The following is a 57,671-nucleotide window of genomic DNA, read 5'->3' as shown; positions in this document are numbered from 1 at the left end:
CGATCGAAGACACGACGGCGGACTTAACCTATCTGCAGTTTTATCTTAAAAATTTGGCGCCGCGTTTTAAATCCGATTCGGGAGGTTCTGTCCCACCTCTTTCGTTTTTCAATTTTCTTACACATTCGTCGTGCGGCTTTTTCGAAGCGAAGCGGCGGTTTTCCGATGCGAAAAAATGGGTGCATACGAACCGTGCGCGATTCCACACGGACGCGAAGCATTTGATAGAAGCATGGAGAGAATGATGACGGCGGTAATCGTTCAGTGCAGAATGTCTTCGACACGCTTTCCCGGCAAAGCGCTCAAAGATTTGGGCGGTCGCCCGGTGCTCGCGTGGACGCTTTCCGCGATGAAAAAAGTAAAAGCCGACGCGTATTACGTTGCGACGGATGAAGCGTCGTTTTCCGAACTCGAGCCGGTCGCGCGCTCGTGCGGCTGGGATATTTTTTCAGGACCGCTCGACGATGTCTTAAAGCGTTTTTGCTTATTGATCGAAAAGATCGATGCGGACGTCGTCGTGCGCGCGACCGCCGACAATCCCTTTTTATTTTACGAAGCGGCGGAATCTCTCCTCGACGAATATATGCGCCGCATTGCACTTTCTCCGTGCGATTATATGACGTGGACGGGGCTGCCGCACGGTTCGGGCGTCGAAGTGTTCAGCGGCAAATCGCTCGTCGCGGCCGAAAAATCGACAAGCCTGCCTTACGACCGCGAACACGTGGCTCCTTCTCTCTACAATCACCGAAACCGCTTTTCGGCTGTGATGCAAAAAGCGCCTGCTCGTTTTTATTATCCCGACTGCCGCACGACGATCGACACGCCTTCCGATTATCGAAGAGCGCTTTCGGCCGTTCGCTTTCTTTCCAAGGGAAAAGCGGGAAATGAGCCCTATACGACGGAGCAGATTTTATCGGCCTTTTCCGAACCGAGCGTTACGCATCCCGTGCTCTTTGTGCCGTCGGTAAAAGAAGGGGGCGGGACGGGACATCTGAGGAGGAGTCTTGACGCCGCGATCGAGTCGGGCGCCCTCGTCTATATTCCGAAAGATGCGTCGCTTCGCGAATGCGGCGAACTTACGGAGCAGGCGAAAGGACGGGGGCTTTCGGATTGGCAGATCGTCACGGAATATCCGCTCCCCGGGGAATATTCGCTCATCGTTTCGGATTTTTTTTCGCTCGATAAACATACGGCATCTTCCCTGTGTGCCGCAGCCTCCCTTGCCGCGATCGACGAGGGCTCGGACAATACGTGCTTTTGCGATTATCTCATCGATATCATCCCGTCGAATCTTTCGCGAAAATCGAATATAAGCGAAAGCGCATTTATGACGATGCCCTCCCGCACGCGGAGCGGGGAACGTTGCAAAAAATTTTCCGATATAAAAACCGTTCTCGTGTGTTTCGGAGGCGAAGATCCCGCATCCCTTACCGTTCCCGTATCGATATCGCTTCGGCGCGAAGGTCTTTCCGTGAGCGCAGTCGTCCCCGAAGGCATCGACTCGTCGGAAGCGGAAGAAGCCGGTGTGACGTGTATGCGCCCCGTTCCCGTTTTGCGCGAAATACTTTCATCCTACGATCTCGTCGTAACGCATTACGGGCTTACCGCATACGAAGCCGCCTATGCGGGCTGCGCCGTACTTTTGTTGTCGCCGACAAAGCTGCACGCATCCCTTGCAAAAAAATACGGATTCGTCTGTCTCGAAAAAAAAGATGCTGCGGGAAAAAAACTGCATACGGTTTTAAGCGAAAGCGAAAAACTCTATCCGCATATCGATCCCGTAAATCGGCACGCTTCGCTCGGCGCTTTTATCGCATCCCTTGCAAAGGGTAAGCGTTTCTCTTGTCCCGTCTGCGGACAAAGCGATCCCGAAAAAAACGCCGTCGTCTCGCGTACGCTGCACCGGACATTCAGGAGATGCGCTTCGTGCGCCATGATCTATATGTCGTGGACGGATTCAAACGCCGCACCCGATTACGATAAAACCTATTTTGCCGAAGAGTATAAAGCGCAGTACGGCAAAACCTATCTCGAAGATTTCGATGCGATAAAGGCGCAAGGAGAGCGCCGTATCCGTGAAATTGATTCGCTTGTCAAAAATAAAAAACGCTTTGCATCGAAACTTTCCGTGCTCGACGTCGGCTGTGCCTACGGACCCTTCCTTGCGGCCGCTGCGGAAGACGGATGGCAGGTTTTCGGCGCCGACGTTTCGAAAGACGCAGTATCCTATGTGCAGTCTTCGCTTCTCTTTCCCGCATCCTGCACTTCTTTTCCCGACTTCGATCCTGCGTCGGAATTCGGTGTGCGGCAATTCGATGCGCTTACGATGTGGTACGTCATAGAACACTTTCAAAATCTTGATCGCGTCCTCGAAAGCGCCCTCGCTTTGGTAAAAGACGGCGGCATCTTTGCATTTTCGACACCGTCAGCAGAAGGCGTTTCCGCTCTTATGAATACGGACGATTTTTATGCGCAAAGCCCCGCCGATCACTATACTTTGTGGGAACCGTCCAAAGCGAAACACATACTCAAGCGATTCGGCTTTACGGTTGAAAAGATAATTTCGACGGGACATCATCCCGAGCGTTTTCCGCAAGTGAAAAAACACGGCTGGCAAAAAAATTCGCTTATGTATTCGCTCTACGCTTTCCGAAGCCGCATCTCACGTCTCGGCGATACTTTCGAAGTGTACTGCAGAAAAACGGGCGGTGCGGAAGAGGGAGAAAAATCGCATGAATAAAAACATACTCATACTCGGCGCGGGCTTTTTGCAAAAACCCGCAATCGAAGCGGCAAAAAAAATCGGCTGCCGCGCGGTCGTCGTCGACGCTAACGAAGGCGCCGTCTGCGTCGGACTTAGCGACCGATTCGAACGCATCGATTTAAAAGATAAAGAAGGGATTTACGAATTCGCAAAAAAATTACAAAAGGAAGGAGGGCTTGCGGCAATCTTTACGGCGGGAACCGATTTTTCGGCTTCGGTTTCATACGCGGGTGAAAAGCTCGGACTTGCCTGTCACTCCTATGAAGCTGCCTGCAACGCGAGCGGCAAAGTGCGGATGCGGCAAAAGTTTTCGGAAGCGGGCGTACCCTCTCCGAAATTTTTCGGCATAACGAAAAAAGAGAGCGATCTCGATTTTGTTAAAAAATGTGTGCGGGAACTCGGCTTTCCCTGCGTCGTAAAACCCGTAGACAATATGGGAGGCCGCGGCTGCCGCATGATAAGGAGCGAAGACGAAGCCGAAGGTGCTTTGCAGGCGGCCCTCGCGTCTTCGCGGACTGAAAACGCCATCCTCGAAGAATACATGGACGGTGATGAATATTCGATCGACGCGCTTATCTGTGACGGGACGATGACGATCACGGGCTTTGCCGATCGGCACATATTTTTTCCGCCGTACTTTATCGAAACGGGGCACACGATGCCGACTGCGATATCCGATGCGAAAAAAAACGAACTCATTGCGGTCTTTGCGCTTGCGGCAAAAGCGCTCGGTCTTTCCTGCGGGGCGGCAAAGGCCGACATCAAATATACGGAAAAAGGGCCGATGATAGGCGAAACGGCCGCTCGTCTTTCGGGCGGCTTTATGTCGGGCTGGACATACCCTTACGCGTCGCACTGCAATCTCACCGAACAAGCGCTCCTCATCGCGTGCGGAAAAAAGCCTTCGTTTCTCGAAGCGCATCGGAAACGCGTTCCGTTTACGCCGCCCCCCTCGTGCGGAAACTGTCGCGCGCCCTACGAACTGTACGAACTTCCGTGTGTTGATGCGAGCGCCGAGCGCGCGTGGATTTCAATTCCGGGAATCGTTAAAGAAGTATCGGGCTTGGATGCGGCGCGCTCCGTTCCCTTCGTCAAAGACGTATTTCCGCGAAGCGGTGCGGGAGATGCGGTCGTCTTTCCGCACAACAACGTGCAAAAATGCGGCAATGTGATTTCGTCTTCTCCGTCGCGTAAAGATTCAATCGACGCCGCGGAAAAAGCGGTTTCGAAAATCGTGCTGCGCTTGGAACCCTGCGTCCCCGAAACGGATGCGTTTTTTGCCGATGCGGAAACCGCCGCTTCGGATATGCTGTCCGTACGAAAAGCGGACGCAGGCGGCGAGCGTTTTCCGCCCGATGCATACGAAGCGGCGTATGCGGCGGTTTTGCGGCAAGACAGTGCCGCACGTACCGCAAAGGGAGCGGGAACAAAAGACGAACGCGGCGAAAAACCGTTCTCGAATATGGGCGATACAATCGTTGAAAACACACTTTTAGCCGATACGTCGTCCATAGGAGGCGACATAGCGAAAGGCGTTCGCGTTTCCGATTGCGTGCCGCGGGTTTTACGCAGGCTTTACGAATCGGATGAGCGCGATTGGAATCACCGAACTTTTGCCGAAAGCTGCGCACTTTTCGACGAAGTCTGTCCCGATCATCCCGAGCTCGACGCGAAAAAATTTTGGCGCGCGGGACTGCGTGGGGGGGTGCAGGGAATGCTGTATTTTGCCGATACTATAGATAGGGTAAATACCGGCTTTTGAAGATTATCGGAGAATGAAAAAGGCTATGAACATGCCGAAACGACAGAGGATTATATTCGCTTTTTTTGTTTTGCTTTTTACAGCGGCGGCGCAAAGCTATGCGGCGGAAACAATCGAATTGCTGAAAAAAGCCGAAGCGTCGGGCATTCTCCTGTATTGGGACAGTTTGTCCGAAACCGGCCTTATGGAAAAAAACGGACATCAAATCAGTTTCCGTGCGGGCGACAACGTCGTACTGCTCGACAACCGAAAGCTTTCCGTAACCGATGCACCCCTTGCAAAATCGGGTGCGGTTTTCGTGTCGCAGGCTTTTATCGATACGGCGGAATCGTTTTTTAAAACGGAAAGCGAAGAAGCGCACTATCGCGTCGGCGCGATTTTAATCGATCCGGGACACGGCGGAAAAGATCCGGGGGCGAGCCAAGTGTTCCGGCAAAACGGCAATACGCTCGTCATTCGGGAAAAAGACGTAACGCTTGCCGTCGGAAAAATGCTGTACGCAAAACTCAAAACGGCGTTTCCCGACAAAAAAATCATATTGACGAGGAACAGCGATACTTTTTTGTCGCTCGGACAGCGGACCGATATCGCCAATTCCGTACAGCTGAAAAAAAACGAAGCGGTGCTGTATGTGTCCGTTCACGTAAACGCGTCTCTCGACAAAAAGGCGAGCGGCTACGAAGTGTGGTATTTGTCGCCGGGGTACCGCCGTACCGTTATCGACAAGGCCGCTGCGGGCGAGGATAAAACGCTCTTTCCGATTTTGAATGCGCTGACGGAAGAAGAGTATACGACCGAAAGCGTCCTCATCGCAAAATTTATCATGGACGGTTTGCAGGCACAGATAGGCGACAAGTCGAAAGCGCGGGGTATAAAGGCGGAAGAGTGGTTTGTCGTTCGTAACGCGAACATGCCGAGCGTACTCGTCGAATTGGGGTTTTTAACGAATTATACCGAAGCGCGGAATTTAAGCGATACGCAGTATCTGCAAAAAGCCGCGTTCGGCATATATAACGGCATAAGCGATTTTATCACGCACTTTGAGCGGTCGAGAGGCTTTACATCATCGAAATGATTTTGTACGATGGCGCTATGAAAAGAAAAACAACGGCGTTTATCGCGATCGTGTCGGCTTCTTTCGTTCTGTCTCTTGTGCTGTGGATGAAGGGCTATCCGGGCGTTCGCTACGTATTTATGTTCCAGTCGGCTGCAACCGGCAAAATCTGCATGGAAGCGAGGTATTTACCGAAACATCCCGTGCAGGGGGATGTAAACTGCTACGTAGACGAACTTTTACTCGGGCCTTTGACTGCGGAATACCGCCCGCTTTTTACGCGGGGTACCCGCGCGCAATCGTGTTTTGTGCGCGACGGCGTTCTGTATGTCGATCTTTCGGACGCGCTCGTTTCCGAAGCGGACGGTGCATCCGAAATACGACAAGGGATGGAATTATTCAGGAAAAATATCCTGTATAATTTTAAAAATATTCATACTATCGAAGTGTTTGTCGCCGGCAATCACGCGTACGAAAAAAACGCCGTCGGGGATTTGCGAAAATAAAATCCTTGACAAATGGAGTTTTTTGTACTATCGTGATAGACGGTACAAGGCTACATCGAATAGTATAAGGAGCTTCCAAAATGAAGAAGACTTTTTTAGTGATCGCGGCGGGGATGCTGCTCACCGGAGGCGCGGGGCTTTTTGCTGCGGAATCGATGGTTATCGATTTTACGCAGCTCGATGCGGACATCGTCGCCGACGCAAACGGCAATCCGACGCAGAACAGCCGTACCGTAATGAATTACGCGGCGGCTGCGGGCGCGACATTCACCGCAGAGCAGCGGGATCTCATGAAAACCTCTCTCGCTCTCCCCGAATGGGAAGTCGTGCTGAATTCATCTGCGCAAAACGTGCAGTCGATGGGGGTTTCGACGGTCGTCGCAGCTCCGGTACGCAGCGAAGCCGATGTGCCGTTCGCAGGTTCGAACGTCATGGGTGTCCGCGTCCTTTTCCCGGAATGGAATTCGAACGCAAATGCGCGCATCGAACCGCCGTTCGATATTCCCGCGTTTGAACCGCTTGCGGGAGCGGATGCCGACGGCAACCGTCAGGCACAGACCGATGAAGAAAAAGCGAGCGGCAAAACCCTCTTCGAAGACGGTTTCGGGGTCGTCAGAAATGTCGGTGCGATCAAATCGATCGCCGTTACGACGATGGGTATGAACTATCCCGAAGGTCTGTACGTTTTGCTCAAAGACAACGACGGAATCGAACGCCGCTATTTTATGGGCTATCTCGGATTCGACGGCTGGAAGGAGCTTGTGTGGAATAACCCGCAGTATATCGCCGATATCCGCAACCGCGAAATCCGCGTGTACCCGATCTATCCGCGCGGTATTCCGTACGTAAAATTCACGGGCTTCCAGATTACGCGCGATGCCGCTCACATCGGCGGCGACTATATCGGCTATTTCAAAGACGTTAAGATCATCTACGACAAAGCCGTGTTGACGTCCGAACGCGATATCGCCGACGAAGATGTGTGGGGTATTGTCCGTGCGCGTGAAAAGAAACGCCAGGCCATCGAAATGGAGCGCTTCGGCAACAAACAGGTGAACCGCTATCTCGAACGCGTTAAACAGGCGACGGAAGAAAGCTTTACTTCGAGTCTCAACGAAAATTCTACGTCGAATGCCGCACGTTCGTCGGGCAACGCCGCAAATGCACGATAAGCTGCCGTAAGTTTCTTTTAATAAACGTCCTTTATGCCCGCCCTGTTCGGCGAGACTAAGGGACGTTTTTTTATAATTTGATTTCGAGTTATGGAACACAAGTCTTACGATAATCTGCCGGCAAAAATCCATATTCAAAAAACCTATGAATCGTATGCGCCGTATTTTTGTGCCGTCATGGCAAATATTCAAAAGCGTCTGGAAGACGGCGTTTCGCTCGCTTCTCCTCCGACGTATAAAGCGCGCATCAAATCTTTCGACAGCTATTATAAAAAGATTCTGCGCTTAAAAGTGCAGCCGCCTGCCGACGGCTCTCTCGTTTGTCTTACCGATATGGTCGGCATACGCATCATCTGTGCGTTTCTCGAAGATCTTTCCGAAGTTTCGGCGCAAGTCAAAAATCTTTTCGATGTGCGGGAAATCGAACAAAAAGGTCCGGCCGAAAATTTCAAAGCGTTCGAATACGAATCGATTCACATCCTCGTAAAAATTCCGGATTCGTGTTTTCCGCCGCCGTCCGATTTTCCGTCGCTTCCGCGCTTAGACGATATCGTGTGCGAAATACAGGTTCGAACGATTTTACAGGACGCATGGGCGGAAGTGGAGCACGAGCTTATTTACAAAAGCGAGTTTTCCCCGTTCGATCTGCCGCTTCGAAGGAAACTCGCCTCGATCAACGCGTCGCTCACGCTTGCCGATACGATTTTCCAGGAAATCCGAGATTATCAAAAAAGATTGCAAGGTGAAGTAAACGAGCGGCGAAAATTATTTTATGAAAAAGTCGATGAACTTGATGCGATAAAACGCGGAATAAAAAAGATATCGACCGAACCGGATTTTCCTTCTTCTTTTGCAAAAGGAACGATCGACGATTTGCTTCTCGAAGCGATCCATGCGCACAATACGGGAGATTTGGCGAGGGCGATCAAAATCTATACGCAAATTATCGAATCGAAGCCTGCGCCGGCCGATGTCGTCTTGTCGGTCATTCATAAGCACCGCGGTATGGCGTATTTTACCGACAGCGAATATCAAAAAGCGCTTGAAGATTTTAAATCGAGCTTTGCGTATAATCCGAAAAATTTCCGTGCGCTCTATTACGAGGGGATCGTACACGCCATTCTCGGAGACAACGACGGGGCAATCGGTTGTTTTTCACGATCGCTTTCGATCAACGAATATCAGTCGCATGCGTTTTATCACCGTTCGGAAGCGTATTACGAAAAGGGCGAATACGAAAGCGCGCTTGCAGACATACGGGCTGCCAAAAAGCTCGGCATAAACGACGACGCATGCAATGTGCTGCTCTCAAACATTATGGATAAAATGTAAAGCAATCGCCGAAATCTCCGCCGTTTTACTCATAACGTGTAAATTCGACCTAATAATAATGCGTAATCTTGACAGTTTTTAATTTCGCCTTGTATACTGAATATGTTAGTTTGTTATAAAAACAGGAGGTAATTGAAAAAATGGCAAAAAAAATCGTAATCGTCGGCGGAGTCGCAGGCGGTGCTTCCGTTGCCGCCCGTGCCCGAAGACTCGATGAAAGTGCTGAAGTCGTTATGTTTGAAAAGGGGCCGAACGTTTCGTTTTCGAATTGTTCGCTGCCCTTTTTTTTGAGCCGGATCGTAAAAGAAAGCGGCGACCTCGTGCTTATGTCGCCCGAGCAGTTTAAAAAACAGTATAATATTATCGCGAAAACGTCGCACGAAGTGCTCAAAGTAAACGCCGATAAAAAAACGGTTACCGTAAAGGATTTGACGAGCGGAAAAGAGTTTGGCGAAAGCTACGATACGCTCGTCCTTTCTCCGGGCGCGTCTCCCGTCATGCCGCGTTCTATTCCGGGCATCGATAAAACGCACGTGTTTTCGGTGCGCAACGTCGTCGATATCAAAAAGATCGACGATTACGTTACGGAGCACTCGGTAAGCGATATCGTCGTAGTCGGCGGCGGATTTATCGGTATCGAAGTCGCCGAAAACTTTAAGCTTGCCGGAAAAAACGTCACGCTCGTCGAAAAACTCGACCAAGTGCTCGCGCCGTTCGATTACGATATGGCGCAGATTTTGCACAAAGAGCTGTACGACAAAGGCGTCGCTCTCGTCCTCGGCGACGGCATCAAAGAGATCGGCGAAAAAGACATTACGACCGAAAGCGGCAAAAAGATCGCTGCAGGGGCGGTCATCATGGCGCTCGGCGTACGGCCTGAAACCGAACTTGCAAAGTCGGCAGGCGTCGCGCTCGGCGCGACGGGCGGTATCCTCGTCGATCACAATTACCGCACGAACGTTCCCGACATCTACGCCGTAGGCGATGCGGTCGAAGTGACGCACTTTATCACAAATAAAAAAACGCGCCTCACGCTTGCAGGTCCCGCCCAAAGAGAAGCGAGAGCGGCCGCCGACGATATGTACCGCATTCCGCACCGCAACACCGGCGTCATCGGTTCATCGGTTATCCGCTGTTTCGATTTCAATGCGGCGTGTACCGGCTTAAACGAAAAAGCGTGTAAAGATGCGGGCATCGATTACGATTACGTGTACGTCATCCCCGGCGATAAAGTCGGCCTTATGCCGAATGCGAATCCGCTCTTTTTCAAATTGATTTTCGAAAAACCGTCAGGAGCGATCATCGGTGCGCAGGCGATAGGAAAAGGTGCGGTCGATAAAAGAGTCGACGTCATCGCGGCCTGCATTATGCTGCACGGCACGCTCGAAGATTTGAAAGAGCTCGAACTGTGCTATTCGCCGATGTTCGGCACCGCAAAAGACGTCGTTAATCACGCGGCGCTTGTCGGCCTCAATATATTGAACGGCGTCTTCAAGCAAGTGCCGGTTACGAAAGTGCGCGAGCTTGTCGAGCAAAACGCGTGCATTATCGACGTGCGCGAGCCGAAAGAATATGAAGCGGGGCATATCGTAAACGCCGTCAATATCCCGCTGAGCGCTCTTCGTGAACGCATGAACGAAATACCGAAAGACAAACCCGTGTACTTGCATTGCCGCTCGAGCCAGCGGAGCTATAACGCAATCTGCGCGCTGCAGGGCAGCGGCTGGAAAAACGTGTACAATATCATGGGCTCTTTCCTCGGCGTGAGCGAATACGAATACTTTACCGATAAAGTGCGAAACAGGAAGCCTATCGTTACGGCATATAATTTCAAATAAATATTAATTATTAAGGGAGGCAATATGAAAACGATTGAAAAGATTATCGGAGTCGCGCTGCTTATTCTGTGCATCGCGTTGGGATCCGCTTCATTAAAAACGGATATGGTTTTTTTTCGCTGGGTTATGGGACTTGCTCTCGGTTATGTGCTTTCGCGCTCGTTTTTCGGATTTGCCGGCAGTATCAACCGCGCCTATCGCGCAGGTTCGACGAAACTCATGCGCGCGCTCATGCTCATGTTCGTTCTTTCGGCGGTTCTCACCGCATCGTTTTTGATTTTCGGAGACGCGACAAAGTACGATCTCTGGGTCAACCCGATCAATGCGGGACTTGTCATCGGAGGCATTCTGTTCGGCTTCGGAATGAGCTGTTCATCGTGCTGCGCAACCGGTACGCTTACCGATTTGGTGACCGGCTTTCCGCGCGCCCTCGTCACGCTCCTCTTTTTTTGCATCGGCGTATTTGTCGGGTTTCCCATTCAAGCGAAAGCCGATTGGGTAAAAAAATCCCTCGTTTCGACGGCGACATTCCCGGACGGCGTATTTATTCCCGACTGGTTCGGCGGCAACAAACGCATCGAATACATCGGAGCGGTAGCCGTAACGATGGTCTTCGCCGGCATTGTTATCGCGCTCTCGTATCTCTACGAAAAAAAGCGCAAGCGGTCGAATACGTACACCGGCGTCGACACGGAAACCGTGCAGGATAAACTCTCGAATATCGACAGCTCTCATTACAAAATTTTGAGCGGCGCTACCTACGACCGCCTCTTTGTAAAACCGTGGACGCTCGTCGAGGGCGCGGTGCTTTTATCCGTTTTGTTTACGCTGCTCATGGGCGTTACGAAGGCGGGATGGGGCGCGTCCACTCCCTTCGGCTTTTGGTTCGGAAGACTTCTGAGAGTTTTCGGTGTCTCAACCGATACGATCACATCGTTTGCAAATAAGCCGGCCGGTCCCTTTACGATGCCCTTTGCCGAAAATCCGATGAATATGCAAAATATCGGCATCGTCGTCGGGACTCTTATCTATCTGCTTATGGCGGGTATGTTTACGAAGGCTTTTACGAACGGGCTTAAAATTACGCCTCTCGACGCACTCATCTATGCCGTAGGCGGCTTTGCAATGGGATTCGGCACACGTCTTTCGAACGGCTGCAACGTCGGCGCGCTCTATACGCCGATCGCAAATTTTTCGCTTTCCGGCTGGATCTTTTTTATCGCGCTCGTTGCGGGCGGCATACTCGGAAACGCGATCCTCAAAAACGTGTACCGTGCTTGCGGCAGAAAATAACAGCCGCCTGCCGGCTTTTTAATAAGCTTGGATTTCGAGTTTTCTGAAACTCGAAATCTTCCAACCGTTTCATGTATCAATGAACGGCGAGCTTCGAAAATACATAAAATGATGCGGAGGCGAGGTTCCGGCTGCGTGCCGTTTCGAGCGTTAGGCTTGCGGAAGCCTGTCATAAAAAGCTCGACCGCGGCTAAGCAGACGGGTTCTCGCCGAAAGCACAGCTTTATTTAGAAATACTTTCGAAACTCGCATTCAGGCTAATATTGTCTTTGATAAAGCGCAGCTTCAAATCTTTCAGTTTTTCCGTTATCGACACTTTATAGATGTGAGGATTCAATAAGCGCTTGTACGATTCGTCGAACGTTTCGAGCTGCTCCCGCATCGTCTTCCGGCTTACCGCAAGCTGTTCGCTATCGGGAATGCGAGCCTTCGTACGCTTTCCGCTTTCGACTCGCTTTTTTAAAAGCGGCTCGATGCGGGATGCCGTAAAAGCGAATTGGCGGTAGTCGATCATCGGGTGATAGTAGCGGTATTCTTTTCCTTTTTCGATTTTTTCTCCGTCGAGCGCGAGGATGTCGGCTTTTGCCATACCGCACTCGTCGTAGAGGCGGAATACGTTTTTTATGCCGGGGTTTGTCGTCTTCGCTGGATTGTCCGAAAACTTCATCGCAGGGGCGAGGGTGTCCGTTTTTTTGTCGTGACGGGCGGCAAGCTTATACACGCCGGTAAACGACGATTCTTTTCCGCCGGTTACCATGTGCGTGCCGACGCCCCAGCTGTCGATCGGAACGCGCTCGGCGACAAGCGTCGAAATGATATCTTCGGTGAGTTCGTTCGAAACGGAAATCTTCGCGTTCGGCAAACCCGCCGCATCGAGCTTTTTCCGCACTTCCGTCGAAAGATAGGAGATGTCGCCCGAATCGAGGCGTACGCCGAAATTATATCCTTTTGCGGCGAGTTCTTTGCCCGCGATGATCGCGTTTTTGATCCCCGATTTCAGCGTATCGTAAGTATCGATCAAAAAGACAGAATGCTCGGGATAGATTTTCGCGTACGCACGGAATGCTTCGAGCTCGGACGAAAACGACATGATCCACGAATGCGCCATCGTTCCCATGACGGGGATGCCGTACCGCTTTCCCGCAAGCGTGTTCGACGTTCCCGCAGCTCCGCCGATGAAAGCCGCGCGCGATGCGCTCATCGCTCCGTCGGGACCCTGCGCTCGGCGCAAACCGAATTCCATGAGGCTCCCCTTGTTCGATGCGAGCCATACGCGGGCGGTTTTCGTCGCGATGAGGCTTTGAAAGTTTACGTAATTTAAAATCAATCCTTCGACGATCTGCGCTTCGATGAGATTTGCGTGGATTCGAATGAGCGGTTCCTGCGGAAAAATCACCGATCCTTCGTCCATCATGTAGACATCGCCTCCGAACGAAAAATCCTTTAAATAATCGAGAAAACCTTTATCGAATATCTTTTGTTCGGCGAGGTACGCGATGTCGGCCTCTCCGAATCGAAACGACGTGAGAATGTCGATGAGCGTTTCATTTCCCGCGAGAACGGAAAAACCGCCCGCCCACGGCTGGCGCCTGAAAAACATATCGAAGACGACGGGGCGGTTCATCTTTTCTTTCCAATAGCCCTGCGCCATCGTAAGTTCGTAAAAGTCGGTAAAGAGCGCGCTCGTAATGCCGCAGCTTTCAGACGGGGAAGATTTCGCTTCGGATTCTTTCATACAAATACCTCATTGATAAAAATCGATAATCGCGTATTCGCGATTTTTCAGAGAGGTTTTTTGCGCGCTTTGCCGGCATCCGTCTTACGCTGCATTCCCTGACAAGCCGTATTGTAATTGATTTACCGTATTTAGTCAAAATCAAAATCGAGTGTGTATGTGATGCTGTTTTACAGCGCTTTCGTCATGACGATGCCGGCTGTTTTTACGCCGTCTTCGGCAAAAAAATTTTCGATGCGGCGGAATTCAGAAAACCCGTTTTTTTTGTAGATGTGCAGTGCGCCGCGCCACGCTTCGTTTACGAGGAGAAGCGCGGTTTTTACTTCCGGATTGCCGGATGAAAAGCGTTCGACCGATTGAGAAAAGAGTTTTTTCCCGATGCCGCACCCGCGGTATTCGGGAAGCAATGCGAATGAACTCAAATAGAGCACGCTGCCGGCAGGGCGGTGCGAAGAGACCGGGTCGTGTTCGAGCGAAAACGCTTTATCGCTTTCGGGGATACGTTCCCATTTTTCCGCGCTGAAATAGCCGCAAAGTGCGTGAGAGGACGGATCTTCGAAGACGATAAAACAGTTTTTACAGATTTCGATGCGCGATAAAAACACGGCTTCGCTTTCGCGCGTAGCGGCGTCGAAGGATGCCGCTTCAATATCCATAATAGAGCGGATATCCGACGGACGGGCTGCACGGAAGATCATACGATCATTGTAAGCGATTTTACAGTGCGTGTACAGCCGTGCATACGCTGTATCACGGTTTGCTTCCGCGCGGCTCTGCGCTTTAAAAAAACAAGAGGGAAAGATGTTCGGCAAAACGCCTACTTGCTCTTTCCCGCAATTCCGGATTTGCGGTCCGGCTCCGCATTGTGAATCCCTCTTTCGGCTTTGTTTCGCCGAATTGCCAATGACGCGACTGCCTTTCGGAAAACCTGACAATACGGAGTATACAACAAAAACACACCCCGTACGGGCATCGCGTATCGAAGCAGGAAAAACCCTGCAAGGATTACTGTAAATATACAAACGATGAAGCGAAAAGTCAAGTGGAAAATAAAATAAAACACTTTGACGCTTTTGTCATCAAGAAGAATACTGCTGTCCTCACTGCATACACTGCGGAATGTATACACGGGTAACCCCACTCCGAAGGGATCCTGCGTACAGATAAAGATGACATAGCTTTCTTTCAGTTCGGCATAGCTTTGGCCGCGCAAAAGGTTATCGACATCCATGAGGCTTTGATAAAAGTTCGAATTTCGAGTTTGCTATGCAAGCTCGCCGTGTATGCCGCAGTTTTTTAATCGCGTTCCAATATCGATTTTCCGACTTCGATGTCTTTGATAAAAAAATCGATCTCCGCTCTGACGCGTTTTAAAAACGACAGGTCGAACGATGCTTTAAGGCCGTCGGGAAAGTGGAGATACAGGTATTCGCGCGCGGCGAGCAGCTTTTCGATTTCGACTCTGCGCTCATCTTCGCTCATATTCCGGCCCGACGATAAAATATTTTTTAAGCGCTCGAGCGCGCACTCTTCTTTTTCGTAAAAATTTCGGACGGAGAGCGCTTTTCGTTCCGAGAACGCCGTTCGTTCGGTAAACGTTTTTTCCTCATGTACCGCTTTTTCGTCCGTACCCGTTCGAGCGATGTTGTTCTCCGAATCCTTTTGTCCGACAATCGTCTCCGCTCCGTTCGCGTCTTTTTTTCTTCTGTCCCGTTCCGTTCCGACCGTATTGCCGCTTTCCCGAATCAAATCGTTTACGTCTTTTTGCGGGATTCCCAATTCGATGCCCGTCGTTCCCGCATCGAAGAGATTCGGCGATTCGGAAAAATACGCGCGGAACGTTTGAACGTACGAAAGGAGGGCGGGAGAAGTGAAAAACGGCGAGCCGTCTTTTCCGATAATTTTTTGTATGCTGCAGCCGAATGCCGCTTCGTAATTCGCGGCGGGTGAGATTCGGAAACTCGATGTGAGGCGCGCCGTATGAGGTGCCGATCCTCGCGCGTGCGTCGTACCTGCGCGGTATGAAAAATCGAGCCCCGTAACGAAGACGGGAATGCGGTCTGTTTTCCGAAGCATGAGGGCTATCTTCGTCGCGGTGAGTCCGACCGAACCGAGGGGCGGCATGATGCACGGCAGGATGCGCCGAACGACAAGGGAATCGAAAAAGGCCGTATCGTCGTAGTGCGGCGAAAAATAGCAGATAGTGCCGTCCGACAGATCGAAGAGTTTCGGCCATGACGTAATGCCTGCGAATACGCGAAAGCGCTTTCCGTTTGCGCCTAAAAAAAACGGTGCGATGACCGACTGCGCTTCTTCGCAGACGACGGCGTCCGGTTCGATGCCGAAACGGAAAAGCGGGGCGAGGGCGGCATCGGCTGCGACGATGTAAAACGCGCTTTGCACGCTCCGAATGCTTCGAGCGGTTTTTTCCATGCTTCCGCCCGCACCGAAAACGATAATCGGTTTTTCGACCGACTGCGTAAGGTTTTCGATCGGGCAGGAGCGGGGGAGACGCGCGATGTTTCGAAAAAGATTTCTCGAAAAGCGGCGGCCGAATTTGATGAGCGTGACACGGTTTTTCCAAAATCGCATCACGGCATTTTCCGCCGCTTCCGTAAGCGCCGCGTAGTGCTGCGGAAAAAACTGCGTGCCTGCCGAAAAGTCCGCACGCAAAACACGGCGGAAAGTTCCCGCAGGGGGAAGAAAAGCTCCGCTTTTTGTTTCGGCGCGGCGCTTTGTGAGCATAAACGGGAGCTTCGGCAATTCGTCCGGAGAAAGCATCGCAAAACGAGCGATATCGTGCGGGATGTATTTCAGCGAAAAAGCGTACAGCACCGCGTCGAATTCGCAGCCGAGCACGAAACAATTTTCGGGAAGAGAAGCGCATAATTCTGCAAGGCACAAACACAGAACGGGGGAGCAGGCAAGCACGAGGGTGCCGGGCGCGACGGGTTTCGACAGAACCGTACGCTTGATCGCTTTTTCAGGCGCGTATTTTGAATAGAGGTATCTGCCCTTATACAAAACGGAAATACCCCCTTCCGTTTGCACAGAGCGGGGATTTCCGTTATCGTCGTCAGTTAATATTCCCCGCATTCGCAAAGTAATTAGAGTATACCGTAATGAGATCGTTTTTCAGTTTCGGGCTCGCCATGAGATGCGAAGAAGCCGCCTCTTCGTCGCTGCTTACAATCTGTCTCTCAATCGATGATGTGTTTTCCGACGGCTCGTCTTTTACTTCGTTCGTATACTGCAACACGAGTACGGTTTTGCCGTTGACGACGGGCGATGAGATTTCATTGGACTTTAAAGAAAATGCCGTCTGCAAAAAGTTTTTATTCGTGTTCGCTCCCGACAGCCCTTGTATGCTCGTATCCACGGAATTGGCAAAGGGAACGCTTCCGTAGTTGAGCGGGAAGGGTGCAATAACCGCATTCACCATGTTGAATTTTTTTGCCGTTTTTTCAAAGCCGTTGAGTGCAGCTTCCGCAGCAAAATTCTTAGCGCGAGCCGTATAATAATCTTCGATGCGCCCCGCTTCATTCGAGCGCAGATAGCTCCACACGTCTTTTACGGTCTGTTCGTTTGTAAAATCGGGATCGGAAGCGTTGCCGTCCGCATGAAACACGGAAAAGCCGATATTCGTTTCGATGACGACGCTCGTTTCATCTTTTGCAAGGGAGACGACTTTTTCTGTGTCGTCGGAATTTTTTATGATGCGTTCGATTTCATAGCGATATGAATTTGTCAATTTTCCGTTCGCATCGCTGTAGTTTTTTGAAGAATATTCGTTTACCGCGTCCGTAAACGTGATCTCGTTGTTTTTGAGGCGCTTTGCAACGGTTTCCGCTTTCGATTTTTCGCCGCACGTGATGATCGACATATCGTATTTGATAAATTTTTGCGCATTTGCACGGCCGTACGCTTCCTTTTCGCTGTCCGGATAATCGTCGGTGCTGAAAGACGCCATATCGAATCCCCGTTTTTCGGTGCCGAAATTTTCAAAAAAAGCGATTTCGTTTTCGGACGATTTTAATCCGTACAGCGTCGTGCCTGCAAACTGTTCGGAAGGGCCGAACATGTCGTCGGTGTAGCGGTTCTTCGTAAACTCTTCACGGATTTCCTTTTGCCGCTGTTCGATTTCCGATGCTGGGGTTTCTCTGTATTTTCGCTGCGAGTATTTGCCGTTTTCGAAAAAGTCCGGAAGCATTTCGCGGTTTACGGCGCTTTGCGGTACGACATAGCCGCTCTCTGCTACCGCCTGCGTATACGCCATTTTTTGCACGACTGCGTTGAACGCATAATTGAAAATATAATAATTCGACAGAGGATCGCTTTGCTTTCCCAGTTTTTTAAAAAGGTCCGCGTACTTTGCAACGTATTTTTTGAAATCGGAACCTTCTTCGAATTTTATTTTTTTGCCGTCGTAGGATCCGAACGGCGGAAGCGTGTCACGATTGCCCCGTCCGACCAAGGCGGGAGCGAGGATGAATGCAAAAGCCGATACGGCCAATACGATAATCAAACCGACGGTGTAAAATCCCTTTTTCATGATAAAATCCTTATACTGAATCCGTGTAAATAGAAAATTATATAATTTTATCACGATAAAGACGGTGTGTCAATTTCCGTTTCGAAACGTGTTATGGCAAAGTGATGGACTTCATTTATCGTCTGAACTGTTTTCGCGTACGATAATACGCATTTTTATCTCGGTACAGCATACCGTCGGCTCCGGCGATGAGAGAAGCCGGAGGTGTGTCGGCTGCCGTACACAGCGCATATCCGATACTGAGCGTCAGCGTGTACGGCAGATTGCTCTTTTTCGATTTTTCTGCGAGCGTATTTCTAATCGTCTTTACGAACGAGTCGGGATCTCCTATGTATTGCGCTTCGACGATTATGATAAATTCATCGCCGCCCCATCGGGCGATAAAGCTGTGATACGTACGTCCGATTTCCTGAAATGTTTCGGCAATGATTTTGAGCGCTCTGTCGCCTTCCAAGTGCCCGTACGTATCATTGATGTGTTTAAAGCTGTTTATATCCGCAATAAAAAAATACAGCGGGCGGAGCTCGGAAACCGATGTAAGTTTATTTAAAAGCCTTTCGTCGGCGAGTCGTCTGTTGTTTAATCCGGTGAGCGCATCTCTGTAAATCTGCGATTCCTGAAGATTTGAAAAAACGATAAAAACGGCAAAGAGCATCGCCATTTCCAAAACCGGTAAATCTGGAATTATTTTATCGACAATGCCTGCAGCGAGCGGGCAAAATAAAAAGACGATGAGCGTAAAATATTCTTTTTTCTTCGTTGCAATTTTTGTCCGCCGCCATACGATAAGGGTATGAACGGAGACGAACAGAAGATAGAAAATGTCGAAAACGAGTTGAAGAGAATAAAGCGAACCGTGAACGTATTTGCCGTCTGCGTTATAGTAAAAAAGCCGTCCCGTAAAAGATGACGGAAGGGCAAGGATGATGATGATGCACATCGGTAAGGGTGACAGATAATGGAAATATTTCAATTGCCATAACGGCGACTGTAGTCTCAGTTCGGTATATTGAAACCGAAAAAAAGCGCACACGCCGATCGCGATTATATTCATAATGCTCAGCGCATTGTCCCACGAAGAGGGAAGATAGCCGTGATTGCACCATATCAATACGCCGTTCGTTATTAAAAAAACGGCATAGCCCGAAATGACGCCTCTGAATGCGCGCATTTCCGATTCGCTTCCGACATCGCTTGTAAGTTTCGTTGCGATGACGACCGCTATGGCAAGGCATATTACGACTACACAAAAATATGAAACGACATATGTGAATAACACAAACCCCTCCCTTTCGTGTACTCCATAGAACGGCAAAATTATTTTTTGCGATAAAATTTTTATGATTATACTATAAAAATAAAAAATGTACTATCTTTTTTAAATAATTTTCGCTACAGTATAGTAAAGAAAACGGCAATCGATGCCGTGCGATTTTTTGAGGTCTGTATGAACGATTTTATAAAAACGGCGATGCCGCATATATCGGGATTGCAAAAAGCGGTGATTTTGCTCGGCGAACTTGACCGTGATGCGAGCAGCGCCGTTTTCGCGTGCCTGCATCTTTCCGATTCCGAGCGGAAAATGCTTGTTTCCGCGTTCAAGCGGCTCGGGCAATACAATCCCCGCGACGAGCGGCAGGTTTTGCGTGAAAATGCGGTTTTACAGGAAGCGCTCGACTACGGCGCGGCAAAGGGGATTTTTATCGCACCGCGGAAAGGAGCGGGGAAGACGGGCGCAGTACGAAGTTCCGGCGACATCGCGCATATGGCAAAAACGGATCCCGATGCGGTTGCGAAAATAATAAAAAATTGGCTTGAAACATAATTATGCGCTTCGAATCCGCGGTAAAAGGCCGCAAAATCGGAGCGCACGGTATTTGAGTTCGGTTTGAAAAACGGTTTTAATCGTTTTCCGCCGTCTGCGTTTTAAACCTGCCGACTTCCGTGACGAGGCTGTCGATCGAATCTTTATGTTTTGCCGCGATTTCAAGGGATTCCTGCGTCGCCGAATTGATAAGATCGACTTGCGATTCGATGGAATTCATCGTTTTTACATAAATGTTTATATGGCAAGGAATCAGCAGTCGGGCAAGGCGGATTTGAACCGCCGACCTCTTGGTCCCGAACCAAGCGCGCTACCAACTGCGCTATTGCCCGTTCGTCGGTTTTTCCGGCGTAAAAAAATAGGGCTGTTCAAAAACTGAAGTTTTGAACAGCTTCCTTGTTACGGGAGCGACGGGGCTCGAACCCGTGGTCTCCGGCGTGACAGGCCAGCGCGATAACCAGCTTCGCTACGCCCCCGTGGTTGTACACTATAGCATATTTTTATTTTTTATGTCAAGTATCGCGAAAAAATATTGTAGAAAAAATATATGCCGCGAAAAAGTGCGGACGATTTTTAAAAGCCTTTGTAAACAAAATCGTTGCGGCGTGAGTTTCAAGCGGCCTCCGATAGGGAGCGATCATCAAAAAAATATTTCAAATTATCGTTTTCAGTGCGTTGCAGATTGCTGTTTTTTAGTTGCTAAAACATATTGACAAAAGGCAGCGATGGGTGTATATTTATTTTAGTAGCTAAAATATACTGACGAAAGGTCATAAAAACGGACGGCACGATGAACGACATACAAAGCTTTATGAAGCTTACGGCGAAGATTCAATACCGGATCAATGCCAACGATAAAAAACCGAAGCGCTTCGGCACCGCTCACCTGCTTTATCAGAGTGAAATACATTTTATAGAGGCGATAGGTTTGTCGGACGGATACAGCGCATCGGAGCTTTCGGAAAAACTCGGCATTACAAACGGTGCGGTAACGCAGGTTTCCGATAAATTGCTGAAAAAAAAATTGATAAAAAAATATAAAAAAGAGGGGAATAAAAAAGCCGTCTATATTACATTGACAAAAGAAGGAGTGCGTGCGTATAAAAACCACGAAAAATTTCACGACGGTTTTAATAAAAAAATTACGGCGTATTTAAGTTCGCTTTCGAAAAAAGAATTTTCGGCGATAGTGCGCTTAGCGGAATTGGTAAACGAAACCATACCCGATTTCGATACAACGGAGGATATCGTATGAAAGCCGTCGTAATCGTATTCAGTCCTGCGGGACATACGCTCGCCGCCGCACGGATGATCCGAAAAAGCATCGAAGCGAGGGGAGGTGCGGCCGATATCATCGACCTGACAAAAGACGATACTCTGTTGTTCTCTCCGGCCGGAAACGAAAATCTCGCGGCGAAAGCGGGCGCGTTCGACGCTCTTTTTATCGGCGCTCCGGTATATGCCGGTCATGCGGAACACACGATATTGCGTACGATCGCGATGCTCCCGCCTCCGGACGAAAAGCGGTCGAAAATTGCCGTGCCGTTTATAAGTTACGGAGGAGCGCATTCGTTTGTCGCGTTGGAAGAGATGGGACGCGCATTGAAACGAAAAAACTACGTGCCGGTTTTGGGCATAAAAATCGCTTCGTTTCATACGCTGAGCAGAAGTTTTCGCACAAAAATATTGGAAGACCGGCCGGGCGATGCGGAGCGTTGTGTAATAGACGGCGCCGTAAACAAAGTCGTCGATCTGTGTGCCGACCCGGAATCGATACGGGATAACAGCGCGTCTTTTGCATACACTAAAATGCCCATGCGTTTTATATTGAAAATGCTTTCACAGGAAAAAATTCATGCGAAATTCAAAACCGTGTCGATCGTATACGAAAAGTGCCGCGCATGTAAAAGATGTATAGAGGTGTGCCCCGTTAACAATTTTGTTTTTACGGACGGAATCGTGTCGGTGAAAAATCAAAAAAATTGCATTTTGTGCGGAGAGTGTTTTTACAACTGCGCAAGCGATGCGATCGTTTTCGACTACCGTAAGCTTGCAAAAAAGCGATTGCGTGACGGCGAGGTCGTTTTGGAAAGTCCGCTCTCGGCCGTATATCCTGACGAATACGCGTATATACGGGAGGTTTGAATTATGAATGAAATTGGCATTGTGTACGATTCTCCGCACAAGGGAAATACGGAAAAGCTGCTTTTGAAAATCAAAGAAAAATATGCGGATACGGCTCTTGTTAAAGCGGCAGATTGCACTCCGGAATTTTTTTCCCGCTATGACGTACTGGGATTTGCGTCGGGAATTTATTACGGAAAGTTTTCTCCGTCCGTTTCGGCCGTGCTCGAACAGGCGATTAAAAGCGATGTAAAAAAATTGTTTTTTATCTATACGTCGGGAGCGGGCAGGTCAGGGTATGAAAATGCACTTCGGGCTAAAACGGAGAAAAGCGGCAAAATCTGCTTGGGTATATTTTCCTGCAAAGGTTTCGATACCTACGGTCCTTTTAAGCTTATCGGCGGATTGAATAAGGGCAGGCCGAACGAAGCCGATTTCAGAGATGCGATCGCATTTTTCGAAAACGATATTTTAGCGATGTAAATTATTAAAATATCAAGTGTTTCCGAAATTTATTAAAGCAGGGAAGTCGTTTTTCTGATTTTGAGCGTGCCGCCGATTTTAATTTTCGAATAACTTTTAAATCGGTTACTGATATGATTTATTAACGTTTGCGCAGCAATTTCTCCGATCATTTTACGCTGTACGTGCATCGTTGTCAGCGGAACCGAAGCTATGGAAGATAGATATATGTCATCGAAACCCGCAATTTTTATATCGTCCGGAATTTTATAGCCGGATTCCAGCAACGCTTTCATTGCACCGATCGCAACGATATCGTTATCCGCAAATAAAATACGAGGGATCCGTTTGCCGCTGCGGATTATTTTGAGCATCGATTCATAACTGCCGCTGACGTTTGCGTCTATCAAAAACATTTTGTCGCCGTTAAAATCGAAATTGAATTCTTTTGCATAGGTAAAGACGGCATTTTTTCTTTCTATGAAATTAACCGCTTCAGGCAGGCCGTGCAGATAGCCGAAGTCGGGGTCGTTGCATAGCGCAAGGTGTTTTAATACGGTGTATACCATTTCTTCGTTATTCATAGTGATGGAATTGCATTGGTACACGGGCATTGAATTGTCGATGACGATGTAGGGCAGCGTGAGGATGTCCAAGTACTTGAAATCGTCTCGGTCGAGTTCGGTTCCTATGACGAAAACGCCGTCGTAATTTCCTCCGTTTATTTCCGCAAGCGCCTTTGAAAGATCGTTTCCTGCGACGACGATATTTAAATTGTAGCCGAAATTGCTGCATTCGGTTTGTACGCTGTCCATGATTTTCGAAACGAAACCAGCATTTTGTTCGACAAAATATCCCGATTTGACAACTTTCAAAAAACACAAACTTTTATTCTTTTTTTTTGTCGGGGTATGACGCAGCTTATAGCCGGTTTTTGCTATGAGCTTTTCTATTTCACGCCGTTTTTTATCGCTTACCCCTTCCTTTTCATTCAAGACGAGGGAAATCGTTGCAGTGGAGACGTTTGCCAACTTTGCCAATTCTTTGACGGTCATAAGCGTATTCATTTATTATAATTTAAAATCATTAAGTTGTCAATTATATGTAAACTGCGTGTTAAATTGTGTATACTATGCGATTTATCGTACTCTCCGTATGCAGTAAGCGGATAAATGAGTAAAATACGTTGAAAAACATAAAAAAAATGTTGACAGATGGGAATTCCCGTGTTACAGTTAGTTAATGTTAAGTAAAATATATACAATATTTTTAGTAAAATAAATTGTATATTAAGTGGAAATGCATATGAAGAGATTTTATAAAGAAAGAGTTGCAGTAGCAAACTTTATGAAACGTTTGTACGACCGGCAATTGACGACCGCAAGCGGCGGAAATATAAGCCTGCGTGTCAGCGATGACGAATTTTGCATAACGCCGTCTTCCCTCGATAAAGGCAGTTTGACCGCCGAATCTATCGCGGTTGTAAAATTCGACGGTACGAACCTCTCTCCCGAGTTAAAACTAAGCATTGAAAGCGAAATGCATCGGCAAATTTTACTCAAACGGCCTGATTTACATGCCGTCGTCCATGCGCATCCCGTTTTTGCGAGCGCTTTTGCTACGGCACAGCCGTGCGTACTTGATTCCCGCCTCATTGCGGAAACGTATTTTATTTTAGGTGAAATAGTGAATGTCCCGTATTTTATCATGGGGTCAAAAGAATTGGCGGATGCGGTATCGGAAGCGGTTGTACATAACACTGCCGTCCTTTTGGAAAATCACGGAGCATTATGTGCCGCCAAAGATTTGTTGCACGCGTTTGACGGTATAGACTTGATGGAACGCTTGGCTCAAATGACAATATTGAGGCGTTTTATCGATAACAGTCACATAATGACGGAATCTCAGTGCAAAGAGATAACGGACGTTTTTAAATTACGCTGAAAGGAGTTTCGCATGTTAGTGGGAATAAAACCTTGCATCGGACCGGAGCTGTTGAAGACTTTGGCACAGATGGGGCACGGAGACGAATTGGTTTTGGCGGATGCATACTATCCCGGACATACGATGGGAAAAAGATGTATAAGAGCCGACGGCATAACGATTCCGGAGTTGTTGGAAGGAATATTACCCCTGATCACGCTTGATACTTTTGTAAAAGATTCTGTCGTGATGATGGCCCCTGTCGAAGGAGATACCGCCGATCCTGAAATCGAAAAAAGCTTTATGGCGATAATCAAAAGTCTTCGTGCAGAAGCGCCCGACCTTACCAAAATTTCCCGCGAAGCATTTTACGAACGTTCGAAAAATGCTTACGCGGTGGTCATGTCGAGTTCATGTGTTAAATACGGCTGTATCATACTGAAAAAGGGAGTACCGCTTGCTGCAGAATGAACAACATAAGGAATAAAGGTATTCGATTATTCATCAAGCAAATAGGAGGTTTGTGATGAAAAAGTTTATAACGGTTTGTATGTCGCTTGTTTTGCTCCATGCGATGATTTTTGCCATGGGACAAGGGGAAAATGCTGCTGCAGCCGGGGAAAAAGCATCTCCCGTCGCCGGAAAAAAGGTTGCCTATATTTTGAATCTTGCATCCAGCGATATTTTTCAGCTCTGTGCCAATCAATGTGTCAAAACGGCGAAAGCGCTCGGAATGACCTGCGACGTGTATTTTTCAAACGGCAATGATTCGACATGGCAGGATTATATAAATGTATGCGCTGCAAAGGGTTATGACGGATTGTTCGTATCGCACGGCGGACAAAATTATTCGTATACGTTTTTAACGAAAGTGTTAAAACAGTATCCGAAATTGAAAATCGTAACATTTGACACGCAATTCCGAGATACGAGCGGAAACGTAAAGACGATACCGGGTGTGACGCAGTTTTTCCAAGACGATGCGGGATTTGCGACGGCATTGCTCGATTTTATATGCGATGATCTGTATCCTGACAAGGTCGCAAAAAAAGAACCCATAAAAGTATTAAAAGTCTGGGTCGGCCCCAATTATATAAGTCCCTTTGACAGACGCGAAGTCGGCTATGCCGCATTCGAAAAAACCGGAAAGATTAAAACGGTAGAAACCGTCGGACCGACCGATTTGAACAATGCCGAATCGTCGATGACCAGCGTAACCGCTTCGACGTTGGCAAAATATAAAGCGGGCGATATCGATGCGATTTGGGTAACTTACGATGCATACGGACGGGGCGTATACAAAGCGATCATGGAATCGGGAATGAACATACCGATGGTGTCCGTCGATATTTCCAATACGGATATTCAATATATGCAGGCAAAAAAATCCGTCTGGAAAGCATGCGCGTGTACCGATTTCAAAGCAAACGGAGAACAGGGAATTCGATTGTTGGCGCTTGAAATGAATAACGATTACGACAAAATCGTAGATCCGGTAACGGGAAAGCAAACTGCATGGTGGGAAATGCCCTGTTCCGTTATCAAGCAATCGGATTTGAAGCCGAATACTACGTTGGAAAATCTATATGATGTGGCGCCCAAGTCATACGGTGCCGTCAAAAATCTGTCGACCAGCGATTGGCTCGTAAAAGCCATCGGCTATTGAATCGGTCGTCTGCCGATTTATCGGATAATTGGCAAAAAGAATCGTGCGCTGTCCTTCGGATTCGTAAAACGAAAAGTATAACTCCGGTACAAAGAGCAGCGCCGATCACGGACACGCTAGAGGAATCTCTCATGAACGATACGGTTTTGGAAGCGAAAGATATATCTTTAGTATTTCCCGATGTAACGGCGCTCTCTCACGTGAATTTTTCAATTTTGACGGGAGAAATACACGCGCTCGTCGGCGCAAACGGTGCCGGAAAATCATCGCTTATGAAAGTGCTTGCCGGTGCAAAACCTACGTACACGGGAGATATTTTTCTCAACAATAAAAAAATAGAAATACGTTCTCCCGCCGCCGCTAAAAAATTCGGCATACAGATAGTGTATCAGGAAGTCGATACTGCTTTGATAAATTCTTTATCCGTCGCGGAAAATATCATGTTAAACGACATGATCATGAATATGCATCATAGGCAGTTTATCAATTGGAGTGCGATTAATAAATCCGCGAAAGATATACTGAATCGTTTGAAAATAGATCTCGACGTAAGAAGACAAGTACAAACGCTCAGCTTGGCGCAAAAGCAGATGGTTTTAATAGCGCGCGCAATTCAAAGTTCGTGTAAGTTTTTGCTGCTGGACGAACCTACCGCTCCTTTGAGCACGACGGAAACGGAAGACTTATTTGTGACAGTACGCAATCTTGTCCGGCAGGAAAATATTGCAGTCGTTTTTATCAGTCATAGGATAAACGAAATCCTGCAAATATGCACAAAATACACGGTGATGCGGAACGGCGAAATAGTTGCAGACCGGCCGGTAACGAGTCAAACATCGACAAAGAGCGTTATTGAAGAAATGCTCGGTCGTCCGTTTGAAGAAGAGTATCGTGTACCAAAAAGAAATGTAGGCGATAAAGCTTTTATCGTAAACGACCTTACCGAAAAAGAAAATAAAATCAAAAATGTGTCGTTATATATACGCAAAGGTGAAATTATCGGCATTGCGGGGCTTGTCGGTGCGGGAAAGTCGGAATTGTGCAAAACGATATTCGGCGCGTTGAAAAAGAAATCGGGAACGATTATGTATAACGGCAAGTATTTAAAGATACGCAACCCGTCCGACGCCGTTAAGTACAATATCGCACTTGTACCCGAAGAGCGACGAAAAGAAGGGGTGTTGATAAACGAATCCGTGCATTTCAATTTATCGGCCGCAAATTTGGAAACATTTTGCAGGTTTTCTTTTATACTTAAAAAACTTATAACTCTGAATGCAAAAAAATTTATAGATTTGCTTTCCATAAAAACGTCGTCGGCCTATCAAAAAGTGCTGTTTTTGTCCGGAGGAAATCAGCAAAAAGTCGTCGTGGGTAAATGGCTTTCATCCGACGCCGGCGTCTATATTTTCGATGAACCGACAAAAGGCATAGATGTCGGCGCGAAACAGGAAATCTTCAAACTTATAAATACCATCGCGGAGCAAAACAACTGCGTTATCTATGCGACCTGTGAAAATTCCGAACTTTTGTCGATCACGGACAGAATATACGTTATGTGCGGGGGAGAGATCGCCGCCGAATTAAAAACGGCAGAAACTTCGGATAAGGAAATTATGTATTACGCCGTCGGTTCACAAGATACATACGGACAAAAGTAAAGGGGATATTCTATGAAAAGCGTTACGATCGATAATAAAAAGCTGGTAAATTTTTTATTGGATTGGGCTGCCATAATCGCCTTGTTTTTGTGTGTCATATTGTTTACGGCAAGATTGGGACGGGCTTTTTTTTCTTCTGCAAATCTTATTAACATTTTGCGTTCGATGGCCATTACCACCATCTTTGCCATAGCTGCGACTATGACGATGGCTTGCGACGGGTTCGATATGAGCGCCTGTACTTTAGCGAGCTTCAGCGGTTACATCTTTGTTTCGATGTATCTGTGGTACGGTATTTCCTTAGGTATGTCTGTAATTATCTGCATCCTTTTTACGGCGGTTTTTTATTTGCTTACTATGTTCCTTATTTTAGTTTGCAAAATCCCCGATATGCTCGCTACGTGCGCTTTGATGTTTATCCATCAGGGACTCGGATTGTGGTATACGGGAGGAGGAGCCGTTTCCGCCGGAATGAGCCTTCCTAACGGGAATGCGCCTGTACGAAGAACGCTTTCAGAAGCGTTTATGAACATAGGGCAGGCTCCTTCAATTATTATCATAATGCTTGCTTGCGTGCTCGTCGCATATATATTTTTGAATTACACAAAACACGGGCGTTATCTTTATGCGATGGGAGGAAATAAAACCGCAGCAAAACTGTCCGGCATAGATATCAATAAATACAGATTTATCGCCGGTATGTCGACTGCAGTATTTATCGCGATAGGTGCCATCGTAGTATGTTCCCGCGACTCGGCAGCGCAGATAACGGGCAGCGATAATTATCTCATGCCGTCGCTTGCCGCGGTCTTTGTCGGACGCTCCGTAGGAGGAGCCGAAAAACCCAATGCCATAGGTACCTTGATAGGAGCGGGGCTCGTTTCACTGCTTGAAAACGGGCTTATGATGTGTTCGGTTCCTTATTATTCATTGCCGGCGGTAAAAGGTGCCGTTCTTACCTTGGCTTTGATCGCTGCGTATGCCAATAAAAAAGAAAATTAAATTCGGGAGGTATATATGTCACGCTACGATACGTATTTTTTATTGAAAACAGAGGATGTCGAAGGCTATATCAGAGAAAAAATTCCGGATTATTTTTCCGCCGATGAAAAATTGGAATGCAAGGAAATCGGAGACGGCAATTTGAATTACGTCTTCAGATTGATTAACCCCGTAACCGGAAAGTCCATAATAATTAAACAGGCGGGACTTGAGCTTCGTATTTCAAAAGACATAAAAATATCTACGGACAGAGGACGTATCGAATTCGATATTTTAAAACTGCAGGGAGAAGCCGCACCCGGCATGGTGCCGAAAGTATATCTGTATGACGGGGTTATGTGTGCGTTTGTTATGGAAGATATGATCAATCATACTATGATGCGCACGGCTTTGATGCAGCATACCGTATATCCGAAATTTGCCGATCAGATATCTTCGTTTCTTGTCGATACGCTTTTGTCGTCGACCGATTTGGTTATGAATCATAAGCAAAAAAAGGAGATGGTAAAAAAATTTATCAATCCCGATCTCTGCGAAATCACCGAAGATCTCGTATACAGCGAACCGTATGTGGATTATAATCACAGGAACAATCTTTTTAAACCGAACGAAGCATTTATACAAAAAGAAATCTATAACGATACGGCTTTGCGTCTTGAAGCTGCAAAATTAAAATTTCGATTTATGAACGACGCGCAAGCGTTGATTCACGGCGATCTGCATACCGGATCCATATTTATAAATCAAGAACATTTATTTGTCTTTGATCCCGAATTCGCCTTTTACGGACCGATCGGATACGACGTCGGAAATGTACTGGCGAATATGTTCTTTGCGTGGTGCAACGGAGATGCGACGATCGCCGATAAATCGGAAAAGGACGAATTTTGCGACTGGACGATCGAGAGCATACGAGACATCGTTGATATGTTTACCGCGAAATTCAAAAAAGCCTATGCCGAAAAAGTTACGGATAGTATGGCGAAAACGCCGGGTTTCCTCGACTACTATCTTAATTCGATACTGGAAGATACGGCGGGATGTACGGGGCTTGAATTGATCCGGCGTACCGTCGGGATGGCGAATGTAAAAGATATCACTTCGATTTCAGAAGAAAACAAGCGCGTGCGTGCGGAGAGAATTATTATTGTTTTGGCAAAAGATTGTATAAAAAACAGAATGCAATTCAAGTGCGGTAATGATTATGTAACGGCGATAAAAGCTGCAATCAACAACCCCGACGCAGAGCATCGGGGTATGTTGTTCTCATAAGGTGGTTGCGGTCGGCTTTAATATCCTTTGTTACGACGCAGAGCGTCGGGGTATTAAACCCTCCGCACGAATAAAAAAAGATCGATCGGGAGGTTCAATAAAATGAGTAATATAAAATCGATTATGGATTATGATACGGTTCGTTTCGATGAAGAAAAAAACGAATTGGTTATAATCGATCAGACGAAACTGCCCTGCGAAATCGAAATTCTGCATTTAAAGACAGCGAAGGAAATATGGGATGCGATATACCTGCTGCAAGTTCGCGGCGCCCCTGCTATAGGCGTTGCCGCCGCATACGGACTCTATATTCTTGTGAAAAATATCGGCGCTTCAAACTACGACGATTTTTATAAAGAATTTTCACGAATAAAAGATTATTTGAATTCTTCGCGTCCGACGGCGGTAAATCTTTCGTGGGCTTTAGAGCGCATGAATACGGTTTGTGTCGAGCATAAAAGCGAGCCGATGAAAAACATATTGGAGTCTCTTTTGCAGGAAGCGAAGCGCATTCAAGAAGAAGATATTGCAACCTGCCGTAAGATAGGTGAATATGCGTTAACGCTTGTAAAACCCGGAGACGGTTTGCTGACTCATTGCAACGCGGGTCAGTTGGCGACTTCGAAATTCGGAACCGCTACGGCCCCGATGTATCTCGGTAAAGAAAAAGGATACGACTTCCGCATTTTTGCGGACGAAACGCGGCCTCTCTTGCAGGGTGCCCGTCTTACGGCATTCGAACTGTATTCGTCGGGACTCGATGTAACGCTTATTTGCGATAATATGTCCGCATCGGTGATGAAAAACGGTTGGGTAAACGCCGTCTTTACCGGCTGTGACAGGGTTGCCGCAAACGGAGATGCGGCGAATAAAATCGGAACTTCGGTAGTCGCCATCTGTGCAAATTATTATCACATACCTTTTTATATCTGTGCTCCGACTTCCAGTATCGATATGTCTATAACTGCGGGAAGCGACATTAAGATCGAACAAAGACCGGCGGAAGAAGTGACGGAAATGTGGTACAAAAAAAGAATGGCGCCGGAAGGAATAAAAGTATTTAATCCCGCTTTTGACGTTACCGACAATAAGCTGATAGCGGGGATTATTACCGAATACGGAATTGCACGACCGCCGTATTCGAAATCCTTAAAAGAAATATTTGCTGAAAAAGCACGTAACACAGCTGTACGATAAAAATAACCGAATCCTTATCATTCTGACAAAAACGTAAACGTTTGTGCCGGAGAAGTGGCTTCACTGTGTAAACGGCCGCCCGTTTTTTTATATACAAACGGCCGGCTCCCTGCTATAATCGGCGCTATGAATCGTATCGATGTCGATGACATACAGCAGATCGCCGTCTCCGCGGGAGCGGTCGTGCTTGAAAACGGCGGGGAAACCTACCGCGCGGAAAAGACGGTCGTACATACGGCCGCAGCTCTCGGCGCGATCGAGCCGTCTTCGTTTATAACGACGACGGTCGTCATGGTTTCGTTTTTCGACGAAAATCGGAAGCATTATTCGTATTTCAAACGCATATACAAGCGCGATATCAATCTCAATAAATTGACGATGATCAACAGTCTGTCGCGTTCTCTCGAACGGCACAGACGCGTTCCGGACGCCGCATTCATAGAGCGGCGCATCGCGCATATCGGCGATGCGAAAGACTATTCGGCCGCTTTTATCGTCGCTTCGGCTGCACTCAGCTCTTTTTTCTTTACGCTGCTTTTCGGCGGAACCGTGCTCGACGCTCTTTGTGCTCTCCTTATCGGCGGCATCATCCGTGCTGCGATGCGTCTTCTCGGAAAAGGCGCGGTCAACAATTTTTTCGTCTCATTGTGTGCGGGTTCGGCCGCTTCGATTATGACCGATATACTCGGCCTCACGCCGCTTCCCCTGCATCCGTCCGTCGTCATCATCGGTGTGCTCATGCAAGTCGTTCCCGGCCTCGCCCTCGTCAATTCGATACGCGACAGCATTGCAGGCGATTTTGTCGCAGGGACTTCGCGCCTCGTCGATGCGCTTTTGACGGCGCTCGCGCTTTCCGTCGGCAGTACGGCGGGTTTGTTTGTGATACATGCGGTACAAGGGGGATTGCAATGACGGCGAAGATAGCGCTTGAAAGCGTGTGGGCGTTCGGAGCGGCCGCCTGTTGCGCATTCTACTTCAATGCCGAAAAACGCGACGCGCTCATCGCTTCGCTTCTTGCGGGAATCGGCTGGTTTTTGTTTTGTGTGTGTAAGCTCTACGGCGGACACGAAGCGTTCGGCTGCTTTTGCGCTTCGTGCGCGGTTGCCTCGGGAGCGGAAGTGTTTGCGGTGATCGTAAAGCGGCCTGCGACCGTCTACCTCGTGCCGGGTATCATTCCCCTTGTTCCCGGGGGCGGCGTGTTTTTAATGATGCGGAGTGCGGTGCAGGGGGATTTTTCCGCATCCCTTTCATACGGGTACGGCGCGCTCGGAGAAGCCGTTGCAATCGCGCTCGGTATCGCGATCGCTTCGTCGATTGCGAGAACCGTGAGAGCGGCGATCGCCAAGCGTCACAGAATACATCGATAAACGATTGCGATTGATCGATTTTATTTTCGGAGTTTAAATACTGCCGTCATTCCATAAAATAATTGTAATCCGCGCCGGTATCGCCGGTATCGTTTCCCGTTTGCTTTCCGCTTCCGCCGTCTAAAATGTCGGACGGAATCGCAAGAGGAGACGTGTCGTAGGCATCCTCATAGCCGAATCCGGATTTGTACATTTCCTTTTGCAGCCGGTCGATAAATACGGCGGTTGCGTTTTTATCGGAATGGATCGTACAGAACTCTGTCGGCTCGGTTCCCGAAAGGAACCACTGCGTCGTTATGTGATTTCCGCATTCGGGCGTCGGCAGCAGTCCGCTTTCGGTGCAGACAGTTGCGCGGATAACGCCGGATGCGGGAGCGGCGAAATCTTTTGACGGAAGATCTTTGTGAACCGCGCCCATAAAGTCGCCCATCGCGGGGCCTGCAAGCGATGCGCCGGTCACGCTGAGTCCGAGCGAATTGCCGCGCTTGTCGAAGCCGAACCAAAACGCCGACGTGTAATACGGACTGAATGCGACCGTCCACGCATCCGCCCAGTTTTGCGTCGTTCCCGTTTTGCCTGCAAGCGGGATCGCATACGATTTTCCGCTTTTGGTTTTATAAGAAAGCTTTGCTCCTTGCCCCGCGAGCGTTCCGCTCCTTACGGTATTCGTCAAAAGCTGCGTCATAACGTATGCCGTTTGCGGCGAAATGATCTGCGCAGCGCTGCCCTTTTGTTGCTGCGCCAAAAGGATATCGCGTTCGGGATTAAAGATAACGTTTCCGTTTCTGTCTTCGACCGTGCGGATCGCTATCGGTACGACTTCTTTTCCGCCGTTTGCAAATATGGCAAATGCCCTCGCCATTTCGATCGGCCGCACGTCACAGACGCCGAGTCCGAAGGGGTAAACGGGAACAAAGCTGCGTTCGCGGTATTCGCTTTGCGGGATGCCGAGCAGTTTTGCCGACCGGTCGATTGCGGCATCGAATCCGATGGTATCGAGTATTTTTATCGCCGGTACGTTCAGCGACACGGCAAGCGCGTACCACAGTTGGACATTGCCCCTGTACCTGCCTTTGAAATTCTGCGGAATGTACGGCGTGCCGTCGGACTTATAAAAGACGGTCGGCGTATCGGAGATGATCGTAGCGGGCGTAAATTTTCTCGAATCGATTGCCGCCGAATAATAGAGCGGTTTGAATGTGGAACCCGGCTGAAAGCGCGACTGTACGGCGCGGATAAATTGATTACCTTGTCCGTATTGACTGCCGCCGACGAGAGCCGTGATATAGCCCGTATCGTTTTCAATCGCGATCATCGTTCCTTCGATCGTCGTCCGTTCGCTTTCCGCTTGAGAAATCTTCGTCGCGTTGTTGACGACCTGCATTTTCAAATCTTCAAGGCCGAACATAAGAGAGCAGGCGTCGAGCACGGGATTGATCTGATCGACGAACGCATCGTTTGCCGTTTTTTGTGCGCGCTCGGCCGAAAGCTTTATGCCCGGCAGACCGAAAGTGAGTGCGATGAGTTCGGAAAGCGGAACGTAGGGTCTGAACGTCGTTGTGCCGCGGTTTCCCTGATCCCGTCTCCATATTCGATTCGCCTGCGAAATGTATTTGTCCATGACCGCTTGTGCCGCCTCTTGGTGCGACAGGTCGAGCGTCGTATTGACGGTAAAGCCGCTCGTGTAAATGTCCTCCGAGCCGTAGACCATATTGGCGAGCTCGCGCCGCACGTATTCGCTGAACCACGGCGCTTTATCGTCGCGCGTAAAGTATGCCGATGCGCTCGTCCTCGTGTAATCGAAATTCGCCCAGTACTCGTCGAAGGATTCGTCGGCGTCCGCCTTTGTGATGTATCCCCGATTTACCATGGAAGCGAGGACATCGCGCTGACGATCCATCGCCCTGTTCGGATGATCGAAGGGATTGTAATAGGCGGGATTCGACAGCTGGATGACGAGGATCGCAGCTTCCGCCGGTGTGATCTTTGTCGCATCGTGCCCGAAATAATACTTCGATGCGGCGTTAACGCCGTAGGTGCCGCCGCCGAAGTAGATGCGGTTGAGATAGGTTTCGAGGATTTCGTTTTTCGAAAGCCTCCTCTCCATCTGTATCGCCCACCACAGCTCTTTGATCTTTCGCTTTATGCTTCTGTCGGCGCGGTCGCAGTAGAGCGTTCCCGCGATCTGCTGCGTCAACGTCGAACCGCCGCCGAGACCCAGATGCAGCGCCTGTCCGATCACCGCACGCACGATCGCTTTCGCGGAATAGCCGCGGTGTTTGTAAAATACGCGATCTTCTCTTGTCAACAGCGTATTTATCACGAGGCGCGGCAGACGCTCGAAGCTGATGATTTCACGCTTTTCGTCGGATGCGAGCTCCGTGATGAGTTCACCGTTTATATCGAGCAGTCTTGTCGGCAGCGCCGTTTCGAATTCGGTGATGTATTCGGTATTTTTGATGTTGATCGTTTCCGACAATGCCCAACCGAGCGCGCCCCCGAATGCAAGCGCGAAAAATGCGAGCACTGCAATTTCTATAATCGTCGATTTTTTAATCGAACCGGTAATTGTATTTCGTATCATACGCGTCACTATGATATAGTAGCTCGAATAGCGTATTTTGTAAATCACCCGATTTTAAGGAACCGTATTCATGCATCGATCTGAATAAAAAAAGGAGCCGGTACGCAAAATGCATATCGGCTCCAATGCCCATCAGGCAATCGGGGACATGGGTGGGAGGGGAAATGTCCCCGATATATATAATATCGACTTAAACGCCGAAAAAGAACAGCGGATTTAAAAAAATACCGCATTTTTTGCTTAAACGGCAGCGATACGCGCTTACTCTTCGTTTATCTTCAAATCGACGGCAATCGATACCGTATAAGATTTTCCTTTTTGTGCGTTGACCGTGCGCATGATTTCGTAATCGCCCATGACGAAGCGCACCGTGTGCTCGCCTTCGGAAATCTCAATCTCTTTGCCGATCGCCGTCCAATGCCTGCCGTCGACATAGACGGAAGCATTTGCCGGAGACGTGACGAGCAGCGTCGGAGCGAGGCTTTTGAGCGCAACCCTAAGTTCCGTCGTTTTCGCCCGGTCGATACGCACCGTACGCATTTCGTCGCGGTAAAAATCGGATACGATATTTACATCGTGCGTACCCGGCGTAAGCGTGTATCCGTTCGCATCGGCAGCCGTCTTGGCGCCGTCGATAAAAAGCGTATACGGATCGGTATCTCCGTTCGGAGCGGTGACGGAAACGCACAGCTTTCCTTTATTTATTAAAATCGGTTTTACGGTAATCTTTAATTCCGCGTTGATAGTTTCGTCGGGAACCCCTTTCATCGCCGGCTGCAGGCGCACGAATACGAAGCCCCGCTTTGTATCGGGAACGACGCCGATCTTTGTTTCATATGCGCTTTCTTTAAATGATACCGATGCCGAAAGCGGAATCCGGATGATCCACGAAAGCCGGGCGGGAAGCGGTTTGACGAAAGAACGCGTTCCGCCGTAATCGATTTGAGAAGACGAGGGGAGGGGCGTTATATTGTCGTAGAGAGAGAGGGCGACCGAATCCTGCCATGCGGCGACCGCTTCCGGTATCGCAATTTTTATTTCGATACCTTCAAGCCAGCTCCTGTCGTCCGGTAAAAAAATTGCGATACAATCGTTGATGCCGGTGACGAAAGTCTGTTCGTTTTGTATCGTACCGGTGAGCTTTATAGGAAAAAGTTTTCGCACGCGGAATGTTTCCGAAAAAAGCGGAGATGCGGCGCATAAAAGAGACAAAATAATAATTTTAGTGCAGATGCCGTGTATCTTCATCGTCCCTGCCTGCCGCCGTAATCCGGCAAAAGACCGCGGGGGTCGGTCGAAACGCCGTTTATGCGTATTTCAAAATGGAGGTGCGGTCCCGTGGCCGCTCCCGTTTTTCCCACAAGCCCGATCGGAGTTCTGCCTATGACGATATCGCCTTTACGCACAAATACGTCCGAAAGGTGCGCGTAGATGCTCGTCATGCCCTTGTCGTGTTTGAGTACGACGTAATTTCCGTATATCGGATCGCCCTTCGTACAGCGTACGACGCTTCCGCTTTTGCACGAATACACCCGTGCGCCTTCGGGAGCCGCCAAATCGATGCCGCGGTGAAAGCGCATTTCGCCGGAAAGAGGACTCATCCTCATGCCGTATGCGGATGACAGCCACGAAGCGTCGAGCGGCATTTTAAAATCCGCATCGAGAAAATAGGCGCGCTCGGTCGAGCCGAAACGCTCTCCGTGTAGAAAATAAAAACGCCTGCCGTTTATACTATACCACTCTTTTGACAAATTTTCCATAACCGGAAAATATTTTTTTTCTATTAATATTTCGATGGACGATTCCGGCGTTTCCGGGACGAATAAACCCGCATCGGTCGGAAGGATGATCGTTTTGCCGGCAGCCATATCGCCGATATTCGCGATGCTGTTTACCGTCGCTATCGTTTCGTAGGGAATCGAACAGGCGGCAGCGACGGTAAAAAGCGTATCGTCCGTTGTCGGCGTGTACGCGTAAAACTGCACGTGCTTTGCCTTTCCCGCAGCGGAACGCTTGTAGTTTTCTTCGACGTCGGTGCCGTACTGTTTAAAGACGTCGTCGCGCGATGAAAGACGCGGAATACGCGGAAGCTTTTCCGTTTGCAGCATGATGCCGTTTTGCGCCGAAGCCGTACATATATTTGTTTGCCGCGCGGCGCTTTGAAATGCGAGTGCGTTTTGCGGCGGAATAGGCAAGAGTATGATGCCGGCTGCCGCGATAAAGATGCGGCGTATCGTTTGCATATTACCCGTTTCGCAAAAGACGGGAAGAGATAATGCAGAGCACGGGGATGAGGATGATGACGGGGATCGCGATAAAGCGCGCGCCGGCAAATACGAGCGCTGTCGAAGCCGTAAGCCCCGATGCGATGATGACGATATCGAGGGCGGCGCAGAGCACTGTTTTCCGTGTCGATTTTTTTACCGCCGCGACAATTTTATAAAGAATATATCCGCCTAAAAAGACGAGGACGACCGCCGTATAGACGGAAGGGAGCGAAGTTGCAAAGCGCCACAGCGGAAACGTCAATGACCCGCCGACAAGGGCGCACAGCGCGACGAGCGCGGCCGCTTTCGCCGCCGAAGAAAACGCAGTGATTACATAATAAAGAAAACGTTTTGCCATAACCGCCTGCATAAAAAGGACAGCCGGCAGCCCTATGTTGCGGCGTCCGGCATGTCACTTTATTGTTAAAAAAATTACACTTCCGCAATTGCCGAAGTCGGACATTCGCCTGCGCAGGTTCCGCAGCTGATGCATTTTTCTTCATCGATGATGCGGGCGTTATCGGCTTCCGATATCGCGCCGACCGGACAGTCGGGTTCGCAGGTTCCGCAGTTTACGCACTGCGCTTTGTTGATTCTGTACGCCATAATTGTTCTCCTGTTATAGCTTGATTTATTTGTGTGCCCTATGAGAGCACGTACCACGTATAAAATAATACACTATTGCCGAAAACCGCGCAAGACCGCTATACTGTATTCGTTATACATTGATTATTTGGCAGGGATGATTATGAAAAAAGAAACTGTTGCGTCTATGATCGATCACACGCTTTTGGCGCCGGAAGCGGGGACGGAAAAAATACGGCGGCTCTGCGCGGATGCAAAAAAATATCGCTTTGCATCGGTATGCGTCAATCCCGTCCATGTACGGCAGGCGGCTTCCGAACTCGCAGGTTCGACCGTCCGAGTGTGCACCGTCATCGGCTTTCCGCTCGGTGCGAATGTAAGCGCCGTCAAAGCGTTTGAAGCCGAACAGGCGATCGCGGACGGAGCGGATGAAGTCGATATGGTGATCGATATCGGTGCGGCAAAGGACGGCCGTTTCGAAGACGTGGAAGCGGACATCAAAGCCGTTACGGATTCGGCGCGGAAAGCCGCAAAAAAAGCGGGTAAGAGCGTCGTCGTAAAAGTGATCCTCGAAACCTGCTTTCTTTCCGATAAAGAGATCGCTTCGTGCTGTACCTGCGCGGTAAAAGCCGGAGCCGATTTTGTAAAAACGTCGACGGGCTTTGCGAATCCGAAAGGAGATGACGGAAAGCCGCTTCCTAACGGCGCGACGGTTCATCACGTCGAACTCATGCGGAAAACGGTCGGCACAGCTTTCGGCGTAAAAGCGTCGGGAGGTATACGCTCCGCCGAAACCGCTTTGGCGATGCTCTCGGCCGGTGCGAACAGGCTCGGTACGTCGAGCGGCGTTAAAATCGTCGAAGATTGGGACGAAAGCGCCGCGGTCAAAGGCTGTTAAGCTGAAATCGAAGAATCGGGCATCGATTGCCGCAGCTTTTCACTTGAAAGCGAAAAGACGATATTCAAATATAGTGCAGATATTTTACGCTTAAAAGAGCGCCTGCAAGCACCGCGTCATCCGTAAATTTGCTCGGCACGATTTTATATGTTCCCGCGTTTGCGATGAACTCGTATTTCGACGGCAAGACGGTATTCCATTTCGATAAATCGCGCGCCGGCGTTATTTGCAGTATTTTTTTTCTATGTCCGAAATCATCCGCACGCGCTCGGCGTGCCGGCCGCCTTCGAACTTCGCATCGAAAAAAGAGTCGACGATCATCTTTGCCAATTCCGACCCGACGACGCGCGCGCCCATCGCGATGATATTCGCGTCGTTGTGCTCGACGGTGAGCTTTGCCGTGTACGGTTCGCTGCACACCGCGGCTCTGATGCCCGGCACTTTGTTTGCGGCGAGCGAAATGCCGACACCCGTTCCGCAGACGAGCACGCCTTTTTCGATTTCATTCGATTTTATCGCTTCGGCAACTTTCAAACCGAAGTCGGGATAATTTACTCTGACATTCGGATCCGTTGTACCGTAGTCGATACATTCGAATCCTCGTTTTTGCAAATGCTCCATTAAAATAGTTTTCAATTCGACCGCCGTATGATCGCATCCGAAACCGATTTTCATATTGCCTCCTTTTGGGCATGTATTGATAACAACTTACCCCGATACTTGCGCCGGGGTAAGTCGATTATAGCGGAACGGTTCCGCTCGTACAATAAATTTACTTCAAAAACGATTTGACATTATCTTTCGTAATCAAAACCGATTCGACGGGCGTTTTCGCAGGGATTTTGCCGACGACGCCTTTCGTACCGTTTTGTACCGCTTTTACGAGCAGGTTAAAACTCGTCGCACCGATTTGAGCCGAGTCTTGTGCGACGGTCGCGCTCAACTGCCCGTTTGCAACCGAACGCACGGCTTCGCTGTCGCCGTCCGTTCCGACGACCATGATTTTGCCGAGCTTATTTGCGTTTATGACAGCCTGTATGACGCCGAGCGCCATACCGTCGTTGCACGCGTAGATGCCGGCGAGGTCGGGGTTTTGTTGAATGTACGTCGTTGCGACATCGAGCGCCGTCTGGCGATCCCAATCGGCCGCCTGGCTTCCGACGATATTCAATTTGCCTGCGGTAAACGCCGCACGTGCACCGTTCTTTCTGTCTTCGCTCGATTGATTTCCCGATTTGCCTTCGATGATCAGCACTTTCGCGCCGGCAGGAACGTTTTTGACGATATATTCCGCGCCCTTTTTTCCGACCGCGACATTGTCCGTTGCAACGTATGCGACACAGGCGCCTTTGTTGTTGGCGAGTTCTTTTTCATTGAACATTTCGTCGATATTTACGATCGTGATACCCTTTGCCGTCGCTTTGCCGATGCCCGACAATACGTTTACGCCGGAAAGAGGCGCAATACCGATACCTTTGTATCCGCGGTTGATGCACTGTTCGAGGATCGAAAGCTGACCTTCCAGATCGTCTTCCGACTGCGCCGAATACAGATCGACTTTTATGCCGAGCTTTGCGGATTCCGCTTCCACGCCCTTCCACATCTTTACCCAAAAGTCGCTCGCTTGCGTTTTAAGGATGACCGCGTAATCGGCGCGTTCCTGATTTTCGTTCGAGCCGGTTGCGGCCGCAAACGACACGGCGATCAGAGCCGCCGCCAAAAAAGCCGTTAATTTTTTCATATAACCTCCCATAAAAAGTCAATGAACAAGGTGACTTTCTAAGCTGTTTAATTCATGGCAACGAGGGCTTGTTCAGCAAGACTCATAGGTTTATATCTGCCCATCATCTTTGTTGAATCAAAGTCCTGTTTTCCCGTGAGCAACGCCCACACGATTTCTGCCATCTTCCTTGCAGCTGCAACAATCGATTTGCCGCTGCCTTTGTTCTTTTTCATATAATCCAGTCGCTGCATGATCCTCCATCCCGAAGTATCCTTGCAACGACGAATTCCCAACACCAACTGTACGTACGCCGTTCTCAATTCCTGAGGACCGCGCTTGGTTATTCTGCCATGTCTCACCGTTTCATTTGAATCCTGTACCCATGGCACAAGCCCGCAAAAGGCCGCATATTTCTTCGCACTGGCAAACCTACCTATATCTTCTGTGTACGAGCGGATTATCCATGCCGTGATTTTTCCGCAGCCTCGAATCGTCATAAGACGACTAACCATTTCATCGTCTTTCGTTAATTCGCTTAACTGCTTTTCAATCAGCTTGACCGATTGGCTCATCTGCTCTATAATTTCAATCATCAGTTTTACTGATTGTGCTTCGAGCACGAGGTCGCTACGCGACGACAGGGTGTCCAGAACTTCCTGGCGCCCTTTTTTACTTTGGAGGCTTCGACTTTCATCCTGTAGCCCCATACTCACCAGAAGCGCATGAATTTCATTCTTTTGTCCGACAATCGAATGAACCAGCCGCTCCCTTGATTTCAAAAGCCGTCTCAAGTTTTCCGTTCCCTTACTGCACAGATAGCTTTCCGGAAGCATATCCTTTGATAGAAACTCTGAAATCGTCGAAGCATCATGCTTGTCGGTTTTCTTCGTCGATTCGTTGATTACCTTGAATTTCAACGTATTGATTACCGTCACGTGCGCTCCCACTTTTTCTACCTGAGCCTTGAAGAATCTTGTGTTGCCGGTTGATTCAACTCCGATTTTCACAGTGAAACCGCCTATCTTGTACTCCGTTATTCTCGCAAGAAATGCCGCATACCCAACTTCTGTCGTCGGATACTGTTTGATCTGCTCAAAGCTTTCAACCGTTTCCTCTGTCCGCTCATGCACGGTAAACTGTGTTTTGTGCAAATCAACGCCAATGTAAACTGTCATCTTGACCTCCGTTCTCACTCAGCGGAAAGTCTATTCGGTAATGTGTCCCATTCTCCCATTCAGTCTCTTACGACTATCGTATGGTGCGGCAATAGCTCTTCATTCTCCTAACCGAAGGTCATAGCCTCCACTAAATATGTCGAACTCTTGCCTGGTTCCCGCTGAACTCTTTCTTTGTTCAGCTTATCACATTACCACTTGTTCGTTTTCCTTTTTATCATACCTCCTAACTGCATTTCGAGATACACGGCAGCGGCGATATTCCCGACATTGCCGTATATCACATTTTATATTTTTAAAGTTCACACGAACTTTACATTACTCTTTAATTTTTCAAACGCGAAAAGCGCGCCTCCTCTGACTCCGCTTTCCTGCGTATGCTCAGGGTAAATAAATTCGATATTGTCACGCGGATACGGAGCACGTATGTGCCGGCGCATAAAGGTCATGAGCGTTTCCGTCGGAAACCCCTGCATCGCAAGCACACCGCCTGAAAGGATCACGTAATCGGGATCGATGATATTGATTTCCGTTGCGATGACATAGGCAAGCGTTTTTAGAAAATCCTGTACGAGCGGGTGAGCATTCCGCTTAACAAAAATTTCTTTTATATCGATTTCGGAAAAATTCTCTTTGCACATTTTTTCAAGGTATCGTCCCGATGCGACCGTTTCCGAACAGCCGATATTTCCGCAGCCGCAGACGGCCTGTGAGCCGAGCATCGGAATATGTCCCAATTCTCCCGCGACGCCGTTTTTTCCCGTGTAAAATCCGCCGTTGATATACAGCGCGTTTCCGATGCCGGTTCCGACATAGATACCGATAATATTTTTTTCTTTTGCTTCATCGAGCTTGTATTCCCGGATGTCGTTGTTCAAGAGGTAATTTACGTCCCTGTCGATAAATACGGGAAGCCGTAAACGCTCGTGCAAAATCCCGCCCAAATCGATATTGTTTAAGCCCGGCAAGTTCGGCGTCGAATAGATAAAGCTTTTGTTTTTGCTGACCGAAGACGGTACGCCGATCGCGACGGCGCGGCAGCTTTTTTGCAAATCGTGCTGCCGTATATATGCGGCGATTTTTTGTTCCAAGTCGGAAACGATATCTTCTTTTACGACCGCACCGATGAATTTTTTTTCGAATCCGAAAATCGTTCCCGCTTCATCGACGTACCCGATCCGTACATTCGTTCCGCCTATATCGATGCCGATGACCGTATCCATTTACGCTTTGCACCCCGTCTCTTTATAAAAAGCATCCGTCATGATATCCCACGCTTTTGCCAAATCGGGATCGTTGTTGAAAAGCCCCGATGAGCCGACGATGTACACTTCCGCGCCCGCGTCGTACAGCCGTTTAAAAGTTTTCGAATTGCACGAACCGTCCACTTCTATGAGATATGAATATCCCTTTTCGGCTTTTAAATTTTTAAGTTCCGTTATTTTGGGAAGCACTTCGGGAATAAACGGCTGTCCGGCAAATCCCGGATCGACGCTCATCACCGTGATTTTATCGAGCCGGTGAATGTAGGGCAGCAGTACGGAAACGGGAGTCGCGGGATTGATCGCAACACCCGCCTTGCACTTATGCGAATGAATCATGTCGAGGATTCGAAACGCCTGAGCGTTAATCGTTTCCGCATGCGGCACGATGTAGTCGGCTCCGGCTTTTGCAAGAGCGGCGACGAAGTCTTCGGGGTTCGTCACCATAAGATGACAGTCGATCGGCAATTTGCACGCCGCACGGATCGATTCTACAAAAAACGGAGAGAGCGTAATATTTTTTACGTAGTGTCCGTCCATGATATCGACATGAACCAAATCCGCTTTTTCGTTGATGATTTCAAGCTGCGCTTTCAATTCCATGAGATTCATACACATGAGCGACGGATTGAATAAGACTTTCATATTTCCTCCAGTGTGTTCCGCGTTGATATTCTCCAACCGTATTTGCAGCCTATCGGTTGTTTTTCGCGCCGACAAAATGATCTATCGTCACCGCAATGATGATCAGCATACCCATGACGATTTTTTGATAGCTGCTCGGAATCGTCAGCGCGGTCATTCCGTAATTGATCACGCCGATGATCAAACCGCCGATCACGACGCCGAGCACTTTTCCCTTGCCGCCGAAAAAACTCGTTCCGCCGATAATCGCCGCGGCGATCGCGTAGGTTTCATATCCCGTTCCGGCCGTCGGAGCTGCGGCGCCGAGTCTTCCGAGCAGTACGATGCCCGCGATGCCGGAGCAGGTGCCGGAAATCATAAACACGATGAGACGGTGCAGATCGACGTTGACGCCTGAAAACCATGCGCTCTGTATGTCGCCGCCGAGCGCGTAAATATTTCTGCCGGCTTTCGTCTTTGTCGTAAAAAACCAGCAAAAAAGCGCGACGACGAGTGCAATGACGACCGGCACCGGTACGAAGAGGAGGCTCGCATTCATCAGCGTGCTGAAAGAAGCCGGAAAGCCGAACACGTTTCTCGAATTCGATACGACGAGCATGATGCCGAAAAAGATCGATTGCGTGCCGAGCGTGATGATAAACGGATGCAGCCCCGTTTTATTGACGAGCGTACCGTTGATCCATCCGATTGCAGTCCCTGCAAGGATGCACACGAAGATCGCCGCTCCTACGGGGATCCCTGCGACCATGAGCTTCGCCGCGATCATGCCTGTCAATCCCGCAACCGCGCCGACCGACAGATCGATGCCCGCAATCAAAATCGCAAAAAATTCTCCGAGACTTAATAATATGTTTACCGCGCTTTGCCGCAAAATCTGTACGATACTCGACGGAGTAAATACTGCGCTCGGTTTTATAATCGTCAGGATTATAATCAAAAGCAAAAATATTCCGATCGTGCCGTACCGCTGCCACAGCATTTTAAAATGCTGCAAAGACTTTTCGTTTTTCGTATTGTCTTTCATATTGTATGCTCCCTTATGCACCTTGTATTATTCGCCCGTCGCGACCTTCATGATATTTTCCTGTGTCGCATCTTTGTTTGTAAATTCTTTTCGTATTTTCCCGGCGCGGAACACGCAGATCCGGTCGCACACGGAAAGCAGCTCCGTCAAATCCGAAGAAACCATGATGACGCCTTTGCCTTCTTCGGCAAGCCGGCGCATGAGGATATAGATTTCGCTTTTGCTTCCGACGTCGATACCCTTTGTCGGCTCGTCGAATATGAGCGCTTTCGAATCGGCAGCCATCCATTTTCCCAAAATAACTTTTTGCTGATTGCCGCCCGAAAGCTCGGTGATGTTTTCGTGTATGCTGCTGCATTTTATCGAAAGCTTTTCTTTTTGCACGGCCGCATCGTCGAGTTCGCGTTTCAAATCAATTAAGCCCCAGAGCCCGCGCAGTTCCGACGTCTTTATAAACGGCACGATGGAAATATTTTGTTTTATGTCGAAGTTGTGCATAAAACCCGTTTCCCGTCTGTTTTCCGTAACCATTGCAAGCCCGTTTTTTATCGAGTCGTAAGGAGTTCGGATCGAAACCGCTTTTCCGTTGATAAGAATTTCCCCCGATTCGCGCTTATCCGCTCCGAAAATCGCATTCATCAATTCGCTTCTGCCCGAACCGATGAGACCGAAAAAACCGAGTATTTCTTTTTTGTGAATTTGAAACGACACGTCGTCCGCTTTTTTGTCTTTCCGCGAAATGTGACGCGCTTCAAAGACGACCGGCTCTTTCGATAAATCCGCACCGCTTTTATCCAAGTATGTGCCGTATATTTCCCTGCCGACCATCATTTTAATAAGATCGTCGACGGTAACGTCTTCGACGCTGCGCGTACCGACCGATTTTCCGTCTTTTAAAACCGTAACACGGTCGCCGATCTGTTTGATTTCTTCCATCTTGTGAGAGATGTAGACGATGCCTTTGCCTTGTTTTTTCAAATTGCGGACGATATCGAAAAGTTTTGCCGTTTCGGATAATGTCAGCGATGTCGTCGGCTCGTCCATGATGATGACGCGGGAATCGGCGACGATCGCTTTTGCGATTTCGCACTGCTGTTTTTCCGAAATGCTTAAATTTTCAACATATTCTTTCGGGCTTCGGTTTAACCCGACCGTCGAAAGCGCTTTTGAAGCTTTTTTGAGCATGAGTTCGTAATCGACGACCGGTACGCCGAATTTTTTTATCGTAGGAAGTTTTCCGACGAACATATTTTCCATAATGGAAAGCTCGCCTATAAGACTCAGTTCCTGATAGATGATGCTGATTCCCAAATCCTGCGACTCTTTCGGCGTCAGCTTTTCATAGGATTTTCCATCGATATCGATTTTGCCGCTCGTCGGCTGAAATACGCCGCTCAATATTTTCATGAGCGTCGATTTACCCGCGCCGTTTTCTCCGAGCAGAACGTGTACTTCACCGGCACGGATGTCAAAAGTTATATCGCTCAGCGCTTTGACACCCGGAAAAATTTTTGTAACGTGCTCGATTTGAACTAGCGTTTCCATGTTGTCCGTCCTGTATAATTTCTCATACGTCCTCCTAGTGTGCGGCGGCAAAATGCGCTATGTCGTCTTCCGTCTTTCCAGCGTGACGGGAATCAATATATGCGTATTTTTAATAAATTTACGGTGCAGCTTATCTATGATAAGCGCGCCGGCTGTGTATGCGATCGCGTGCGAATCCTGCGTTATCGTCGTTATCGGAGGGTTGCAGAATTTGCTGAGGGAAACGTTATCGAAGCCGACGATCTTTACGTCCGCGGGAACACGATAGCCGGTTTCCTGCAATGCGTTGACGCAGCCGAGCGCTATCATATCGGTCGAACAAAAGATACCGTCGAAGTCGAGCGCTTTTGCCGTAAGCCGCCTTTTCAGCGACCTGCGCGCCGCCTCGTATTCGGGAGACGTATACAGTTCCATTTTTTTTGCGTACGGAACGCCGTATTCGCCGAGCGCTTTCAAATAGCCCTCCCTCCGTTCAACGACGGTCGAAACGTCTCTCCTGTCGCGTGCAAAAAGAATTTTTTTGCAGCCTTTATCCAAAAGCTCTTTCGTCGCAAGGTAGCCGCCGCTTACGTTATCCGATTGCACTAAGACTGCCGCATTTTTCGGACAGCGGTCTATGTATACGATGAACGGACACGAGGATGCATTTATTTTCGGAATACGGTCTTGCCCCGAAATATAGATGATCGCGTCGACGTTCCTCGAAATCAAATTTCGCAATTGCGTTTGTTCTTTTTTTTCGTCTTCGTTCGTATCGCAGATGAGCAGCGTATATTTTTGCGTAACGAAAAAATCATCCAATTCGCGGATGAGGCGTGCAAAATATTCGTTCGTTATGTCCGGCACGATGACGCCGATGCACATACTTTTGTGCGTGCGAAGCGAAACGGCGTTGAGGTTAGGGGAATAACCGGATTCCCGTATGGCTTTTAAAACTTTTTGTTTTGTCTTTTCGCTGTATCCTTCGGCGCGATTGATGACGCGGGATACGGTAGCGATCGAAACATTCGTCCGCTTTGCGATTTCAACGATGGAGTTTTTTTCTTTCGCCATTTTTGTTCCGTCCAAGCCGTTTTTTTACAAATAGGTGCAAGAGAATAATTGCATTTAACCCGTTTTACAGTGATATTACGTAAACGTTTACGTAATGTTCAACACCGCATACTTTGTTTTGCCGATTGGTGCAACAGATTAAGTATACACCGTTTCCGGTATCTGTCAACAAAAATTTTCATTATAAAAATTTTCATCATTTTTGTGTTTCGAAAGAACTCGGTTTGCAGGCAAACGTGCGACTGAAAGCGCGCGCCGTTCTGACCATCGTTCAAGTTTCGATTTTCGAAAGCTTTTCAAATATACGGCAGCACGCAGCCTGCGGCAAGCAGCGCCTGCGCCGCGATATACGTAATCATAATGATAAAGCGCGAGTGAGGAATATCTTTTTTGAATACGGTATACGATAGAATGCCGTCCGATATGAAAAATAAAATCGATCCCGCCAAATAAAAAAGCGCTGCTTTTCCGTTTATGCCCTTGACGACGGCGTTGATCGCGGTAAAGTTCAGAGCGCACAATATGCCGCCGTAGGCTATGACGCCCCCTCCCATGACACCTTTCGGTTTTCCGAGCAGCACGTATGTCGAAGCGAGTACGATACCGTAGCATATAAAACATATAAGCGCGAGGGGAAAAAACATCCGCCCGCCGGAAGCGTATGCCGATGTTCCGTTCGGAGAAACGACATATTGTACGATCCAAAATATATGACCTGCGAAAAACGAAAGTGCGCCGGCCATAAAACGTTTTTCGCTTACGGAAAGAAGCAATATGTCGCCGATGCAGCCGAAACCGAGAGCGCAAAGCGTACACGCGAACGCCGTTCGCGATTCGGGCAGGCGAGGGGCGAGAGCGAGTGCCGAGGTGAGCGCAAGCAGCGGCATTAAAAACACCTTTGTCGCATCGGCGGCTTTATTCCGTTTGAGTGCGCAAAATGCAAGATGTACGATACTTGCCGCGATAAATAAAGTTAAACTGCAATATAGCATAAATTCAGTATAGCACGACTTTTCGAAAACGCAATATGTAAAAACGATCGAAACGAAACGATTTTCAATCATCCGGAAAAGCGATAGCCTGCTTGAAAAAAAGGCCGCATTATTCTACAATCGAAATAATCGTTTTTTTAAATCAATAGGTATTGCGAGCGCAATACCGCGTTGGAGGAAATATGACAATAGCTGAAATGCTTCAGCAGAGCGGCATACTCACGCTGCTCGGAATGGGCGTTGTATTCTCTTTTCTTATTATCATGATTTTGTGCATGTACCTGCTTCACGTTGTGCTCCGTGCGCTCAAACTCGATAAAGAAGAAAAAAAAGAAACTGCGCAAGCTCCCGTACCCGCACCGGCAAAGCATGACGACGCGATTATCGCCGCGATCGCCGCCGCCGTTCACAAATAAATCATCAAGGAAAACACTATGGCAAAGAAAGTCCACATTACGGAACTCGTTTTACGCGATGCGCATCAATCGCTGCTCGCAACTCGTATGACAACTGCGGATATGCTTCCCGCATGTCCGATGATCGATAAAATCGGCTATTATTCCGCCGAAGCATGGGGAGGCGCGACCTACGATTCGTGTATCCGCTTTTTAAATGAAGATCCGTGGGAACGCCTGCGCAAACTTCACGCGGCGATGCCCCATACGAAGATTATGATGCTGTTGCGCGGTCAAAACCTTTTGGGATACCGTCACTATGCCGACGACGTCGTCGATAAGTTCGTCGAAGCCGCCGCAAAAAACGGTATCGGCATTTTCCGCATTTTCGATGCGTGCAACGATCCGCGTAACCTCGAACGTTCGGCGAAAGCCGCAAAAAAAACCGGCAAACACGTGCAGATGGCGATCTCCTATGCGACGACGCCCTATCACACAAAAGAAGTGTACGCCGATTTGGCCAAGCGCTATGCCGAATTCGGCGCGGATTCGATCTGTATCAAAGATATGTCCGGTTTGTTAAAACCCTTTGAAGCCTACGACCTCGTTAAAGCGATCAAAGCGAAAGTCGATATGCCGATCGAAATTCACTCGCACTCGACGACGGGCTTGAGCGTCGCGACGCTTTTGAAAGCGTCGGAAGCGGGAGCCGATGTCCTCGATACGGCCATTTCTTCCATGGCGATGGGAACGTCCCACAGCCCGACGGAAACCGTCGTCGAAATGCTCAAAGGTTCCGAATACGATACGGGACTCGACACGAAAGCGCTCCTCGAAATCGCGGCGTACTTTCGCGACGTGCGCGAACACTACGCGTCCCTCGAATCGAAATTCCACGGAGCCGATACGCGCATCCTCGTTTCGCAAGTCCCTGGCGGTATGCTTTCGAACCTCGAAAAGCAGCTGAAAGAGCAGGGCGCGGCGGATAAAATCGACGAGGTATTGAAAGAGATTCCGCTCGTGCAAAAAGACGTGGGCTACGTGCCGCTCGTAACTCCGACAAGCCAAATCGTCGGTACGCAGGCGGTGTTCAACGTGCTTTTCGGACGCTATGCGCGTCTTACGCAGGAATTCCGCGATCTCCTTACCGGACGATACGGAGCGACTCCTGCGGCGGTCAATGCCGATCTGCAAAAAGAAGCGCTCAAGCAAAACAATATGGACTCAGTCGTTACGTGCCGCCCCGCCGATCTCATCGCAAACGAATGGGATAAATGCGTCGAAGATGCAAAAAAAGCGGGCGGAGACGGAAGCGACGAAGACGTTTTGACGTACGCGATGTTCCCGAAAGTTGCCGAAAAGTTTTTCAAAGAGCGCTCAAAGGGTCCGGTCGATGCGCAAAAAACTTTCGGCGCAAAACCCGCTTCCGAAAGCGCTCCTGCAAGCGCGCCGAAATCGGGATCGTACACGGTAAACGTAAACGGTACTCCCTACTCGGTTACGACGAGCGCGGGAAGCGATACCATCATAGTAAACGGTACGTCGTATAATGTTTCCTTCGGCGATGCCGCCCCCTCATCTGCGCCCGTATCCGCACCCGTCGTTACGGGCGGCGCGGATATCAAAGCGCCTGTTGCGGGAACGCTTTTGCGCTATGTGGCGCAAAACGGCGCCGAAGTAAAAAAAGGCGACACCGTTTTGATGATCGAATCGATGAAGATGGAACTCGAAGTAAAAGCTCCCTCCGACGGAAAGGTAAACTTTATCGCACAGCCGGGCGCTCAGATTGCGGCGGGACAAGTTATCGCGACTCTCGGCGGCACCGTCGCGGCGGCACCGGCTCCGAAGCCCGCAGCAGCTCCTGCCCCGAAAGCCGCTCCCGTTTCTCACGCTTCTTCGACGGGCGGAAAACCCGTAAATGCTCCGGTTGCCGGAACGCTTTTGCGCTATGAAGTCGCTGAAGGCGATCAGGTAAAAGCCGATACGACGGTTATCATGATCGAGTCGATGAAGATGGAATTGGAAATCAAAGCAGGTGCGGCCGGCGCCGTTCACTTCCTCGTTCAGCCGGGTACTCAGATTACGGCGGGTCAGGCGCTCGCTGAAATCAAATAAGGGAAGGCAGTATGAATACGACAAAACAAAGTACTCGACGTATCTTTATTACGATGTTTTTGATACTCGGCGTCGCATCGGTGTTTTCCCTCGTGCGCCCTGCGGCGTTCGCGCAAGACACGTACGAAGAGCGCGCATCGTTCCGCACGATGAATACCGCGAAGATCAAAAATTCGGAGGGAATCAAAAATATCGATGTCGGAACCTTTATCGAAAACATTTGGGAAAACACCGGCATCTACCAGATGATTCACACGAAAACCGTCGCGGAAAGGGCGGCGGAAAAAGCGGCAGCGGCCGCATCCGCTGCACAGCAGGCGAACGATCCCTTTGCGGGAGTTACGGTGCCCGCGTGGTACAGCCTCATCATGATCGCGATCGGATTTTTAATAATCTATCTCGGAGCCGCGTGGGGCTTCGAACCGCTCCTTTTGATCCCGATCGGCTTCGGCACCGTCTTCGCAAATATACTCGGCGCGGGCATGATAGAAGCGCCTCACGGTATGCTGCACATTATCTATACGGCGGGCGTCGGAAACGAATTTTTCCCGATGCTCATCTTTATGGGAATCGGCGCCATGACGGACTTCGGCCCGCTCATCGCAAATCCGAAAACCGCGCTTCTCGGAGGAGCCGCTCAGCTCGGCGTCTTTGCGACGATGTTCGGCGTCGCCCTTTTCAATTTAATTCCCGACGTCGATTACAATATGCTGCAAGCTTGTGCGATTTCGATCATCGGAGGCGCGGACGGTCCGACGACGATCTACGTGGCGGGAAAACTCGCTCCCGAAATGATGGCCGTCGTCGCAGTTGCCGCGTATTCGTACATGGCGCTCGTACCGCTTATCCAGCCGCCCATCATGAAATTGCTGACGACGCATCACGAACGACGCATTGCGATGCCGCAGCTTCGTCCCGTTTCGCGCACGGAAAAGATCCTCTTTCCGCTCATGCTGCTTATCCTGACGATTTTGCTTTTACCGCCTGCCGCTCCTCTTATCGGTATGCTCGCATTCGGCAATTTTGTTAAAGAAGTCGGCATCGTCGAGCGTCTTTCCAAAACGATTCAAAACGAATTGATGAACATCGTTTCCATTTTGCTGTCGCTCGGCGTCGGCGCTCAGATGACGCCCGAAAAGATCATCAATCCGAGTTCGTTCGGTATCATCGCGCTGGGCCTCATCGCATTTATCATCGCGACGATAGGCGGCCTTTTGATGGCGAAACTGATGAACGTCTTTTTACCGAAAGATAAAAAGATCAACCCGCTTATCGGATCCGCAGGCGTTTCCGCAGTTCCCATGGCCGCCCGCGTTTCAAATAAAGTCGGTATGGAATACGATCCGTCGAACTTCCTGCTCATGAATGCGATGGGACCGAACGTTTCAGGCGTTATCGGAACCGCAATCGCGGCCGGCGTCTTTATCGCAACGTACGGTTAAGATCGTGTGCGCCGCACCTGTATAAATTAATAATCAATAACATCGGCTTAAGATGCGGCCGATCGAAGGGGCTGTCGAAAAAGCTGACCGCTTTTGAGACGGCTCTTTTGCTTTTTAAAATCGTTTTGCCCTAAATTCCTCGATACTAAATTCCTGCATTCCTGCAAGTTGACGCGTTCTTTTCAATGTGCGACAATAAGCTATGAAGCGTATAGCGATATTTGCCGCCACTTTGCTTTGCGTCTGTGCTTCGTGCACGCGCGTTCCCGAAATGACCGAAAAAGAAATCGATTCGGCGATTGAAGCGATGAACGGCGAAATGCTTTCGCACACTCGATCGAAGCCGTGGACGGGCGGCCCCTATGTTCCGGGAAGGGCGGGCGGTACGTGGTACGATTCGGTTATGACCGATCCGAAAACGTTCAATCACTATATCGCCGAACGCGACGCCTCTTCGAGTTCCCTTATCGCGCAGACGACCGATTTTCTTTTCGATTACGATCCGACGCTTCGAAAGTGGTCGCCGCGCGCCGCCTCTTACGCGATCGACATCGACAGGCAAAAAGGAACGCTCACGCTGCACTGTACGCTCCGTGACGATATGTACTGGACGTATTACGATTCGCCTGAAAGGATTCCCGTTACGAGCGACGATGTCGTTTTTTGGTATGATGAAATTGCGGGTGACAAAGCCTTTCAAAGCTCCGGTTATCCGCAGCAGTTTATGACGATGGACGACGGTTCCGTCCGCCATATCGATATCGTAAAAATCGATGAAAAGCGTTTCGATTTTCTGTTTCCGCGCATCGTCGCCGAACCCCTCCTTGCAGTCAATATGAATATCTGTCCGTCTTTTATCTATCGTCCGGCAAAAGAGGCGGGCGGCGTCGACGCTGTAAAAAATCTTTTCAGCATCGCGTCTTCCCTGCGATCTCTTCCCTCGGCGGGCAAGTGGTATATCGCAGAATATGCGCCTTCTCAGCGCATCGTACTCAAGCGCAATCCTCACTATTGGAATAAAGACGCAAACGGAATCTCGGAACCTTATCCCGAAGAAAAAGTTTTGCAGATCGTCGGAGATGAAAACACGGATTACCTTTTGTTCCGTCAGGGAAAACTCGAAACGTATCAGCTCCGTCCCGAAGACGTAAACGAAGCGGTCGCCGATCAAAAAGATTTTACGGTGTACAACGCCGAAGGCTCGCTCGGATCTTCTCTGTGGTCGTTCAATCAAAATCCCGTAAACGAAGAAAAACCTTTTTATTCGTGGTTTACGAAAAAGGAATTCCGTCAGGCGATGAGCTGCCTTTTAAATCGAGAGCGCATCATCGTGCAGACGTATCGGGGACTTGCCGAGCCGATGTACTATTTTTTCTCTCGTGCAAATCCGTACTACAATCCCGATATAACGCTCCGTTGGCGCTACGACGTCGACGAGGCAAAAAAAATATTAAAAAAATGCGGCATGGAAGAGAAGGGCGGCGTTCTCTATGATTCGAAAGGTGCTCTTGTCGAATTCGATTTGGCGATTCCGTCGACGAGTACGCTTGCAAACGATATCGCGCAGATCATCGCCGACGAATGTGCAAAGGCGGGCATAAAGGTAAACGTCCGCCAAGTCGATTTTCAAAAGCTCGTCGAATCTTTGACGGCAACTTACGATTGGCAGTCGGTGATCATCGCGCTCGGCACTCCGCTCTTTCCGTCGCAGGGGAGCAACGTGTGGCCCTCGTCCGGAAACCTGCACTTGTGGCACCCGCTGCAGGCATCTCCCGCAACCGAATGGGAAGCGCGTATCGACCGGCTCTACAGTAAGGGAAACTATACGATAGATCGGGAGGCTGCCTTTGCGATTTGGAACGAATACCAGCGGATTTTACTCGACGAGTGTCCCGTCATCTATCTCGTCCGTCCCCGCAGCTTTTTTGCGATTCGAAACCGATGGGATCAGTCGAACGTGTATTACGACAATCTGAACGGTGCGATGCTCGATTACGTTTTTTTAAAACAATAGGACACTGTGATGCGTAGTACGGATAAAATCAATAGTAACAATATAATCGCTGCCGCCTTCGGCTCGCTTTCGTTTCCGTGGCGGAGGTTTCGAAAAAGTTTTCCGCTCGCGTCGTATATAAGCGCCCGTTTTATCACGATGCTTGCTCTTCTTTTTTTACTCGGCCTTTCGATGTTCGCTCTTATGGCGCTCGCTCCCGGCGATATCGTCGACCGGATGATGACGCAGCAGATCATGTCGAGTGCGCAAAGCGCTCCTTCAGCTTCCGGCGCAAAAGCCGACAACGCGTTTTCTTCCGAACAGATGGCATCCCTCCGCGCGGAGTACGGACTCGACCGTCCCTTTTTCGTGCAGTATTGGAAGTGGCTCGGCCGCGTCGTCGTCCATCGCGATTTGGGCGTGTCTCTCGTTTCTCGTGCACCGGTTTCTTTTTTGATAAAATCGCGCCTGGTCAATTCCGTCGTGCTGAATCTCATTTCGCTCGTGTGCATTACCTTTACGTCTTTTTTGCTCGGCGTCTACCTTGCAAGCAAAGCGGGCACGAAACTCGACACGGCGGTAACTTTCGTCGCACTTTTTTTTCACGCGTTTCCGGGCATACTGCTTTTGATTTTGCTGCAGCTCTTCGCATCGGCTACCGGTCTTTTTCCGGTGACCGCTTATCCCGATTTTCCGTTTTCGCTTTCTCCCGGACGATTTGTGCTTTCTTATATACATCACACATTTCTTCCGCTCTTCGCTTCGTTTTTGGGCGGCACCGTCGCCACGCTCCGCATGATACGCGCGACGATGCTCGATCAAATGGGAATGCCCTATATTACCGCATTGAGATCCCGCGGTACGAGCGAAAAGCGGGTGTACTTCAATCACGCGTTCCGCAATACGCTCAATCCGTATATCACGGGAAGCGCGAATTTGCTTGCGGGTCTTTTTTCCGGTTCTCTCGTGCTTGAAATCATCTTCTCTTATCCGGGCATCGGGCGTCTTATGTATGAAGCGGTTTTGCAGGAAGATATCAATCTCGTGCTTGCGAACAGTATGTTTATTTCGTTCCTCGTTCTCGTCGGTATGATCGCTTCCGATATCGCGCTCGCCTTTGTCGATCCGCGCATCCGCTACGGAAGTCAGTGAGGCGCGCATGAAAAAATTTATTAATTTTTTAAAGACGAAACGCATCGCATTCGCTTCGCTTATCGTCATTGCAATTTTATATATCGTAATGCTCTTTGCGGAATTCGTTGCGCCCTATCCCGCATCGATGAGCTTCGGCCGCGATACCTTTCATCCTGCGAATCTCCGCATAACGAAACGGGGAATCGCAGCTCAGGAATGCCGCGTCCTCGATCCCGTTTCGTGGAAATACGCGCGCGTCAAAGGAAAGTACCGAAGGGTAACGTTTTTTGTAAAAGGCGAACCCTACAAATTGCTCGGGCTTATCCCGTGCAGCCGACACCTTTTCGGCACGATCCCCGACGAAAAGGGTGAACTCTATCCCGTCTTTATCCTCGGCGCCGACAACCTCGGCCGCGATCTTTTTTCGCGCATCGTCTACGGAAGCCGCATTTCCCTTACGATAGGTTTTGCCGCATCCGCCGTTTCGCTCCTGCTCGCCGTCCTTTTGGGCGGGCTTGCGGGCTTTTACGGAGGAGCTGCGGACTGGAGTCTCATGCGCCTTGCGGAATTTTTTATGCTCATTCCGAGCCTGTATCTCATTTTATTTTTGCGCTCGCTTTTGCACACGCAGACGGACAGCGGTACTTCTTACGCGCTCATCACGCTGATCCTCGCTTTCGTCGGCTGGCCGTCGAGCGCCCGAACGATACGCGGCATGGTGCATGCGATAAAGCGTGAAGACTTTATTCTCGACGCGCGTCTTGAGGGAATCCCGCCGGCAGTTATCATCTTCGGCCACATCATACCGCAGACGGCGAGCCTTCTTATCGTAAGCGTTGCGCTCAGCGTACCGGGCTTTATCATGAGCGAAACGACGCTTTCGTATCTCGGATTGGGTATCAGCGATCCTGCCGTCAGTTGGGGCTCTCTCATCAACCGCAATATTTCAACGCTTTCGAATCTGCAAAATTATCCGTGGCTGCTCGCTCCGGTGCTTTTGCTTTTGACCGTAACGCTCGCGTTCAATTTTTTAGGCGACGCGCTCCGCGATTACTTCGATCCGTATCACGCGGTTTTCGCCGGAAAAAAGTTTCGGCGAAAAAAAGCGCAGGCTTTCGGCGAGATCGGACATACCGCTCCCTCCGCTTTCGACATAGGCGCGGCGGACGATGCGGAAAGTGCGCCGGATGTGCACAGCGCACACGAAGGGGAGGATGGCGGTGCGCCGGATGTGCACAGCGCGTATCCGGCGGCACGCAATTTTCTTTCGGTCGAAAATCTTTCGGTTACCTTTACCGTTTTCCGTGAAGGAAAACGCATCGATGTCTATGCCGTGCGCGGCGTTTCGTTTTCGATGCAGAGGGGCGAAGTGCTCGGCATCGTCGGGGAATCGGGAAGCGGCAAATCGGTGACGGTAAGTGCGATCCCGGATCTCCTTCCGCAAAACACATTTCGATCGGGACGCGTGTATTTCGAAGGGACGGAATTATCTGCGCTCGGTGAAAAAGAGATGCGGGCATTCCGCGGCAAAAAGATCGGCATGATCTTTCAAGAGCCCGCGCTTTCCTTTGATCCGCTGCAAACCGTCGGAAGCGTGTTTTTCGAAGCGCTCCGCACGATTGACAAAAGCTGTACAAAGGATGCTGCGTACGAAAAAGCCGAAGCGCTGTTGAAAGAAGTAGGGCTTCCCGATCCGCGAAAAAGACTTGCAAGTTATCCGCATCAATTTTCGGGCGGCCAGCTGCAAAGGATCGGCATAGCGCTCGCTCTCGCACAGGGCTGCGAACTGCTCATTGCGGACGAGCCGACGACAGCCCTCGACGTGACGATTCAAGCGCAAATCGTTTCACTGCTTGTGCGCCTGCAAAAAGAAAAGGGACTTTCGGTCATCTTTATCAGCCACAATATCGATGTCGTTTCGCGCATCGCAGACCGCATCATCGTCATGTACGGCGGAAAAGTGATGGAAGAGGGTAGCGCCGAATCGATCGTGCGATCCCCCCGCCATCCGTATACGAAAGCGCTCCTCGCATCTTCCGCAAACTTCGGCATGCATTATACGAAAGAGCGCATGAAATCGATTCCGGGAAAAGTATGCGATCCGTCGTGCCCAGAGCGGGGCTGCCCCTTTGCTCCGAGATGCGCCTTTGTGCGCTCATCCTGCGCCACCGACGGAAGGTCGTGCCCTGAGATGAAAATCGACGGAGGAGCAAAAAAATGAGCGGCGCGATAATCGAAGTACGGCATCTTTCTAAAACGTTCAGCTTCGAAGCGGGATTTTTTGCGCGCGGAGAGCGGACGGTGTACGCGGTAAACGACGTATCCTTTTCGA

The 57,671-nt window shown here is 49.3% G+C and carries 52 protein-coding genes and 2 tRNA genes (2 of these 54 only partly in view); 30 read left to right on the top strand and 24 right to left on the bottom strand.

From position 1 onward, the window contains the following. The 9 genes from HRI97_RS07310 to HRI97_RS07270 all read left to right on the top strand — a co-directional run. A protein-coding gene (locus tag HRI97_RS07310; RefSeq protein ID WP_253724842.1) for a hypothetical protein crosses the window boundary here: on the top strand, positions 1–245 show its 3' end. It extends 709 nt beyond the left edge of the window; only the last 245 of its 954 coding nucleotides appear in the window; the start codon falls outside the window, past its left edge; it ends in the stop codon at positions 243–245. Further along, positions 233–2,740: a cytidylyltransferase domain-containing protein gene (locus HRI97_RS07305; RefSeq protein ID WP_253724841.1), complete on the top strand. Its 2,508-nt coding sequence runs from the start codon at positions 233–235 to the stop codon at positions 2,738–2,740. The genes HRI97_RS07310 and HRI97_RS07305 overlap by 13 nt, the downstream gene beginning before the upstream one ends. Next, positions 2,733–4,526: an ATP-grasp domain-containing protein gene (locus HRI97_RS07300; RefSeq protein WP_253724839.1), complete on the top strand. Its 1,794-nt coding sequence runs from the start codon at positions 2,733–2,735 to the stop codon at positions 4,524–4,526. Before HRI97_RS07305 ends, HRI97_RS07300 begins: the two co-directional genes overlap by 8 nt. 13 nt (positions 4,527–4,539) lie before the next feature. Next, positions 4,540–5,601 (top strand): N-acetylmuramoyl-L-alanine amidase, encoded by a 1,062-nt coding sequence (locus HRI97_RS07295; RefSeq protein ID WP_253724837.1) that lies wholly within the window; start codon positions 4,540–4,542, stop codon positions 5,599–5,601. 17 nt (positions 5,602–5,618) lie between these two features. Next, positions 5,619–6,086, top strand: coding sequence for a GerMN domain-containing protein (locus HRI97_RS07290; RefSeq protein WP_180486456.1), 468 nt, complete (start codon positions 5,619–5,621; stop codon positions 6,084–6,086). Positions 6,087–6,166: 80 nt separating this feature from the next. Continuing rightward, a complete protein-coding gene (locus HRI97_RS07285) occupies positions 6,167–7,258 on the top strand; it encodes a flagellar filament outer layer protein FlaA (RefSeq protein WP_180486455.1) in 1,092 nt (363 codons plus the stop codon). Between the two features lie 90 nt (positions 7,259–7,348). Further along, entirely contained in the window at positions 7,349–8,590 is a 1,242-nt protein-coding gene (locus tag HRI97_RS07280) for a RelA/SpoT-related domain-containing protein (protein WP_253724835.1), read from the top strand. 140 nt (positions 8,591–8,730) lie between these two features. Further along, positions 8,731–10,428 carry an FAD-dependent oxidoreductase gene (locus HRI97_RS07275; protein WP_253724834.1) on the top strand — a complete coding sequence of 566 codons (1,698 nt, stop codon included), beginning with the start codon at positions 8,731–8,733 and terminating at the stop codon, positions 10,426–10,428. Between the two features lie 24 nt (positions 10,429–10,452). After that, entirely contained in the window at positions 10,453–11,721 is a 1,269-nt protein-coding gene (locus HRI97_RS07270; protein WP_253724833.1) for a YeeE/YedE family protein, read from the top strand. A 223-nt stretch (positions 11,722–11,944) separates the two neighbouring features. Here the strand turns inward: HRI97_RS07270 and HRI97_RS07265 are convergent, their stop codons facing one another. From HRI97_RS07265 to HRI97_RS07245, 5 genes are all read right to left on the bottom strand, one after another. Next, complete coding sequence (locus tag HRI97_RS07265) at positions 11,945–13,456, bottom strand: nicotinate phosphoribosyltransferase (RefSeq protein ID WP_253724831.1); 1,512 nt, start codon at positions 13,454–13,456, stop codon at positions 11,945–11,947. A gap of 170 nt (positions 13,457–13,626) precedes the next feature. Continuing rightward, positions 13,627–14,154 carry a GNAT family N-acetyltransferase gene (locus HRI97_RS07260; protein WP_253724829.1) on the bottom strand — a complete coding sequence of 176 codons (528 nt, stop codon included), beginning with the start codon at positions 14,152–14,154 and terminating at the stop codon, positions 13,627–13,629. A gap of 598 nt (positions 14,155–14,752) precedes the next feature. Beyond that, positions 14,753–16,552 (bottom strand): 6-hydroxymethylpterin diphosphokinase MptE-like protein, encoded by a 1,800-nt coding sequence (locus HRI97_RS07255; protein WP_253724828.1) that lies wholly within the window; start codon positions 16,550–16,552, stop codon positions 14,753–14,755. Further along, a complete protein-coding gene (locus tag HRI97_RS07250) occupies positions 16,533–18,008 on the bottom strand; it encodes a peptidylprolyl isomerase (protein WP_253724827.1) in 1,476 nt (491 codons plus the stop codon). The genes HRI97_RS07255 and HRI97_RS07250 overlap by 20 nt, the downstream gene beginning before the upstream one ends. A gap of 115 nt (positions 18,009–18,123) precedes the next feature. Beyond that, complete coding sequence (locus HRI97_RS07245) at positions 18,124–19,287, bottom strand: GGDEF domain-containing protein (RefSeq protein WP_253724826.1); 1,164 nt, start codon at positions 19,285–19,287, stop codon at positions 18,124–18,126. Between the two features lie 168 nt (positions 19,288–19,455). Between HRI97_RS07245 and HRI97_RS07240 the strand changes: the two genes are divergently transcribed. Continuing rightward, positions 19,456–19,833 (top strand): hypothetical protein, encoded by a 378-nt coding sequence (locus tag HRI97_RS07240; protein WP_253724825.1) that lies wholly within the window; start codon positions 19,456–19,458, stop codon positions 19,831–19,833. Positions 19,834–19,909: 76 nt separating this feature from the next. On the opposite strand, the gene HRI97_RS07235 is transcribed toward HRI97_RS07240, so the two are convergent. The 3 genes from HRI97_RS07235 to HRI97_RS07225 form a co-directional block, all read right to left on the bottom strand. Continuing rightward, entirely contained in the window at positions 19,910–20,053 is a 144-nt protein-coding gene (locus HRI97_RS07235) for a hypothetical protein (protein WP_253724824.1), read from the bottom strand. A gap of 39 nt (positions 20,054–20,092) precedes the next feature. Beyond that, a tRNA-Pro gene (locus tag HRI97_RS07230) sits at positions 20,093–20,165 on the bottom strand. Positions 20,166–20,235: 70 nt separating this feature from the next. After that, positions 20,236–20,309 (bottom strand) — tRNA-Asp (locus HRI97_RS07225). Positions 20,310–20,623: 314 nt separating this feature from the next. Between HRI97_RS07225 and HRI97_RS07220 the strand changes: the two genes are divergently transcribed. Genes HRI97_RS07220 through HRI97_RS07210 form a run of 3 tightly spaced genes read left to right on the top strand, consistent with a single transcriptional unit; the run spans position 20,624 to position 22,440 of the window. Continuing rightward, a complete protein-coding gene (locus HRI97_RS07220; protein WP_253724823.1) occupies positions 20,624–21,088 on the top strand; it encodes a MarR family winged helix-turn-helix transcriptional regulator in 465 nt (154 codons plus the stop codon). After that, entirely contained in the window at positions 21,085–21,978 is an 894-nt protein-coding gene (locus HRI97_RS07215; RefSeq protein WP_253724822.1) for a 4Fe-4S binding protein, read from the top strand. The genes HRI97_RS07220 and HRI97_RS07215 overlap by 4 nt, the downstream gene beginning before the upstream one ends. A 3-nt stretch (positions 21,979–21,981) precedes the next feature. Further along, entirely contained in the window at positions 21,982–22,440 is a 459-nt protein-coding gene (locus tag HRI97_RS07210; RefSeq protein WP_253724821.1) for a flavodoxin family protein, read from the top strand. Positions 22,441–22,472: 32 nt separating this feature from the next. Here the strand turns inward: HRI97_RS07210 and HRI97_RS07205 are convergent, their stop codons facing one another. Then, positions 22,473–23,486 (bottom strand): LacI family DNA-binding transcriptional regulator, encoded by a 1,014-nt coding sequence (locus HRI97_RS07205; RefSeq protein ID WP_253724819.1) that lies wholly within the window; start codon positions 23,484–23,486, stop codon positions 22,473–22,475. A 238-nt stretch (positions 23,487–23,724) separates the two neighbouring features. Here HRI97_RS07205 and HRI97_RS07200 point away from each other — a divergent pair, with 238 nt between their 5' ends. The 9 genes from HRI97_RS07200 to HRI97_RS07160 all read left to right on the top strand — a co-directional run bounded on the left by HRI97_RS07200 (position 23,725) and on the right by HRI97_RS07160 (position 32,507). Next, the gene (locus tag HRI97_RS07200) at positions 23,725–24,363 is read left to right on the top strand and encodes a class II aldolase/adducin family protein (RefSeq protein WP_253724818.1); all 639 of its coding nucleotides are present in this window, start codon (positions 23,725–23,727) and stop codon (positions 24,361–24,363) included. 12 nt (positions 24,364–24,375) lie between these two features. Further along, entirely contained in the window at positions 24,376–24,813 is a 438-nt protein-coding gene (gene fucU / locus HRI97_RS07195; protein ID WP_253724816.1) for an L-fucose mutarotase, read from the top strand. Positions 24,814–24,868: 55 nt separating this feature from the next. Then, a complete protein-coding gene (locus tag HRI97_RS07190; protein ID WP_253724814.1) occupies positions 24,869–26,008 on the top strand; it encodes a substrate-binding domain-containing protein in 1,140 nt (379 codons plus the stop codon). Positions 26,009–26,139: 131 nt separating this feature from the next. After that, a complete protein-coding gene (locus HRI97_RS07185) occupies positions 26,140–27,669 on the top strand; it encodes a sugar ABC transporter ATP-binding protein (RefSeq protein ID WP_253724813.1) in 1,530 nt (509 codons plus the stop codon). A 12-nt stretch (positions 27,670–27,681) separates the two neighbouring features. Continuing rightward, on the top strand, positions 27,682–28,671 hold the full coding sequence (locus HRI97_RS07180) for an ABC transporter permease (RefSeq protein WP_253724811.1): 990 nt from the start codon (positions 27,682–27,684) through the stop codon (positions 28,669–28,671). Positions 28,672–28,686: 15 nt separating this feature from the next. Continuing rightward, complete coding sequence (gene mtnK / locus HRI97_RS07175) at positions 28,687–29,943, top strand: S-methyl-5-thioribose kinase (protein WP_253724810.1); 1,257 nt, start codon at positions 28,687–28,689, stop codon at positions 29,941–29,943. Between the two features lie 102 nt (positions 29,944–30,045). Then, the gene (gene mtnA / locus HRI97_RS07170) at positions 30,046–31,140 is read left to right on the top strand and encodes an S-methyl-5-thioribose-1-phosphate isomerase (protein ID WP_253724808.1); all 1,095 of its coding nucleotides are present in this window, start codon (positions 30,046–30,048) and stop codon (positions 31,138–31,140) included. Positions 31,141–31,266: 126 nt separating this feature from the next. Next, the gene (locus tag HRI97_RS07165) at positions 31,267–32,052 is read left to right on the top strand and encodes a threonine/serine exporter family protein (RefSeq protein WP_253724806.1); all 786 of its coding nucleotides are present in this window, start codon (positions 31,267–31,269) and stop codon (positions 32,050–32,052) included. Further along, positions 32,049–32,507 (top strand): threonine/serine exporter family protein, encoded by a 459-nt coding sequence (locus HRI97_RS07160; protein WP_253724804.1) that lies wholly within the window; start codon positions 32,049–32,051, stop codon positions 32,505–32,507. Before HRI97_RS07165 ends, HRI97_RS07160 begins: the two co-directional genes overlap by 4 nt. A 46-nt stretch (positions 32,508–32,553) precedes the next feature. Here HRI97_RS07160 and HRI97_RS07155 read toward each other — a convergent pair whose 3' ends face one another. The 5 genes from HRI97_RS07155 to fdxA all read right to left on the bottom strand — a co-directional run bounded on the left by HRI97_RS07155 (position 32,554) and on the right by fdxA (position 37,964). Beyond that, the gene (locus tag HRI97_RS07155) at positions 32,554–35,091 is read right to left on the bottom strand and encodes a penicillin-binding protein 1A (RefSeq protein ID WP_253724803.1); all 2,538 of its coding nucleotides are present in this window, start codon (positions 35,089–35,091) and stop codon (positions 32,554–32,556) included. Positions 35,092–35,352: 261 nt separating this feature from the next. Continuing rightward, positions 35,353–36,339, bottom strand: a complete 987-nt coding sequence (locus tag HRI97_RS07150) for a PEGA domain-containing protein (protein ID WP_253724801.1) — start codon at positions 36,337–36,339, stop codon at positions 35,353–35,355. After that, entirely contained in the window at positions 36,336–37,334 is a 999-nt protein-coding gene (locus HRI97_RS07145) for a M23 family metallopeptidase (protein ID WP_253724800.1), read from the bottom strand. The genes HRI97_RS07150 and HRI97_RS07145 overlap by 4 nt, the downstream gene beginning before the upstream one ends. Position 37,335: 1 nt before the next feature. Next, positions 37,336–37,716: a hypothetical protein gene (locus tag HRI97_RS07140; RefSeq protein ID WP_253724798.1), complete on the bottom strand. Its 381-nt coding sequence runs from the start codon at positions 37,714–37,716 to the stop codon at positions 37,336–37,338. A 74-nt stretch (positions 37,717–37,790) separates the two neighbouring features. Then, positions 37,791–37,964 carry a 4Fe-4S ferredoxin gene (fdxA, locus tag HRI97_RS07135; RefSeq protein ID WP_180486024.1) on the bottom strand — a complete coding sequence of 58 codons (174 nt, stop codon included), beginning with the start codon at positions 37,962–37,964 and terminating at the stop codon, positions 37,791–37,793. A 142-nt stretch (positions 37,965–38,106) separates the two neighbouring features. Here fdxA and deoC point away from each other — a divergent pair, with 142 nt between their 5' ends. After that, positions 38,107–38,841 carry a deoxyribose-phosphate aldolase gene (gene deoC / locus HRI97_RS07130; protein ID WP_253724796.1) on the top strand — a complete coding sequence of 245 codons (735 nt, stop codon included), beginning with the start codon at positions 38,107–38,109 and terminating at the stop codon, positions 38,839–38,841. A gap of 64 nt (positions 38,842–38,905) precedes the next feature. Here deoC and HRI97_RS12570 read toward each other — a convergent pair whose 3' ends face one another. From HRI97_RS12570 to HRI97_RS07085, 10 genes are all read right to left on the bottom strand, one after another. Then, positions 38,906–39,028 (bottom strand): hypothetical protein, encoded by a 123-nt coding sequence (locus tag HRI97_RS12570; RefSeq protein ID WP_301338881.1) that lies wholly within the window; start codon positions 39,026–39,028, stop codon positions 38,906–38,908. Positions 39,029–39,063: 35 nt separating this feature from the next. Continuing rightward, positions 39,064–39,516: a ribose 5-phosphate isomerase B gene (gene rpiB / locus HRI97_RS07125; protein ID WP_180486026.1), complete on the bottom strand. Its 453-nt coding sequence runs from the start codon at positions 39,514–39,516 to the stop codon at positions 39,064–39,066. 97 nt (positions 39,517–39,613) lie between these two features. Then, positions 39,614–40,582 (bottom strand): D-allose transporter substrate-binding protein, encoded by a 969-nt coding sequence (alsB, locus tag HRI97_RS07120; RefSeq protein WP_253724795.1) that lies wholly within the window; start codon positions 40,580–40,582, stop codon positions 39,614–39,616. A 47-nt stretch (positions 40,583–40,629) separates the two neighbouring features. Continuing rightward, complete coding sequence (locus tag HRI97_RS07115) at positions 40,630–41,739, bottom strand: IS110 family RNA-guided transposase (RefSeq protein WP_253724793.1); 1,110 nt, start codon at positions 41,737–41,739, stop codon at positions 40,630–40,632. A gap of 302 nt (positions 41,740–42,041) precedes the next feature. Next, the gene (gene alsK, locus HRI97_RS07110; protein ID WP_253724792.1) at positions 42,042–42,962 is read right to left on the bottom strand and encodes an allose kinase; all 921 of its coding nucleotides are present in this window, start codon (positions 42,960–42,962) and stop codon (positions 42,042–42,044) included. Then, positions 42,963–43,646 carry a D-allulose 6-phosphate 3-epimerase gene (gene alsE / locus HRI97_RS07105; protein WP_253724791.1) on the bottom strand — a complete coding sequence of 228 codons (684 nt, stop codon included), beginning with the start codon at positions 43,644–43,646 and terminating at the stop codon, positions 42,963–42,965. Between the two features lie 49 nt (positions 43,647–43,695). Further along, positions 43,696–44,670, bottom strand: a complete 975-nt coding sequence (gene alsC / locus HRI97_RS07100; RefSeq protein ID WP_021331582.1) for a D-allose ABC transporter permease — start codon at positions 44,668–44,670, stop codon at positions 43,696–43,698. A 27-nt stretch (positions 44,671–44,697) separates the two neighbouring features. Then, complete coding sequence (locus HRI97_RS07095) at positions 44,698–46,215, bottom strand: sugar ABC transporter ATP-binding protein (RefSeq protein ID WP_253724790.1); 1,518 nt, start codon at positions 46,213–46,215, stop codon at positions 44,698–44,700. A 57-nt stretch (positions 46,216–46,272) separates the two neighbouring features. After that, on the bottom strand, positions 46,273–47,283 hold the full coding sequence (locus tag HRI97_RS07090; RefSeq protein WP_253724789.1) for a LacI family DNA-binding transcriptional regulator: 1,011 nt from the start codon (positions 47,281–47,283) through the stop codon (positions 46,273–46,275). 281 nt (positions 47,284–47,564) lie between these two features. Continuing rightward, complete coding sequence (locus tag HRI97_RS07085) at positions 47,565–48,260, bottom strand: lysoplasmalogenase family protein (RefSeq protein WP_253724788.1); 696 nt, start codon at positions 48,258–48,260, stop codon at positions 47,565–47,567. 182 nt (positions 48,261–48,442) lie between these two features. Between HRI97_RS07085 and HRI97_RS07080 the strand changes: the two genes are divergently transcribed. The 7 genes from HRI97_RS07080 to HRI97_RS07050 form a co-directional block, all read left to right on the top strand. Beyond that, positions 48,443–48,676: an OadG family protein gene (locus HRI97_RS07080; protein WP_253724787.1), complete on the top strand. Its 234-nt coding sequence runs from the start codon at positions 48,443–48,445 to the stop codon at positions 48,674–48,676. A gap of 18 nt (positions 48,677–48,694) precedes the next feature. Continuing rightward, positions 48,695–50,770, top strand: a complete 2,076-nt coding sequence (gene oadA, locus HRI97_RS07075; protein WP_253724786.1) for a sodium-extruding oxaloacetate decarboxylase subunit alpha — start codon at positions 48,695–48,697, stop codon at positions 50,768–50,770. Between the two features lie 11 nt (positions 50,771–50,781). Continuing rightward, entirely contained in the window at positions 50,782–52,212 is a 1,431-nt protein-coding gene (locus tag HRI97_RS07070) for a sodium ion-translocating decarboxylase subunit beta (protein ID WP_253724785.1), read from the top strand. A 202-nt stretch (positions 52,213–52,414) separates the two neighbouring features. Next, a complete protein-coding gene (locus HRI97_RS07065; RefSeq protein ID WP_253724784.1) occupies positions 52,415–54,226 on the top strand; it encodes an ABC transporter substrate-binding protein in 1,812 nt (603 codons plus the stop codon). 9 nt (positions 54,227–54,235) lie between these two features. Then, positions 54,236–55,357: an ABC transporter permease gene (locus HRI97_RS07060; RefSeq protein WP_253724783.1), complete on the top strand. Its 1,122-nt coding sequence runs from the start codon at positions 54,236–54,238 to the stop codon at positions 55,355–55,357. 7 nt (positions 55,358–55,364) lie between these two features. Continuing rightward, the gene (locus HRI97_RS07055) at positions 55,365–57,560 is read left to right on the top strand and encodes a dipeptide/oligopeptide/nickel ABC transporter permease/ATP-binding protein (RefSeq protein ID WP_253724782.1); all 2,196 of its coding nucleotides are present in this window, start codon (positions 55,365–55,367) and stop codon (positions 57,558–57,560) included. Next, positions 57,557–57,671, top strand: the start of a protein-coding gene (locus HRI97_RS07050) for an oligopeptide/dipeptide ABC transporter ATP-binding protein (RefSeq protein WP_253724781.1). Its footprint extends 851 nt past the window's final position; only the first 115 of its 966 coding nucleotides appear in the window; its start codon is at positions 57,557–57,559; its stop codon lies beyond the right edge, outside the window. Before HRI97_RS07055 ends, HRI97_RS07050 begins: the two co-directional genes overlap by 4 nt.

It is taken from the genome of Treponema socranskii subsp. buccale (genome assembly GCF_024181585.1).
Lineage (GTDB): Bacteria > Spirochaetota > Spirochaetia > Treponematales > Treponemataceae > Treponema_D > Treponema_D buccale.
The sequence above is the reverse complement of the archived record's forward strand: the minus strand, read 5'-3'. Positions and strand labels throughout refer to the sequence as shown.

Coding starts and splice junctions, on each gene's coding strand:
- HRI97_RS07305 (WP_253724841.1), top strand. CDS start 233: ATGGAGAGAATGATGACGGCGGTAATCGTTCAGTGCAGAATGTCTTCG.
- HRI97_RS07300 (WP_253724839.1), top strand. CDS start 2,733: ATGAATAAAAACATACTCATACTCGGCGCGGGCTTTTTGCAAAAACCC.
- HRI97_RS07295 (WP_253724837.1), top strand. CDS start 4,540: ATGAAAAAGGCTATGAACATGCCGAAACGACAGAGGATTATATTCGCT.
- HRI97_RS07290 (WP_180486456.1), top strand. CDS start 5,619: ATGAAAAGAAAAACAACGGCGTTTATCGCGATCGTGTCGGCTTCTTTC.
- HRI97_RS07285 (WP_180486455.1), top strand. CDS start 6,167: ATGAAGAAGACTTTTTTAGTGATCGCGGCGGGGATGCTGCTCACCGGA.
- HRI97_RS07280 (WP_253724835.1), top strand. CDS start 7,349: ATGGAACACAAGTCTTACGATAATCTGCCGGCAAAAATCCATATTCAA.
- HRI97_RS07275 (WP_253724834.1), top strand. CDS start 8,731: ATGGCAAAAAAAATCGTAATCGTCGGCGGAGTCGCAGGCGGTGCTTCC.
- HRI97_RS07270 (WP_253724833.1), top strand. CDS start 10,453: ATGAAAACGATTGAAAAGATTATCGGAGTCGCGCTGCTTATTCTGTGC.
- HRI97_RS07265 (WP_253724831.1), bottom strand. CDS start 13,456: ATGAAAGAATCCGAAGCGAAATCTTCCCCGTCTGAAAGCTGCGGCATT.
- HRI97_RS07260 (WP_253724829.1), bottom strand. CDS start 14,154: ATGATCTTCCGTGCAGCCCGTCCGTCGGATATCCGCTCTATTATGGAT.
- HRI97_RS07255 (WP_253724828.1), bottom strand. CDS start 16,552: ATGCGGGGAATATTAACTGACGACGATAACGGAAATCCCCGCTCTGTG.
- HRI97_RS07250 (WP_253724827.1), bottom strand. CDS start 18,008: ATGAAAAAGGGATTTTACACCGTCGGTTTGATTATCGTATTGGCCGTA.
- HRI97_RS07240 (WP_253724825.1), top strand. CDS start 19,456: ATGAACGATTTTATAAAAACGGCGATGCCGCATATATCGGGATTGCAA.
- HRI97_RS07235 (WP_253724824.1), bottom strand. CDS start 20,053: ATGAATTCCATCGAATCGCAAGTCGATCTTATCAATTCGGCGACGCAG.
- HRI97_RS07220 (WP_253724823.1), top strand. CDS start 20,624: ATGAACGACATACAAAGCTTTATGAAGCTTACGGCGAAGATTCAATAC.
- HRI97_RS07215 (WP_253724822.1), top strand. CDS start 21,085: ATGAAAGCCGTCGTAATCGTATTCAGTCCTGCGGGACATACGCTCGCC.
- HRI97_RS07210 (WP_253724821.1), top strand. CDS start 21,982: ATGAATGAAATTGGCATTGTGTACGATTCTCCGCACAAGGGAAATACG.
- HRI97_RS07205 (WP_253724819.1), bottom strand. CDS start 23,486: ATGAATACGCTTATGACCGTCAAAGAATTGGCAAAGTTGGCAAACGTC.
- HRI97_RS07200 (WP_253724818.1), top strand. CDS start 23,725: ATGAAGAGATTTTATAAAGAAAGAGTTGCAGTAGCAAACTTTATGAAA.
- fucU (WP_253724816.1), top strand. CDS start 24,376: ATGTTAGTGGGAATAAAACCTTGCATCGGACCGGAGCTGTTGAAGACT.
- HRI97_RS07190 (WP_253724814.1), top strand. CDS start 24,869: ATGAAAAAGTTTATAACGGTTTGTATGTCGCTTGTTTTGCTCCATGCG.
- HRI97_RS07185 (WP_253724813.1), top strand. CDS start 26,140: ATGAACGATACGGTTTTGGAAGCGAAAGATATATCTTTAGTATTTCCC.
- HRI97_RS07180 (WP_253724811.1), top strand. CDS start 27,682: ATGAAAAGCGTTACGATCGATAATAAAAAGCTGGTAAATTTTTTATTG.
- mtnK (WP_253724810.1), top strand. CDS start 28,687: ATGTCACGCTACGATACGTATTTTTTATTGAAAACAGAGGATGTCGAA.
- mtnA (WP_253724808.1), top strand. CDS start 30,046: ATGAGTAATATAAAATCGATTATGGATTATGATACGGTTCGTTTCGAT.
- HRI97_RS07165 (WP_253724806.1), top strand. CDS start 31,267: ATGAATCGTATCGATGTCGATGACATACAGCAGATCGCCGTCTCCGCG.
- HRI97_RS07160 (WP_253724804.1), top strand. CDS start 32,049: ATGACGGCGAAGATAGCGCTTGAAAGCGTGTGGGCGTTCGGAGCGGCC.
- HRI97_RS07155 (WP_253724803.1), bottom strand. CDS start 35,091: ATGATACGAAATACAATTACCGGTTCGATTAAAAAATCGACGATTATA.
- HRI97_RS07150 (WP_253724801.1), bottom strand. CDS start 36,339: ATGAAGATACACGGCATCTGCACTAAAATTATTATTTTGTCTCTTTTA.
- HRI97_RS07145 (WP_253724800.1), bottom strand. CDS start 37,334: ATGCAAACGATACGCCGCATCTTTATCGCGGCAGCCGGCATCATACTC.
- HRI97_RS07140 (WP_253724798.1), bottom strand. CDS start 37,716: ATGGCAAAACGTTTTCTTTATTATGTAATCACTGCGTTTTCTTCGGCG.
- fdxA (WP_180486024.1), bottom strand. CDS start 37,964: ATGGCGTACAGAATCAACAAAGCGCAGTGCGTAAACTGCGGAACCTGC.
- deoC (WP_253724796.1), top strand. CDS start 38,107: ATGAAAAAAGAAACTGTTGCGTCTATGATCGATCACACGCTTTTGGCG.
- rpiB (WP_180486026.1), bottom strand. CDS start 39,516: ATGAAAATCGGTTTCGGATGCGATCATACGGCGGTCGAATTGAAAACT.
- alsB (WP_253724795.1), bottom strand. CDS start 40,582: ATGAAAAAATTAACGGCTTTTTTGGCGGCGGCTCTGATCGCCGTGTCG.
- HRI97_RS07115 (WP_253724793.1), bottom strand. CDS start 41,739: ATGACAGTTTACATTGGCGTTGATTTGCACAAAACACAGTTTACCGTG.
- alsK (WP_253724792.1), bottom strand. CDS start 42,962: ATGGATACGGTCATCGGCATCGATATAGGCGGAACGAATGTACGGATC.
- alsE (WP_253724791.1), bottom strand. CDS start 43,646: ATGAAAGTCTTATTCAATCCGTCGCTCATGTGTATGAATCTCATGGAA.
- alsC (WP_021331582.1), bottom strand. CDS start 44,670: ATGAAAGACAATACGAAAAACGAAAAGTCTTTGCAGCATTTTAAAATG.
- HRI97_RS07095 (WP_253724790.1), bottom strand. CDS start 46,215: ATGGAAACGCTAGTTCAAATCGAGCACGTTACAAAAATTTTTCCGGGT.
- HRI97_RS07085 (WP_253724788.1), bottom strand. CDS start 48,260: ATGCTATATTGCAGTTTAACTTTATTTATCGCGGCAAGTATCGTACAT.
- HRI97_RS07080 (WP_253724787.1), top strand. CDS start 48,443: ATGACAATAGCTGAAATGCTTCAGCAGAGCGGCATACTCACGCTGCTC.
- oadA (WP_253724786.1), top strand. CDS start 48,695: ATGGCAAAGAAAGTCCACATTACGGAACTCGTTTTACGCGATGCGCAT.
- HRI97_RS07070 (WP_253724785.1), top strand. CDS start 50,782: ATGAATACGACAAAACAAAGTACTCGACGTATCTTTATTACGATGTTT.
- HRI97_RS07065 (WP_253724784.1), top strand. CDS start 52,415: ATGAAGCGTATAGCGATATTTGCCGCCACTTTGCTTTGCGTCTGTGCT.
- HRI97_RS07060 (WP_253724783.1), top strand. CDS start 54,236: ATGCGTAGTACGGATAAAATCAATAGTAACAATATAATCGCTGCCGCC.
- HRI97_RS07055 (WP_253724782.1), top strand. CDS start 55,365: ATGAAAAAATTTATTAATTTTTTAAAGACGAAACGCATCGCATTCGCT.